We start from the raw sequence: 51,394 nt of genomic DNA, 5'->3' as shown, positions 1-51,394 counted from the left end.
CTACGTCAGCCCCTAAATTTAATGTTGATAAAGCGGGTGCTGTACTCAACAATGGATTGCAAACCAGCCAAATCCAGCTTGCTGGTGAAGTCACCAAAAACCCTAATCTACGCACAAAAGCGGCTACGATCATTTTAAATGAAGTGGTAAGCCGTAATCCATCACATCTTGCCGGTAAACAAGAGATTGCAGGTCAAGCTGCTGATTATGTATTAGCTAATCCAAATGGAATCAGTGTTGATGGTGCTGGCTTTATTAATACGCCAAGAGCCTCTTTAGTAGTAGGGAAAGCAACTGTTGAAAGTGGTAAGTTAGCAGGTTATCAAGTCGATGGTGAGAACAGCTTAACAACAAAAGGAAGCATATCAGGAACGTCAAATGTGGATCTTATTGCACCAAAAGTAAATATTGCCGGTAAGATTCAATCAAATAACGGAAACGTCAATATTGTTCAGGGGCGTAATAAAATTGAACGTGCAGATGACGGTCAATTAACGATTAACGTATTACCACAACAAGAAAAAGTATTAGATGGTAAAGTCGCTGGCAGTATTCAGGCTGGACGAATCCGTATTCACTCAACAGATGAACGAGCCAATTTATCAATTACTGGCAGTAATTTAGAAGCTAAAGAAGTTGTCGTCACCGCTGGGAATGCAAAATTAAATGGTACTGTTACAAAAACAAATCTGGGTACATTTAAAGAAATTAAAGAACCGGACAAATTCGTAGGTAGCCGTACATCAAATAAAAATACTGAGCACTTTACAAAAACTACGGTAAAAGCTGATTCTGTCATTGTAGTGGCCTCTAATCATTTAGATATTTCTGGTGCTGATATTCAGTCAAAAGATGCAGTATTAGTGGGCGGAAAAACACATTTAGGTGCACAAAAAACCAAAAAAAATGAACTTATTGGCGATAGCCGTACTAGAAAACATGAAAAAATTAGAGAAACCTCATGGAGCGAAACAGAAACTACGCATAGTACATCCATTAAAGCGGATAGTCTTAAACTTGTTGCATTAGATGGTCAGCTAACAGGAGATGCAACGCAAATTGATGCAGTAAATGTAGCATTGCATGGGGAAAAAGGAGTTGTATTTAGAGGCGTAAAAGAACTAAATCACTATGATGACTCTGTTCAATTTAAAAATCTTTCACCAAAAAATAAAACAGGAAGTAGCCGTCAATCTGCCAATGCCCAAAAATATGCTCCAAGTAAAATGAATGTAAAAGGTGATTTGATTGTATCAAGTGCTTCAGATATTCAATTTGCAGGAACTATTGGGCAAATTGATGGTGATTTCGTGCTCGCAAATGCTGGAAAACTTCAATTTAATTCAGAAGAAGTAGTAAATGATCATAACGTTGATGATAAAGAGAAATATTGGGGCGGATTCGCAGGCTCAAAAACACTAGCTTCAACTAGAAATGATAGAGAACAACATGGTGCAGATTTTACTGTTAAAGGCGCAATCCTTTTAGACTCGAAAAAAGGGGTGAATATTTCTGGAAGCCGAATAATTTCTGGCAAAGATGCTCTGGTGAAAGCAAATGACGGAAACCTCGTTTTAGATGCAGTATCAAATGTAAGTAGCTATGAAGAAAAAGGACGTAAAGGCACAATTTTTGATATTACCAAAGAGCGTACTAAAGGTTATAAATTGGTCTATACCAGAAAAGGTGCTGAGTTGGGATCTCAATCAAATTTACAGTTAGTTACCGATAAAAATGTCAATATTGTTGGTAGCCGTGTGCAAGCGGGTGGGGCTCTTGATATTATTGCAGGCGGGAAAATTAATATCCTAGGTAGTCAGGATTACCTCACGCAAAGCTACACGCAATCTGGTATTGGTTTTACCACGAAAGTGGAGAAGCCAACACTATTCATTGATAAAGAAGGGCTAGCAAAATCATCAATTGATCTGTTAGCCGATGTGATTGCAGGTAAAGTAAAACGTAATGAACAGGCGAACAATTTGGCTGATAATGTCAAAGATAATTTGAAATTTAAAGGCGAAGCCAGTGCAACATTTGGTTTTTATAAACACTCTAAATTGAAAGAAGAGCATACCTATAATCCATCGGAAGTCAGTGGGGCTAGTGCAAATTTAACGGCTAATAGCGTCAATGTGACAGGAAGTAAGGTTGTGGCAACTAAAGGCGATCTGAATATTAGCGCTAACAATGTGAATACCAAAGCACACCATGATTTCTCTCATACTTCTAAAGTTAATACAGATTTCGGTATTACAAATACAGTAACGGTCACAGAGAGTAGCATAACCAACAAAATATCCTTAGGTCTTCAACATACAGATAAAGACAAAACCACCACTACCGCTAAAGGAAGCCAACTTTCTGCAGCAGGTGATCTCAATATCAATGCAAATCAACATATTGGGCATAAGGGATCTCAGCTCACTGCAGGTGCAAACATTTCCGAAAATGCGAAGAGCGTTTCTCATATTCCAGAATATAATACAGAAAATGATAAACAGAAGAACTTTGATTTGGGCTTAACCTTAACCACCTCAGTGGATAAAAATAAAACCGTTAATGGTAGCCTTGTACTCGGCATTTCTGGCGGTAAAGAGAGTAATTCTGCAAGTAATGCACAAAGTACAACGCTCACAGCAGGTAAAGACATCAATGTCAATACGACTCGTCTGATGGATGTTGGCACACAATATCAAGCCGGGGGAGACGTTAATCTTGATTCACAAGCCCACAACATTCTATCGGCACACAATACTAAACAGAATGAGAGATTAACCGCAGGCTTAACGATTGGCGTGAGTGCAACAACTAAAGATTTTGCGACCGCTAATGTAGCTGTGAATGCGGGTATTCATTTCCAAAAAGATCAAAGTAATTCTACAACAGCCCATAAAGCGAATGTACTGGGCAATAATGTGAATATTACAACTGGTACATTGAACAGCCAAGCGGATATTGCAGCAAATAATAATGTCAATATCAATGCGGATAAAGTAAACTTTACCCAATCACAAAATACCAGTTCGCACAAAGGTGGTGGTTTTACCCTAAATGTTGGAGTGGGGTCAATTGTGATTCCGGCAGTGAGTGCAGCTGTCCCATCTGTTGATGTAAATTTTACGGCAAATGGACATAAAGGAAACCGTACTGATGCTGTTTTACATAATGTACAAGGCGGTAATAATGTAGATATTCACGGTAAAGATGGGGTAAACTTACAAGGTACAAACGTAAATGCAGGTAACAACGTCTCTATCACAGGTGATACGGTTAATATTCAACCGGGTAAAAGCCAAGTCCAAGATCTAAATGTTTCTGTAGGTGGTGGAGTAAGTGTCGGTGCAAATACCTCAAGTCTTGGCATTAATGGTCATGTGAATGTTCAATATGAAAATAGTACAACTCATCAAGGCGTATCCATTAATGGTCAGAACATCAATATTCAAGGACAAAATGGCGTTAATTTAACAGGCATATCGTCAAATAGTACTAACCTTAACTTAGATGGTGGTAAAGGAGACGTAAACTTAAATGCGGCCGTTAGTAACGTCAATAAAACGGGCGTTGATGTCGGATTATCATTAAATGGTGGTCTTAGCGACAACAAATGGACACCATCCAATGGTTCTGGCAAATTAAATGTTGATGTTGTACGCAATGCAACTCACGCAACGACCGATTTAAATGCACAAAATGCAACTATTTCAGGTCATAATGCACACTTTAATGGTAGTAGCGTTAATGCACCAAATGTAACCAATAACCTGACAGGCAGTGTTACAAGTAACTCTGTTACGGATAAAGTGAGCGAAACCAGTGTACACCTTTCTGCAAATGGAAGTGGCAAATTTACCCCATATCCAGCAGATAAATGGGCAGAAAATGTTAGAAAAGATTGGGATAATGGAACGATTGCAGGCGTGAAAGCTGATGTTAATGTGAAGGTTGATTCGACTAAAACTGAAAATGTAAAACATGGCGGTATTAATCCACCGAAACCGCAAATTGTTAAAAACCAAGTCGTTAAAACGAATATTAATTTAACTACCGATCAAAAAACACGTGTTTTAGAACTGGTGAAACAACGCAGACGTAGATAAATCATTTACTAAGCTTAATAATTTGCCGAAACTATTGTTAATAATTTGGAATACAATGTGTTTCGGCAAATTTTTTTAATATAAAGCAAGCGATAACCTCTAAGTAACAATAAGGCTATGGCTTTTTGTCTATGCCGGCTAGCACAAATTAAGGTGGACGTTTAGCTATCTTAAAACCCGTAATATTCAACGTATAAAATTAAGAAAGAGAATATCCCAATTGCGAATATTTTCGTACATCATTTCTATACAAAATGTGAGTTTTAGTTACTCTTGAGGGGAAGTTCAAGAAAGATCGACAATAATCAGTCAATTTTGATGGGAGAAATCCCGCCTTTAAGGCGGGAAGTCATATTAATAATGAATCTGACGTTTCATTGCTTCTGCAACTAATTCAGCTTCGGGACCTAAAATCACTTGTAACCCATCATTGCCTATTTTGATTGTCCCTTTTGAACCGAGGGATTTAAGCTGTGCTTCATTGATGTTGTTGTGATCAACCAAGGTTAATCGTAATCGAGTGATACAGGCATCAATATGCTTGAAGTTTGCTTTTCCCCCCAAGGCATCAATAAATTTGATTGCGGTTTCTTCGCGAGAGGTAGTTTCGACCACCGTGCTGTCTTCGTGCGTTTCTTCTTGTTCTTCACGCCCAAGGGTTTTTAGGTTGAATACCTTGATTGCGGCACGGAATATCACATAGTAAATAGCAAAGAAAACTACGCCTTGTACAATGAGCATATACCAATTCACTGCAAGTGGATTACGAGAAGAAAGCACCATATCCACTAATCCGGCACTGAAACCAAAGCCTGCAATCCAGTGCATACTTGCTGCAATAAATACGGAAAGACCGGTTAAAAGTGCGTGAATGACATAAAGAATTGGGGCGACGAACATAAATGAAAATTCAAGTGGCTCGGTAATCCCGGTGAAGAAAGAAGCAAAGGCGGCAGCCAGCATAATTGAAGCCACTTTCGTTTTTTGGCTTGGTTTGGCACTGTGGTAAATGGCCAAGGCTGCACCCGGTAGACCGAACATCATCACCGGGAAGAAGCCTGCTTGATACATACCCGTTACCCCGACCGTAGCCGTACCTTCAGCAAGAGATTTTGCGCCGCCAAGGAAATTTGGAATATCGTTAATGCCCGCGACATCAAACCAGAAAACGGAATTTAAGGCATGGTGTAAGCCCACTGAAATGAGCAAGCGGTTAAAGAAACCGTAAATACCCGCACCAATTGCCCCTAAATCTTTGATTGATTCACCGAATGCAACGAGCCCGTTAAAAATAGGCGGCCAAACATAGAGAAGCAGGAAAGAAAGGGCAATCATCACGAACGCCACCACAATCGGGACAAGGCGTTTTCCGCTAAAGAACGACAGGGCTTTCGGTAATTCCACCTGATAGAAACGATTATAAAGTTCAGCAGAAATGACACCAATTAAGATCCCAATAAATTGGTTGTTTATTTTACCGAAAGCGGCAGGGACTTGGCTTGGGTCAATATGCTGTAATTGTGCGACACCGCCCGGTGAAAGCAAGGTTGTTACTACATAAAACCCCACCAAGCCGGAAAGGGCGGCGGAACCGTGTTTGTCTTTGGATAAACCAAAAGCGACCCCCACGGCAAACAATAAGCCCATATTATCAATAATGGCTGCTCCTGATTTGATTAATAATGCAGCCAATTGACTGTTTGCCCCCCAACCGTCAGGGTCTATCCAATAACCGATCCCCATTAATAGTGCGGCGGCAGGCAAGGCGGCAACAGGAACCATCAATGCCTGTCCGATTTTTTGTGCATAGCTAAGAATACTCATAAATACTCCTTAGATTTTTTATTCACCGCTTGTAAGGATACTGTTCACAAGCGGTCGTTTATCTTTATTCGTGGTTATTCCACGGTTAATTTTTTACCGTCATAGCTTAACGTTTTCACCGAGGTTAAGGCTTTTCCACCGTCGGTTTCACCACCAATTAACAGCACTTTATTATCATAAGAAACGGATAATCCATAGCCGATATTCATTGGTAGCTCGCCAATAATACGCCATTTTCCATTATTGAAGGTATAAATTTCCTTATGCCATGCTTTGTTTAACCCTTTGTGAGCGTGCAACATACCTGATTTAAATTGTTTTACAGAGCCCGGGAAGTTTGCCCCACCGGTAACTAAATAATACCCATGGCTATAACCTGCCATTGCACCGGCTAAACCATCTTGGCTTTGACCTTCAGGGGCGGGCAAATCCGGTAGATTTTTCCATTGTACGCCTTGATTGGTGAATTGACCTTGGTGGGTTTCTGCGGTGCGAAGGCCGGGTTTAATTTCGCCATTGACGACCATTAACGCATTGCCTTGAATGGTCAATGCCGCACCGGCACGACCGGAAAATGGCAGGCGACCTTCATTACGCCATTGATTGGTTGAAGGCTCATAGCTTAATAATTCCGTGGTAAAGAAATAATCTTCCGGGCGTTGGTTGAAATAGGTGGCGGTGATGGCTTCTTTTTTCATTTTATCTTCACCGGCAGCCACCATATCTTGGAAGAAACCGTTGAAGAGAGCAAGATTGGAGCCACCGACAATGTAAACCTTATCGCCATATGATGCACCGGATGAGCCCACTAAACCTCGTGGTGAGCGGGTTGGCAATTTTGTCCAAGTATTGTCCGTTGGATTATATTGGTAGGCATCATTCACCAATTGAAGCTCACCTTTTTCATTTTTTTGCAAGCCGCCAAAAACATAAAGTTTTCCCGCTACTGCGGCTGCAACGGGCTGATTGCGCTCTCCTCCCGGGAAGGCGGCAATTTCTTGCCATTGTGCAGCAGGATCTTTTAGGTTAAGGGAATAGAATTTATCGCCACCGGAACCTAATCCCACATAAACGGTATCACCGATTAACGCACCGGCTCCGCTTTTAATGCCCACAGGCAGATCCGGATAAGCCTGAGCGTTTGCAGAAAAAGTGAGGGCGGCAAAAAGTGCTGTGCATAATGCTGTTTTTGTTCGTTTCATCATAAACCTCATTTTGGTTAATGTTAGGGGGGCTATTCATAAAACAGCATTGAATAGCGTGTGATTTCAAGTGCGGTCAAAAATGAGAGTATTTTTAACCGCACTTTGGATTATCTCTCCTTTACGGAATCAACAGATTTGGTATAAAGGTAATAATTTGTGGGAACACCGTAATTAAAACCAACATCGCAAAGATAGGGACTAAGAACGGTAATACCCCTTTGGTGACGGTAGATACCGACATATTGCCGACACGGGCGACCACAAAGAGCGCCATGCCCATTGGTGGCGTTAAAATACCGATCATCATATTTAACGTGGTCATCACCCCAAAGAATACAAGGTCGATATTAAATTGCATTGCAATGGGGATAAGCATTGGCAGTACTAAGAATTGCAATGCTAAAGCATCAATAAACATCCCCAAGAAGAGCAACAAGGCATTAATCATCACTAAGACCATTAACGGCGAATCCGCCACGGCAACAAATACATCGGCAATACGCATTGCCACTTGTTCACGGGCGATCATATCGCCGAAGAAAGTCACCGTCATAATCATTAATGCCACCACACCGGTAATTGCCATGGCTTCAACACAGCTGTTGAAAAGCATTTTTAGGGTGAGCTCTTTGTAAACAAATTTTCCTATGATTACAGAATAGGTTGCAGCGACCACCGCAGATTCTGTTGGGCTAAATAGCCCGGAGAAGATCCCACCAATAATTAATAATGGCGTTAAAATTGCCCAAAATGCGCTTTTAAATGCGGTGCAAAGCTGTTCTCTAGAGGCTTTTGGTGTGCTTGGATAACCCCGTTTTTTAGAGACATAATAATTCATCGCCATTAAAGCAATAGTGATCAATACACCCGGCACGAAACCGGCAATAAAGAGTTTGGCGATGGATTCGTTGGCAATCACACCATAAATGATCATCGCAATGCTTGGTGGCACTAAAGGACCGATAATACAAGAGGCAGCGGTGATCCCTCCGCAAATGTCATCATCATAGCCGGCATCACGCATGGCTTTAATTTCAAGTTGACCTAAACCGCCCGCATCGGCAAGGGCAGAGCCTGACATACCGGAGAACAATAAACTTGCGCCAATATTCACATGACCCATTCCGCCGGTATAGTGCCCCAGCAAGGCTTTGGCAAAGTTAAAGATCCGTTCTGTGATTCCCCCTGTATTCATCAATATACCGGTGAGAATATAAAATGGCACGGCAAGTAATGGGAAACTATTTAGGCTATATACCAATTTATCTGAGGCTGCATTAACAACATTCCAGCGGGTCATCGTGAAATAGAGGAGGGTTGCAATGAACAGTGACCAACCCACAGGCACCCCTAAGAACATAATGACAAGCCACACAAGCAAGGCGACATAGACGGCACTTGAGCCTAATTTCACATAGTTGGTAAAACGTAGCACTTTAAACCAGTCGGGAGCGAGGAATAAAATCGCCAGTAAAATGACCGCACTTATGATGAAAAATGTGGCAGGTAAATAGCTTTTCCCTTCTTTAAAATTATGTGCTTGGGCTTGGAAAAAACGCACCATCATCAACACGGCGATGATAGGCAATGACGCAAAAATCCATTTTTCAGAAATGCCACCCAGAGCATCAATAGGGAAGGAAGCACTCATAAAATTCCGAATACCAAAGTGAATAAAAAAGAAAATACCGATAAAAATAATGAGTTGAACAAAGGTATTGGCAATTTTTTTGATTCGCTCGGGCATCAAATTCGTTAAGAAATCAATATAGACGTGTTCTTGTTTTCTGATTGCCACACTAATTCCGAGCATCCCAACATAAACAAAAAGGAGTTTTGCAAGTTCTTCACTCCAGATGAGTGGGGATTGAAAAACTTGTCGGGAAAGAATTTGGGCGATAAGAATACAAAAGATGACGAGAAATAAAACGCCACCAATCCATTCTTCAAGTTTGTTAGCAATTTTCATACTTCACTCCATGAAAGAAGACCAAAGGAAGCAAGATGAGATGAAGTGCGTCAAATCGTTGACGCACTTGGTATGATTATTTATTGATAGCTTCAATTTCTTTTAATGCCGCTTCCCCTTTGCTACCGGTTTGTTTTACAAACTCAGCGTAAAAGGGTTTCATTGCCTCTTTAAATGGGGTGAGATCCGGATGAGTGACGGTGACGCCTTGTTTCTCAAAGAACGTCACGAGATCTTTTTCACCCTCAACAAATAATTTCGTGTGGTATTTTGCCGCATTATCTGCTGCCTCTTTCACTACTTTTTGCAGATCTTCCGGTAAATCTTGGTAGGTTTCATTACTCACCAAATAAAGTTGATCGTTCAAAATATGATTGGTCATAGCTAAGAATTTCTGCACTTCATAGAACTTTTGCGCTTGCACAGTGGCTAATGGATTTTCTTGCCCATCCACAGAATTGGTTTGAAGGGCAAGATAGACTTCCGAAAAGGCCATTGGCGTTGGGGACGCACCAACATATTTAGCGTATGCCAAATTAGTGGCAGCGTTAGGTACGCGAAGTTTAAGCCCTTTCATATCCGCAATGCTATTAATGGCACGGTTTGAAGTGGTTTGACGTGTACCGTTATAGGCTTGCGATAATAATGTCACGCCTAATTCTTTGTTCATTTTTTGAATGAGATCTTGCCCAAATTGAGTGTTATACAGGGCTTTTTGTGCCACCTCGTAATTAGAAATGACATAAGGGAGGGCAAATACTGCTGCTTCAGGATAGAACAATTGGAAACGGGCAGATTCTGCAAAAGTAAAATCAAGGGCTCCGTCTTTCAATTGTTTTAACATTGCACGGTCATCACCCAACTGTGAACTTGGGTAAAGCGACACTTCAATTTTACCACCGGATTTTTCTTTCACCTCCTTGGCGAACATTTCTGCGGCTTTATATTCATTTGATGATGTGCCGGCATTCATACCAAATTTTAAATCATAATCTGCAGCAAAAACGGTGGAAGACAGACCAAAAGTCACAGCAGTGGCAAGAAAGAGTTTGGTTAATTTCATAATGTTGCTCCTGTTGAAAACTATCGGGGTGATAGTGTTGTGATGAGAAGAGATTTGGTAAAACGGTATCCAAAGTATTTTTCGCCTTCCATTCTAAGAGTAAAAAATATTTTTTTGAATAGATTATGGAGTTTTATTTCAAATTTGAGACATTGATCACATTTGAGAAAAAATACTTCAAAAATGAATTTAAAATGAAATATTGTTTCTATATAATGCTTACCAATGATAAAAAAAGTGAGACTTTAGCGATTTCGACTAAAGTCATTCACTCGAATAAAAACGAGGAGTCTCTATATGTCTAGACTGGCAAAAGAACAGATTTTCCAACAGCTTCAAAAGGGGTTAATTGCCTCTTGTCAACCCGTTGATGAGGGACCGATGGATAAGCCTGAAATTGTGGCAGCCATGGCGCAAGCCTCTGTGATTGGTGGAGCGGCAGGGATTCGTATTGAAGGGGTGGAAAATTTAAAAGCCACTCGAGCGGTCGTCAGAGTGCCGATTATTGGCATTGTAAAACGTGATTTACCGGATAGCCCCATTCGCATCACCCCTTTCTTGCAAGATATTGAAGACTTGGCGAGCGTGGGAGCGGATATTATCGCCGTGGATGGCACCCATCGCCCTCGCCCGGTTGATTTAGAAAGTGCGGTCAAAAAAATTCATGAATTAGGTTGTCTTGCTATGGCAGACTGTGCCAATTTGGAAGAAGGGCTACATTGTCAAAAACTCGGCTTTGATATTATCGGTAGCACAATGTCCGGTTATACCGGAGGAGAAGTGCCAAAAGAACCGGATTATCAATTGGTGAGGGATTTAAAAGCAGCAGGCTGTCGGGTGATGGCAGAGGGGCGTTACAATACGCCGGAGTTGGCGAAAACGGCGATAGAAATCGGTGCGGATTTTGTCACTGTGGGATCCGCCCTGACCCGCCTTGAACATATTGTCGGTTGGTTTGCCGATGCGGTGAAGTTCGCCAAATAAAATGGCATTTCCCGCAAAAGAGGGGAAATCTTATCCCATATAAAGGAGGGATGATGCATTGTTTAGCTTTAGATATTGGTGGAACGAAAATCGCTGCCGCCATTGTTGCGAATGGGGAAATTCATCAACGCCAACAAATTGCCACGCCACAGGAGAATGCGGCGCAGGCGTTGCAACAAGCCATTGCGCAATTATTGGCGGAGTATCAAAATCAGTTTGACTATGTTGCTGTAGCATCCACCGGCATAATAAATCAGGGAATTTTGACCGCACTTAATCCTAAAAACTTGGGCGGACTTGCCGAGTTTCCATTAAAAGCAAGTATTGCCCGCCATACTTCCAAACCTGTTGGTTTATTAAATGATGTGCAGGCGGCGGCTTATGCAGAATATCAATTGCAAGATCGTAGTCAATTAGCCAATTTTGCCTTTATTACGGTGTCAACTGGGGTTGGCGGTGGGTTGATTGTCAATCGTCAATTACTCACAGAACCCAACGGCATTTCAGGGCATATCGGTCATACCTTATCCGATCCGAATGGTCCGTTGTGCGGTTGTGGGCGGCGTGGTTGTGTGGAGGCAATTGCCGCAGGTCGAGCCATTGAAGCGGTGGCATCGACTTGGAGCGATCCTTGTTCTCCGAAAGAAGTGTTTGAACGTTTTAGAAAAAATGATGAAAAAGCAACCGCACTTGTCGCAAATTCTGCGCGGGCTATTGCGAATTTGGTGGCGGATTTAAAAATAGCCATGGATATGCAAAAAATTGTGATAGGCGGAAGTGTTGGTTTAGCAGAAGGCTATCTACCTTTGGTGCAACGGTTTCTTGAGGAAATGCCACCTATTTATCGTTGCGAAATTGAAAGCGCCCGATTGGGACAAGATGCCGGTTTAGTGGGGGCTGCCCATTGGGTTAAGGATACATTACTTCGTCAGTCTCAAAAGGCTGGTCAGGGAGCCTGTTATGCCTAAAAGTGGAAATATTTTAAATACCATCAGCTCGCTTTATCAAAGCCTAACGAAAACAGAGAAAAAAATTGCCGACAGAATTTTAATGTCACCGGATTTGGTGGTGCAGTGTCCACTTTCGGAAATTGCCGACCATTTAGAGGTGGGGGAAGCCACCTTTGTCCGTTTTTGTCGTTCTATTGGATTTAAAGGCTTTAGTGATTTTAAATTAGAACTCTCTATTGAACTCGCCACCAAGGACAATGGCGATAATCCTTTATTGGAAACGGATATTGAGCATACAGACAGTTCGTTACATATTGCTCAAAAATTACAAAGTGCGATTTCCAATGTCGTGAATGAAACCATTAATTTGCTGGATTTTAAACAATTGGAAAATGCGGTTTCCGCTATCCGTCAGGCAAATCGTATTTTCTTATTTGGCGTGGGATCATCAGGGATCACGGCAGAAGAAGCAAAAAATAAATTGATGCGTATCGGTTTTCAAGTGGATGCCACAGGTAACAATCATTTTATGTATATGCAAGCGGCATTATTAACATCAAAAGATGTGGCGATTGGGATTAGTCATTCCGGTTATTCGCAAGAAACTGCTCATGCCTTAAATATTGCGAAAAAAAATGGGGCAACTACCGTGGCGATCACCCATAGTTTACGTTCACCCATTACCGATTCAGCGGATTTTGTTTTGGTAAACGGGAATAAGCAGGGCAAATTACAGGGAGATTCCATCGGGACCAAAATTGCCCAGCTTTTTGTCTTGGATTTAATTTATGCCTTGCTGGTGCAATCAGAGCAGGAACGAGCGGTGGAAACCAAGCAGAAAACCCTCAATGTGATTCTCGAACAACGTATAAAATAGGAGAAAATTATGCGTGATTTAAAAGGTATTTTTAGTGCGTTATTAGTGTCATTTAACGAAGACGGATCCATTAATGAGAAAGGATTACGTCAGATCATTCGTTATAATATCGACAAAATGAAAGTGGATGGTTTATATGTAGGCGGCTCTACCGGTGAAAACTTTATGCTTTCTACGGCAGAGAAAAAAGAAATTTTCCGCATTGCAAAAGATGAAGTGAAAGATCAAGTGGCATTGATTGCACAAGTGGGCAGTGTGAATTTACAAGAAGCTGTTGAATTAGGTCAATATGCCACCGAATTAGGTTATGACTGTTTGTCTGCCGTCACCCCGTTCTACTATAAATTCAGTTTTCCTGAGATCAAACATTATTACGACACCATTATTGAGAAAACCGGTAATAATATGATCGTCTATTCCATTCCATTTTTAACCGGGGTGAATATGGGGATTGAACAATTCGGTGAACTTTATAAAAACCCGAAAGTGCTGGGCGTGAAATTTACCGCAGGAGATTTTTATCTCTTAGAACGTTTGAAAAAGGCTTATCCAAATCACCTTATTTGGGCGGGGTTTGATGAAATGATGTTGCCGGCTGCAGCTTTAGGTGTTGATGGCGCAATTGGTTCGACATTTAATGTCAACGGTGTGCGTGCCCGTCAAATCTTTGAATTAACCCAAGCTGGTAAACTGCAAGATGCCCTTGCGATTCAACATATCACCAATGATTTGATTGAAGGCATTTTGGCTAACGGTTTATATTTAACCATTAAAGAATTGCTTAAATTGGAGGGCGTGGAGGCAGGCTATTGTCGTGAACCAATGACGGCAAAAGCAACGCCGGAACAACTTGCCAAAGCAAAAGAATTAAAGCAGAAATATTTATAAAAAATTGACCGCACTTAGTACAATCATTCTGTCGGAATTCATTTTCTCTAAGGTCGTGTAATGTGCTAAGTGCGGTCAAACGATAAGGAATTTATTATGCGTCTTATCCCTTTACAAACAAACGAACAAGTCAGCCGTTGGGCGGCCCGTCATATTGTTGATCGGATTAACCATTTTCAACCCTCAGCAGAACGCCCTTTTGTGCTAGGGCTACCCACCGGCAGTACGCCGTTAAAAACCTATCAAGAATTAATTCGACTTTATCAAGCAGGTGAAGTAAGTTTTAAATATGTCGTCACCTTTAACATGGACGAATATGTGGGTTTACCACAAGCTCACCCTGAAAGCTATCACAGCTTTATGCATAAAAACTTCTTTAATCACATTGATATTCAACCGCAAAATATTCATATTTTGAACGGTAATACAGACGATCACGATGAAGAATGTCGCCGTTATGAGGAAAAAATTAAATCTTACGGAAAAATCAATTTATTTATGGGCGGTGTGGGAAATGACGGGCATATCGCCTTTAATGAGCCGGCATCATCATTAAACTCCCGTACACGCATTAAAACCCTAACGCAAGATACGCTAATTGCCAATTCCCGTTTCTTTGATAATGATGTCAATCAAGTGCCGAAATATGTCTTAACCATTGGGGTAGGCACTTTATTGGATGCAGAAGAAGTGATGATTTTGGCGACCGGACACCAAAAAGCGCTTGCTGTGCAAGCTGCCGTGGAAGGGGCCGTAAACCATATGTGGACCGTCAGTGCATTGCAGCTACACCGCCACTTTATTTTGGTATGCGATGAAGCCGCACAGCAAGAATTAAAAGTGAAAACCGTAAAATATTTTAATGAATTGGAACAACGCGCTATTCATAGTGTGTTATCGTAGTTCACCATACCGCACGAAAGTGCGGTTGTTTTTTTGATGATTTTAGGAAGACAAAATGAAATATGCATTAGTGAATTCGGTGATTTACACCAAATACGAAGTATTACACAATTTTGCGGTGGTGATTAACGGGGAACTTATCGAAGCCGTTATACCGCAAAATGAACTTGAGGCAGGCATTAAAACTATTGATTTACAGGGCAATAATTTAACCGCCGGTTTTATTGATCTTCAACTCAATGGTTGTGGCGGTGTGATGTTTAACGATCAAACAACGGTGGAAACCTTAGAGATTATGCAAGCTACCAATTTAAAATCCGGCTGTACCAGTTTCCTCCCCACTTTTATTACCGCCCCGGACGAAGGCATTAAAAGAGCGGTAAACACCATGCGTGAATATTTAACCCGGCATAAAAACCAAGCACTCGGGTTACACATTGAAGGGCCTTATATTAGTGTGGAAAAAAAAGGGGTACATCGCCCAGAATATATTCGTGAAATTTCAACAGAAATGAAAGATTTCTTATGTGAAAATGGCGATGTGGTTACCAAAATCACCCTCGCCGCAGAGAACCCGACTTCACAATATATTCCTGATTTTGTCAAAAGCGGTATTATTGTTTCCATTGGCCATTCCAATGCCGATTATGAAACTGCAAAGGCGGCATTTCGTAAAGGGGCAACTTTTGCCACCCATCTGCATAATGCCATGTCGCCTATCAGCTCGGGCAGAGCGATGGGCGTGGTGGGGGCGGTGTTAGATTCCGATATTTACACCGGCATTATTATCGATGGTGTGCATGTGGACTATGGCAATGTCCGACTTGATAAAAAAATCAAAGGTGACAAATTATGTATCGTTACCGATTCCATTGCCGCAGCAGGGGCTGGGCCTGAGTTAAAAAGTTTTACCTTTGAAGGCAAAACCATTTATGTGAGAGAAGGGCGTTGTTATGATGCCAACGGCACCATTGCAGGTGCTTCAATTACTATGATGGAATCCATCAAAAATGCGGTGGAATATGTAGAAATTCCCCTTGCTGAAGCCATTCGTATGAGCAATCTTTACCCGGCACGCGCTATCGGCGTAGATGATCGTTTGGGCTCGGTAGAAAAAGGCAAAGTTGCCAATCTTGCTGTGTTTACAGCAAATTATGAAGTGCTCGGCACAGTGGTAAATGGGGAATGGCAAGCCCATTTATTATCATAGAAAATCAATTTTATAAAAATCAGCAAAATCCATATCGTAAAAAAGGTATGGATTTCTTATTTAAAATCGACCGCACTTTCGTGGTAAACTAGCAGCTAATTTTCCCTCATAAAGGCATTTTCGTGAAAACTACCCGCTCCGTTTCGTTACGCATTGCGAAATATCTTTTTCTGATTATTGTTGTTGCCGGCGTAATCAGTGCTTTGAGCTTGGCAATTATCACGAGCAATAAATCCGATGCAGAGGCCATTAACGTTTCCGGCTCTTTGCGGATGCAAAGTTATCGTTTGCTCTATTTAATGGAAAAGCAACCGGATATTGTGGAAAAAAATCTGAGTTTTTATGAAAAAAGTCTCCATACCCCAAGTTTAGTGGAAATTCAACATCAGCTTTTTACACCGGATGTGGTGAAGCAATCTTATCAAACGATTCTTAAACGTTGGGCGGAAATGGAAACTTTTGCCCGCCAAAATAATATTCGACAATATAGCCAAAACCTGACGGATTATGTGAGTGAAGTGGATTATTTTGTATTTGAATTGCAACGTTTTAGCGAGCAAAAGTGGTTTTTTGCCTTATCCGTATTGTGTTTTTCTATGTTGCTAATTGTGGGAATGGTATCTTATGTGATTTGGTTTACCCGACGTGAAGTGGTGAAACCGTTAAAATTGCTCACTCATGCCAGTATGCAAGTGCAAATGCGGCAATTTAACCACATTCCATTAGATACGGAAAACGATAATGAATTGGGGACGTTAGCACGTGTGTTCACACAGATGTCGGCAGAGCTGGGTAAACTTTACTCTCGTCTTGAAGAGGCTGTGAATGAACAAACCCAAAAGTTGCGTCAAACCAATCACTCTTTAACCACACTTTATCAAAGTTCTCAATTACTTACGGTAAATGCGATTAATGAAACGATTCTCAGCCAATTGCTGAACCGTATTCGTATGAGTGAACATTTACGCTATATTGAATTGGAAGTGTCAGGCGCAGAACATTGGAATATCCGGTTTGGTGAAAAACAGGCAGATCAGAGTTTACAAGTCGAAGAATTAAAGATCGAAAATGAAACCCTAGGGGAACTTTTATGGCAAGCCGGCTTGCCTTGTCCTGATCCTCGAATGATGCAAAATCTTGCCCAAATGTTAGCACGTGCCCTCTTCTTCCATAAGAACCAAAGGCAACAAGAACACCTTTTGCTAATGGAAGAGCGGTCAATTATTGCACGGGAATTGCATGATTCTTTAGCCCAAGTCTTATCGTTTTTGCAAATCCAACTTACCTTGCTGAAACATAATTTGAAGAAAGAAGATGAATCAGCGAAACAAAAAAGCCTTGCCATTATTACGGATTTTGAACAGGCACTTTCAAGTGGTTATGCCCAGTTACGTGAATTATTGGCAACCTTCCGATTAACGGTACAAGAGGCGAATTTACAACTGGCATTAGAGCAAGTGATTGATTCCTTACGTTCGCAAACGACGATGAAAATGGTCGTTAATAGTCGATTACCTTCGCAAAGTTTAAACCCACAACAACTGGTTCACGTATTACAAATTGTAAGAGAAGCCGCATTGAATGCGATTAAACATTCAAAAGGGCAACTGATTGAAATTAACGCATATACAAATGCGGAAGGGGAATATGAAATACTGATTCAAGACGATGGCATCGGTATTCCAAGTTTAGATGAACCCGCAGGGCATTACGGTTTAAATATTATGGTGGAACGCAGCCGTCAACTGAATGCGGAATTAACCATTCATCGTCGTCAACAGGGCGGTACTCAGGTGAAAATTACGCTGCCACAAACATTATTTTAAGGAAAAACTATGCAAAGTTTACAGCCTTTCCATACCTTTCATATTTCGGTTCAGGCACATCAAATTATTGAAGCAAAAGACATCGGGCAGCTAAAAGAAACCTGGGCTGAGGCGAAGGCACAACATCTGCCGGTGCTTTTTCTCGGACAAGGCAGCAATATGCTGTTTTTAGAGGATTTTAACGGTGTTGTCATCATTAACCGTTTGCTTGGCATTACCCATAAACAGGATGAGCATTTTCACTATCTGCATATTAACGCCGGAGAAAATTGGAATCAATTGGTGGAATGGACTCTTGAACAAGGGATTGATGGCTTAGAAAATCTTGCCCTCATTCCGGGTTGTGCCGGTTCTGCCCCTATTCAAAATATCGGGGCTTATGGGGTGGAATTTAAAGATTTCTGTCATTATGTGGATGTATTGGATTTAAACAGTGATAAATCATTTCGTTTAAGTGTGGACGATTGTGACTTTGGTTATCGTGAGAGTGTGTTTAAACATCGTTATCAAACCGGTTATGTCATCACGGCGGTAGGATTAAAACTCGCCAAAAATTGGCAGCCCGTGTTGAAGTATGGTTCCCTTGTTAATTTTGATCCGCAAACCGTCACGGCAAAACAAATTTTTGATGAAGTTTGTCGGATTCGTCAAAGTAAGCTGCCAAACCCGAGTGAATTTGGTAATGCGGGGAGTTTTTTCAAAAACCCTGTTGTGAGCGCAGAACAGTTTGCTGACATTCAAAAACTCAGCGAAAATATACCGCACTTTCCACAAAACAACGGTTCGGTGAAATTAGCAGCCGGTTGGTTAATCGATCAATGCCATCTCAAAGGTTTCCAAATCGGTGGGGCTGCGGTTCACGAAAAGCAAGCGTTAGTTTTGATCAATAAAGAAAATGCAACGGGGCAAGATGTCGTGAAATTGGCGCATTATATACGGAAAAGCGTTGCGGAAAAATTCGGTGTACTTTTGCAGCCTGAAGTGCGATTTATCGGTGTGAATGGCGAGGTGGACAGTGAAAAGGCAATTGCTTAACCTTCGCTTAATTTAAAGAATATAAAATAAAAATTTCCTATCATTTTAGTCATAACATTGATAAAAGAGGGAAAAATCTTAGAACAAAAGGAAAATAAAATGGCTTTTAAAGAAATTTTAGATGAACTTCCAACCATTGATCATCTATCGGGATTAAATGTGAAACAGGGAGATGAGATTATTCATCACATTCCTGCCATACCGGGTAAACTCGGTTCATTACGCCTTTATCATGCCCTTGCCGAAAAATTTAATGGAAAATTAGACCGCACTTCCGCACAACAGGGGATTGAATGGTTCGCTGAATATGTCGAAGATGCTAAAAAACATCCGGGAAAGCATCCGAATATTGATTTGCTTTTCAATGTCGTTGAGAAAGAGCTGGTATTGCATCTTGAATTATTAAAAAATCAACAAGAAAATTGAACTTTTAATTGGTAAAACCTGTCTTATAGTATAAATCAGTTCAATAAAACCTTTTATTGTGCTATAACTAAACGCATTATTTGGCTGATGCCAATTAGAAAAAGAAGGGAAAAGATGGATAAAGAAACACAAATGATGTTGGTTCCTCAAGGTAGTATTGAAGGCTATATTCGCGCAGCAAATGAGTATCCAATGTTGACTGCCGAGGAAGAGAAAGAATTAGCAGAACGTTTGTATTATAACGGTGATATTGAAGCTGCGAAAAAACTAGTATTGTCCCATCTTCGTTTTGTCATTCACGTGGCTCGGGGGTATTCCGGTTATGGTCTGCCTCAGGCGGATTTGATCCAAGAGGGCAATATCGGCTTAATGAAAGCGGTCAAACGTTTTAACCCGGAAATAGGCGTACGCTTAGTTTCATTTGCCGTGCACTGGATTAAAGCGGAAATTCACGAATATGTCTTGCGAAACTGGCGTATCGTGAAAGTTGCCACCACCAAAGCACAACGTAAATTATTCTTTAATTTACGCAAAACAAAACAACGCTTAGGTTGGTTCAACGAAAAAGAAGTGGATATGGTGGCTAATGAGCTGGGTGTATCAAAAGAAGATGTGATCGAAATGGAATCACGCATGACCGGTGCGGATGTGGGCTTTGATTTACCGACAGATGATAGTGAGGCGGAAACCTATTCACCATCGCTCTACTTGGAAGATAAAAGTTCTAATTTTGCCGCAGAACTTGAAAATGAAAATTTTGAAAACCAAGCTGTAGAGCAATTAAGTGTTGCTTTAAAAAATCTTGATGCCCGTAGCCAAGATATCATTAAAACCCGCTGGTTGGATGATGAGAAAGCAACGTTACATGACTTGGCGGCAAAATATAATGTTTCTGCAGAGCGTATCCGGCAACTGGAAGCTAACGCATTGAAAAAATTGAAAAGTGCGGTCAATTTCTAGGAAATTTTCGGTATTATGTGGCGCTTGCACAAAAATTTAAGCGATTAAAAACCTTAAAATCCCCATTGAAATTTTACAATGGGGATTTTTTATTATGAAATCATCAAAGTCGAAAAGAATTTTGAGGCTAACTCATTACATATCGTTAGATAGGTCTTTGAAGGTTTTATTTCAATCATACTATTCTTTTTATTTCTAATGCGAATACCTTAGATCAAACAATACCAAGACATATCATTAAATTGTTTTATTTTTATATGATTTCCTTTTATGATAAATGCCCAAAGAAAAGGTCTCTACTATGAAAAAAACACGTGTTATCCCTCATCCGAACTGGGCTGCAACCTCCTTGTGGTCGATAAACTTCACGACGTTATCCGTTTTAATTTTATCGTTGGCGATTTTAGGCATAGGCGATGGTTTAATTGTGCTTTCAGGGTTAGGTTCGACACCTTGGACGGTGCTTTCTCAAGGGGTGGCGTTACAAACCGAAATCAGCATTGGTTGGTCTTCATTTTTTATTAGCTGCATTGTGATGTTTGCGTGGTGGCCGTTAAAGCTCCGTTTTGGCTTAGGCACAATTTTAAATATTATTGTGATCGCCTTCTTTCTAGGGCTTACCACAAAAATTTTGCCGCAACCGACCGCACTTTCGGGGCGAATCGCCTTGGGTATTGTTGGGATCTTGTTATATGGATTAGGCACGGCGTTTTACCTCACCTGCCATTTGGGTGCCGGACCGAGGGATGGCTTAATGGTGGGATTATGCCAACGTTTTCACCTCAATGTGGGCATTGTTCGCACCACCCTTGAAGTATCCGTTTGCCTACTGGGCTTTATCCTCGGCGGCACAGTAGGCATTGGTACATTGATCTTTGCCAGCGGAATCGGTTGGCTCGTACAAGGCTACCTTCGTTTAATTTCCCGTTTGCCACATTCGCTGAATGAAAGGAATAATCTCAGTGAGCGCCTGAGGGATTGAAATCAAGCCTAAATTCATTTGGCTTTCCTTGCCCTTTGGCGGACAAAATGCGATGTGTTTATCCGCCTCATTAATCGGTTTCCAACGAATCGGTAAAGCGGAACGACGGCTTGGATAGAACCCCACCGTTGGGATATTCAATGCCCCACTTAAATGCAATGGTCCTGTGGAACCAGCAATAAAGAGATTTGCACAGGCTAAGGAATGGGCAAAATCAACCAGCCCCCGATTTTTATCGTAAATCACAAGACGTGAATCCCCCACTAATTGCGCCAACTCATGGGCTTTCTCGCTTTCTCCGGGACCGGCAGTGAGCACAATTTGGCAATCAAACTCTGCAAGCAACCCTTGAATTAATTGTGCATATTGTGTCAGTGAAAGATTGGTTGCCGAACCGCCTGAACCGCTATGCACAAAAATCCATTTCTTATTCGCAGAAAGCCCCAAGGTTTCTTGTAAAAAAATACGCTGATTTTCAACCGCACTTTTATCCAACACAAGATAAGGCGGTTTGGGCTCAACAATCGGCATACTGTATTGGGTTAAAAATGCCCGAACCAAATCCTGATTGTATTCCGCCTCCGATTTTTCCGAACGGGAACGGCGTTGAGTCAAGCGATGGTTATAAAGAAATTGAATGAGCTTTGTCGCCGGTGCGAGGCGATATTTAATACCACTTTTCCACGCCAATTTTGCATTGTGTATATCGGAAACAAAGCTCATCATTCCATCAAAACGCTTAGCTTTAATTTCCTTAACCAAACGTTTAAAATCTGCCTTATCGTCCTTTTGGCTATCAATGATAACTTCATCCAAATAGGGGCAAATTTCTGCAAGTGGTGCAGTATAGCGGGGCACCAGTGCGGTTAATTTTAATGCCGGATTTGACGCTTTTAACATCGCAAAAGCCGGCCATGCTTGCATAAAATCCCCAAGTTTATCGTTACGGATAAGCAATATGTTTTTCATCATTGCACCTCATTGTGTGTTTTCTCTGCTTGTTTTAACAGGGCATAAAACACCACCGTTAAGAAAAGATAGAAAATATTTCCGGAATTGTGGGTGAAGAAACCTTGGCTTAAACAATAGATCATAATGGAAAGAATATGCACGGTTCCTAAGGTCGCCACTAATTTAACCACTGAAACAGGGCTGTTCAAACGGCGTTTAAATTGATATAACGGCACCAGTAAAATGCCTAACAAGGCAATCAAGCCCATCACGCCCCGTTTTGATAGATCATCAAGGTATTGGTTATGAGCATGGGTAAATTGCCCGATATTCCCTGCCACCGTTTTGGTTTCCACATCTTGCTTACGCTTTTCTGTCGCGCCCTGCTCGCCCCAGCCCAAAATCGGTTTTTCCTTTATCATTAATGCGGCACTTTTCCACATTTCAAAACGCAGCCCAAGGGAGGTATTCGCGTTATTTTTTTCATATCTGGCAATATCATGCTGAATTAAAGAAAGGCGTTCCATCACTCGGCTATTGGGCATTTGGCTTATCCCAACCAGAGCAAGCGTAAATAGGCTGATAACACCAAAGAAGAATTTTTTTGAGAGCGAATGGCGATAAATCCATAACATCACCACAAGCATAATCGGCAAGGCAACCCATCCCCCACGAGCGGTGGAAAGAATACTTCCCACGATGCCAAAGAAAGAAGCAAAAATGCAAAGTGCGGTCATTTTTTTCTGTGATTTTTGCCAGTAATAAAGCCCAACTGCCATACTAAATAAGCCAAATGACATGGCAATATCGCCCCCTTGGATATGCATAGTTCTAGGGGTATATGCCATAGGGCTATGTAAAATAAATTTATCATAAAGCGCAACAATCCCCGCAATGACTGAACCCAGCGGGATAGCATAAATCAATGCACAGTACTTTAACGGCATTTTTAATAAAAAAATTAAGGCAGGAATTAATAAAATCGCACGGCTTGGATTATCTAACACGCGTCCTTTTTCGTCATTGACAAGAAAAGAAAGCACAAAAACAGAAAAATAAAAAATATAACTATAAATCAGCCATTTATCTTCTTTTGATAAATTCCATTGGCATTTTTTAATGAGACAATAAATACTATAACCCAGCCCTAACAACATCAAAAAAATCGGCGCAAAATTGTGTCCACCTTTAAACGCCAACACGGATAAAAAGAAAAGGCTAATACTAAAATTCGCCAAAAAAGGGAGAAGATTCTGTTTTGAAATTTGCATAAGTTATCACTCAACTATAAAAAAACCGCACTAAAAAGTGCGGTTGTATTCTATGCTATTTTTGTGGATTATAAAACATCAACACAGTTTAGGTCTTCGAAAGATTGCTCTAAGCGTTTAGACATAGATTCTTCCATTTTGCGTAACCAAACACGTGGGTCATAGTATTTTTTGTTTGGCACATCCGGACCTTCAGGATTACCTAATTGACCTTGTAAATAGGCTTCATTTGCTTTGTAGAAGTTTAGAATACCCTCCCACGCAGCCCATTGTGTATCGGTGTCAATGTTCATTTTGATTGCACCGTAGCCGATTGCTTCACGGATTTCTTCACGAGAAGAACCGGAACCGCCATGGAATACAAAGTTGATTGGTTTAGCCGGAAGATTACGCTCTTTTGCCACGAACTCTTGTGATGCACCTAAGATAGACGGTTTTAATTTCACATTACCCGGTTTATACACACCATGCACATTACCGAATGCCGCTGCAACGGTGAAGTTCGGGCTAACCGGATTTAATTGGTCATAAACGTATAACACGTCTTCAGGTTGGGTATAGAGTTTAGATTCTTCTACATCTGAATTATCTACACCGTCTTCTTCACCACCGGTGATACCAATTTCGATTTCAAGGGTCATCCCCATTTTATCCATACGGGCAAGGTATTCGCGGCAAATCGCCATATTTTCTTCCATTGGCTCTTCAGATAAATCGATCATATGAGAAGAGAATAATGGACGACCGGTTTCAGCAAAGTGTTTTTCACCCGCTTCTAATAAACCATCAATCCATGGAAGTAATTTTTTCGCTGCGTGGTCGGTGTGAAGGATAACCGGCACACCATATTCTTTTGCAAGAGTATGAACCTGCTTCGCCCCAGCAATCGCACCTAACACATCAGCACGAGCGCCTGATGCAGGTTTGATGCCTTTCCCTGCATAGAAAGAGGCACCACCGTTAGAAAATTGAACAATAACCGGCGCTTTGACACGTGCAGCAGTTTCTAACACCGCATTCACTGAATCAGAACCTACACAGTTTACCGCCGGAATAGCAAAATTATGTTCTTTTGCATAAGCGAATACTTTTTGTACATCTTCACCAGTTAATACACCCGGTTTTACAATATCTAATAAACCCATCTTGTTGTTTCCTTCATTTAAATGTTGAGAACTTTTACTGGGTGCGTGGATCATTGCCCACACACCATCGTCATATTTGGTTAATTAACCGTTCGCACGTTTTTCAAGAATTTCTACCGCCGGTAATACCTTACCTTCGACAAATTCTAAGAATGCACCACCACCGGTTGAAATATAAGAGATTTTATCCGCAATACCGAATAAATCGATCGCTGCTAGGGTATCACCACCACCAGCAATGGAAAACGCATCACTGTTTGCAATGGCATGAGAAATTACTTCTGTTCCTTTGCGGAAGTTAGGGAATTCAAACACCCCTACTGGGCCGTTCCATAACACAGTTTTTGCATTTTTGATGATTTCAGCCAATTGTGCCGCAGATTTATCACCAATATCAAAAATGGATTCATCGTCTTTCACTTCCGTCACTGCTTTTTCTGTTGCCGGTGCAGTTTCAGAAAATTCTGTGCCCACACGCACATCAACCGGCACTGGGATATCCGTACTTGCCGCTAATTCTTTAGCAACAGGGATCAAATCTTCTTCATACAAAGATTTACCCACGTTATGACCTGCCGCCGCAATGAAGGTATTGGCGATACCGCCACCCACAATAATTTGGTCAGCGATTTTTGAAAGGGAATTTAACACTTCTAATTTTGTGGAAACTTTAGAACCGCCCACAATCGCCACCATCGGACGAGCCGGTTCTTTTAACGCTTTGCCTAACGCATCTAATTCAGCCGCAAGTAATGGGCCTGCACAAGCAACCGGCGCAAATTCAGCCACACCGTAAGTTGAAGCCTGAGCACGGTGTGCCGTACCGAAGGCATCCATCACAAACACATCACAAAGTGCGGCATATTTTTTCCCTAATTCAGGATCGTTTTTCTTTTCACCTTTGTTCACACGCACATTTTCCAGCACCACAATTTCGCCTTCTTTTACCTCTACACCATCAAGGTAATCACGAACTAAGCGCACAGGCACATCAAGGTGTTCATTCAAATAATCAACAACCGGTTGTAAAGAATCTTCAGGTTTAAATTCACCCTCAGTTGGACGACCTAAGTGAGAGGTCACCATCACTTTCGCCCCTTTTTCAAGAGCTAATTTCAAAGTAGGGATGGTGGCACGAATACGAGCATCGGAAGTTACTTTGCCGTCTTTTACCGGTACATTAAGATCCGCACGGATAAACACACGTTTGCCCGCTAAATCTAAGTCGGTCATTTTGATTACTGACATAATCTATCCTCTTTGTTGGTTAAAGTTAAAATTGAAACCCGCACATTATACCGAGTTATCGTTAGGTTGTAACGATTTAGATCAAAGAAATCCCAATTACTTCGGGCAATCGATCACCCGCCATTGTTTATCATAACAAACAAATAATTCATCCCGGCTTGCCCCAAGATAGACATTTTTTAATTGAGGATTATGTTGTTTCATCCAACGGAATAATTCACGGCGATCCAATTTTTCCTTTGGTAATTGCAAAGCACTAAACAATGCCAAGGTTTTGGCGAAATATTGCTCGGCAGAAGAAAATGCACAGCTCCCGTGTTTTTCCCATTCCCCTTGTAAGAGTTTCGCCCCAGGCGATAGGGTTAAGTAAGGTTCAATCACCGATTGAGGTAATGCAGGTAAATCCCCTTGGCAAAAACGAGGGTGTTCTGCCACAGAACGGGCATTGGCATTTTGTGGCCATAAACCATGCACCACCCAGCCAAAAGTGCGGTTATTTTCACATTGGTATTGGGCTGAGGAAGGCAATTGATTACCGTATTTTTCACGTTGAGAAGCACAAAATCCCGGTGACCAGGAAAGCGCTAACATATAATAATCCACCGGTGCATTGGCATTTTGCCCGATAGGATCATCACGCATCACCACATCATAATCGGCAAAAACTTCCGTATTTTTGACCGCACTTTTATGCACTTGAGTGCGACTTTGTGCTGAGCTGTTAGAGGAGGAAGATGTTTTTTTTCCTTCAGTGAAATATTGCCAGAGACCGATAAGCGCAAGAACAATAATGGAAAGTGTAGAAATCGTTTTTTTCATAACTGTGTTTTTTTCATAACCGTGTTTTTTGTCAATTTTGTGTTTGTCGGCTATAATCCGCCAACTTCGATTTAAGATATTGGAAAGATTCTTATGGCATTACTCATCACTCAAAAATGCACGAATTGCGATATGTGCTTACCGGAATGTCCCAACGAGGCGATTTCGGTCGGTGATGAAATTTATGTCATCGATCCTACATTGTGTACCGAATGTGTCGGTCATTATGACACACCAACCTGCCAAAAGGTTTGCCCAATTACAAATTGTATTAAACCCGATCCCTCTCATCAAGAAACGGAAGAACAGCTTTGGGAACGCTTTGTGATGATTCACCATGCGGACAAACTTGAAGGCTAAATGGGGTTTACTCAATGAACAAAACCAAGCTCATTAAAATCATCGTGATTTTGATTTATCTGTTTAGTCCTATCGATATTCTACCGGAAGCTGTACTCGGCCCAATGGGGCTCGTTGATGATGCCGCAGCCATATGGCTATTAATCAAAATTTTACTTTCTAAATAAAAAGTGCGGTTGATTTTCACTGAGAATATCAACCGCACTTTACATCATTACGCCGTTTTCATTTGAAAAATCACCAACTCCGCCTGACAACAAAAAGCAAATTTTGCATTTAATAAATAGCCGTCATCCGTTTTGCTGATTTCCGACTGAATTTCGCAAGGCTCACTTTCCACCTCACGGGCTTTTTGGGTGAAGAAGTCCAGTGCGGTTTTCGCCTGTTCTTCGGTGTCATAAATGTAATTGATTTCTTGCGTGCAATCCCGATTATCAAATAAGGATTTCATATCAAAAGTATTACAACCCACACATTCAATGGGTTTTTCTGTTTGAATTGCCATAATTCACTCCCTCTTTAATTGCTATCGTGGATTAAAACAGACAGCTTGCCGCCGAGCGTACAAAGACCATCGCAAAGCAAGCTAACTCTGTATCATTGAAGGTTTCATTCACTATTTTGCTGCCACAAAGCCCACGGCTTCGTACACTTTTGCCAGCGTTTCTTGTGCCTTTTCCCGTGCTTTTGCTGCCCCTTGACGAAGCACCTCATCAAGCAAGGCTTCATTGTTACGGTATTCATGGAAACGGGCTTGTAAACCGGCAAGCAAATTTGATACCTCATCGGCGACGGCTGTTTTTAAATGACCGTACATTTTCCCTTCAAATTCCTGCTCTAATTCTGCAATGGATTTATCCGTAACCGCTGAAAGAATATCCAATAAATTTGATACTCCCGCTTTATTTTTCACATCATAACGAACCACAGGCGGTTCATCGGAATCCGTCACCGCACGTTTAATTTTTTTCGCCACGGATTTCGGGTCTTCTAACAAGGTCACCACATTATTGCGGTTATCATCAGATTTTGACATTTTCTTTTCCGGGTCCTGCAACGACATAATTCGTGCGCCTGCTTTACCAATAAAAATCTCAGGAATGGTGAAAATATCACCATAAAGGGCGTTAAAACGGTTGGCAATATCACGGGTAATTTCCAAATGTTGTTTTTGATCATCACCTACCGGTACGCTTTTGGCTTGATAAAGCAAAATATCCGCCGCCATCAATACCGGATAATCAAACAGGCCTACATTAATATTTTCCGCATAGCGTGCTGATTTATCTTTAAATTGTGTCATACGGCTCATTTCACCAAAATAAGTATAACAATTTAGCACCCAGCTTAATTGAGTATGTTCCGGCACGTGTGATTGCACAAAAATCGTCGCTTTATTAGGGTCTATGCCGCAGGCTAAATATAACGCCACTACATCAAGGGTAGCTTTCCGAAGGGCTACCGGGTCTTGACGGACGGTGATTGCATGTAAATCGACCACACAGAAAATACACTCATAATCCTCTTGCATTTTTACCCAATTACGCAACGCCCCTAAATAATTGCCAATAGTCAGCTCACCGGAGGGTTGCACACCGCTAAATACGATTGGTTTTGTCATAACTTATCCTTTTCATTTTGCAAACAAATTGGCGGTATCATATCAAAAGATATAGGCTTTTTTAATGAGAGAGTTCAAAACAGACGGTAAAAATGCTATATTGCGCGCAATTTCAGCCTGTTTATCACGTCTATTACGTTTCTTTTATGAAAAATTATCATGATATTGTGTTGGCATTCGCCAGCGTATTTCAATCTGCCGCATTGATCAACCAACTGGCAATGAAAGGTGAAATTGAAAATCAAGATGCCTTTCAAACAACCATTCGCTCTCTTTTGCAAACCCAACCGGAAAATTTACTTGATGTTTTTGGCGGGCAAACTTTTCATTTAAAACTAGGTTTAGAAACCCTTATCAAACAATTCTCTACACTTGATGATCGCAATATCGTCAATTGCTGGAGTGGGCTGTTGTATTTGGAAAAACGGCTAAGCAAAGATTTTGAAAGCAAATCGCAACTTGCGCAACGTATTCAACGTTTGCCGGAACAACTTGCCTACCATGGGTTACTTAGCGAGAGAATGTTGTCTATTATGGCAGGCATTTACGTTGATCTTATCAGCCCCTTAGGGAAAAAAATTCACGTTATCGGGGAAGCCAATTATTTACAACAGCCGTTTATTCAAGATAAAGTTCGAGCCTGTTTGCTTGCGGGTATTCGTGCCGCAATATTATGGCGACAAATGGGGGGAAATAAATGGCAGCTTTTATTCTCCCGAGGAAAAATCATCAATACGGCACAAGAAATTTATTCAACTATTCGTTTTTAATTATCAATACCTTTAATACACCGGAGTATTTTATGCAACTTTCCGCACTGACTGCGATTTCCCCGATTGATGGGCGTTACCAAGACAAAGCGACCGCACTTCGCGATATTTTTAGTGAATTCGGTTTACTCAAATTCCGTGTGACCGTTGAGGTTCGCTGGTTACAAAAATTAGCGGCAACTGCCGAAATCCCCGAGGTTCCCCATTTATCCGAAGAAGCAAACGATTACCTTGATAAAATCGTCAGCGAATTCAGCCTAAAAGATGCTGAGCGTATCAAAGAAATCGAGCGAACCACCAATCACGATGTAAAAGCCGTGGAATATTTCTTAAAAGAAAAAAGCGAAGCTTTGCCGGAATTGGCAAAAGTCTCCGAATTTATCCATTTTGCCTGTACTTCCGAAGACATCAATAACCTTTCCCACGCTTTGATGTTGAAAACCGCGCGTGATACGGTGATTTTACCGGAATGGCAAAAACTCATTGACGAAATCACCCGCCTTGCAAACGAATACAAAACCATCCCATTGCTTTCACGTACGCACGGTCAGCCGGCTTCTCCTACAACTATCGGCAAAGAAATGGCAAATGTGGTTTATCGTTTACGCCGTCAATTTAAACAACTGCAACAAAATGAAATTCTAGGTAAAATCAATGGTGCCGTGGGAAACTACAACGCCCACCTTTCTGCTTATCCAAATCTTGATTGGCACAAATTCAGCGAGGAATTTGTCACCTCATTAGGTTTAAATTGGAATCCTTACACCACGCAAATCGAACCGCATGATTATATTGCGGAATATTTTGATGCTATCGTGCGTTTTAACACCATTATCATTGATTTCGACCGTGATCTTTGGGGCTATATTGCGTTAAATCATTTCAAACAACGCACCATTGCCGGCGAAATCGGTTCTTCAACTATGCCACATAAAGTGAACCCGATTGACTTCGAAAATTCGGAAGGCAATCTTGGGCTTGCTAATGCAGTGATGAGCCATTTAGGACAAAAACTGCCAATTTCCCGTTGGCAACGGGATTTAACGGATTCTACTGTGCTGCGTAACCTTGGTGTGGGCGTGGGCTATTGCTTAATCGCTTATGCAGCGACCCGTAAAGGCATTAGTAAACTAGAAGTGAACGAACAGCATTTGCGTGATGAACTCAATCAAAACTGGGAAGTGCTTGCCGAGCCGATTCAAACCGTTATGCGCCGTTATGGCATTGAAAAACCTTATGAAAAACTGAAAGAATTAACGCGAGGTAAACGTGTGGATGAACACGCAATGCGTGAGTTTGTGGAAAAACTTGAGATCCCGGCAGAAGAAAAAGCCCGTTTACAACAACTCAGCCCTGCTACTTACATTGGTGCGGCGGTTGAACTGGTGGAAAAACTCTAATTTGCGTAAGAAAGAGCGGTTGAAATTTAGTGAAAATTTTGACCGCACTTCCACTTTTCCACTCACTCAAAAATTAGACAAAGATCAAAGCAAGTGCATTTTTTGCAAGACAAAAAAGCAAAATAGCTTTATCATAGCGCGCGATTTAGGTTCGCCTAATACACATTTTTATTAACTTAAAGAGGAAAACAAAAATGGCAAAAATCGTTAAAGTGATTGGTCGTGAAATCATCGACTCACGCGGTAACCCGACTGTAGAAGCAGAAGTTCATTTGGAAGGCGGTTTCGTTGGTCTTGCAGCGGCTCCATCAGGTGCTTCAACCGGTTCTCGTGAAGCATTAGAATTACGCGATGGCGACAAATCACGTTTCCTAGGTAAAGGTGTATTAAAAGCAGTTGCAGCAGTAAATGGTCCTATTGCAGATGTATTAGTGGGTAAAGATGCCTTAAACCAAGCTGAGATCGACAAAGTTATGATCGACTTAGACGGTACGGAAAACAAATCTAATTTCGGCGCAAACGCAATCTTAGCGGTGTCTTTAGCAAATGCTAAAGCTGCGGCAGCATCTAAAGGTTTACCACTTTACGCTTACATTGCCGAACTTAACGGTACACCGGGCGTTTATTCTATGCCGTTACCTATGATGAACATCATCAATGGTGGTGAACACGCTGACAACAACGTTGACATTCAAGAATTTATGATTCAACCGGTTGGTGCGAAAACATTACGTGAAGCGCTTCGCATTGGTGCAGAAGTGTTCCATAACCTTGCGAAAGTATTAAAAGCAAAAGGTATGAGCACTGCTGTGGGGGACGAGGGTGGTTTTGCACCAAATCTTGCTTCTAACGCTGATGCCTTAGCTTGTATCAAAGAAGCGGTAGAAAAAGCCGGTTATGTATTAGGTAAAGATGTCACATTGGCAATGGACTGTGCCTCTTCCGAGTTCTACAACAAAGAAACCGGCAAATATGAAATGAAAGGCGAAGGTCGTTCATTCACCTCTGAAGAGTTCACTCACTACCTTGAAGAACTTTGCAAACAATATCCAATCGTTTCTATTGAAGATGGTCAAGATGAATCTGACTGGAACGGTTTTGCATACCAAACTAAAGTATTAGGCGACAAAGTTCAATTAGTGGGCGATGATTTATTCGTAACCAATACCAAAATCTTAAAAGAAGGTATCGAAAAAGGCATCGCAAACTCAATCTTAATCAAATTCAACCAAATCGGTTCTTTAACCGAAACCTTAGCCGCAATCAAAATGGCGAAAGATGCGGGCTATACAGCGGTGATTTCTCACCGTTCTGGTGAAACCGAAGATGCGACTATCGCAGATTTAGCGGTGGGTACGGCAGCAGGTCAAATCAAAACCGGTTCTATGAGCCGTTCTGATCGTATTGCAAAATACAACCAATTAATCCGTATCGAAGAAGCCTTAGAGCGTGCAGGCACGCCGGCTGCATTCCCGGGTTTAAAAGCCGTTAAAGGTCAAGCCTAATCTTTGGCTGATTCAAACTAAAATCGCACCGCACTTTTACAAAAAAGTGCGGTGTTTTTCTATCGGATTTTTAAGGAAAGAAAATGCTCCACCTCACTCTTGAAGATGAACTCTTTCTCGGTCAGCCAAAACAGGTTGGCACGCATTCTACGGTCTATGATTACCTTGCGGTGATGTTTGAAGATGATGGTGAAACCGGCTATTTTTACGCACTGGATATGCGTCAAAACGGTCAGCCGATTGTGGATGTGTTGCACGTTTATAATGTGGATTCCACCTCAAATCATCACGAAGCCCGTAAATTGGAGATTTGTTGGGACGAAAGCGGCTATCTCGCCTTGCTTTTAATTAATGGTTATCCGCACGCCGTATTTGATTTTGCCCGCTTAGTCGGTTATAACAGCAACAAATATCCACAAGCGGATTTAATGAGTATGTGGACAAGGGAAGAACTCACCAATGACAAAGCCGAGCAATGGCTTGGCGTGAAAACCATCAAATAAATGAAATTTTATCGCAATCTCTCTCCGTTCAAAGTAATCAGTTTTGATTTGGATGACACCCTTTATGACAACTGCGAGGTGATTCGCACTGCGGTTTCACGCTTTGTGCAATTCACCCAAGAGCTTACCCGATGTCCAACCTTTGAAACAGAGTGGCTGGTTTGGAAAGAACGTGTTGCACAAGAAAACCCGTTATTAAGCGAAGATGTGACGGAGTGGCGAAAAGAGGCATTACGTCAATTTTTAGCAGCACAGGGAAAAAGTGCGGTTGAAATTGACCGCACTTTATCCCTTGCGATAAATGAATTTTTGCATTGGCGTCATCAAATTGAGCTTCCGCCAAATACGCCACAGGTTTTAAATGCCTTAAGAACTAACTATAAACTTGCGGCTATCACCAATGGCAATGTGGATCCTTGGCGTATCGGATTATCACAATTTGATCTGATTTTACGTGGTGGTGAACATGGCAGAGCAAAACCTCATGAAGATCTGTTCCACAAAACTGCAAGTTATTTCAATGTTTCGCCACAAGAAATTTTACATGTGGGCGATAATTTAACCACGGATGTTCAGGGAGCAATCCAAGCCGGTTGCCAAGCGGTGTGGATTAATTTATCCGATAAATCTCTTATTGATTTCCCACAAGCAACCCTGTTACCCACCTTAGAAATTAATCATTTAACTGAACTTTTACTATTATGAAAAAGAAAAATCAAATTTTCGTTACCCTTTCCATTGTCGCCTTACTTGGCGGTTGCTCGGAAGAGCAGGTACAGCGCGATGTGTATCATTCCCTTGATGACTGTCTTGCCGATTGGAAAAGAATTGAGTTATGCGAAGCGGATAAAAACGCAGAAAATACGCAAGCTACCCCCGCTAATGTGAATCAACAAGCTCAAACACGAAATAACAATTCCCTTTCGGGGTTAGGTTTACGCAATAACAGTGAAAATACCAATACCAATACCAATACCAATACCAATACTAATACTAATACTAATACTGCCAATGATGAATGGCAAAATGGTAACCAAAATAATTTGACAGCCGAATCCAATAACATAAACGGTGAAACCACTGCTAATGCGGAAAGTAGCGATCCATCTTTAGGCTCAGCCATTGCTGGTGGAGTAATGGGCTATATGGCTGCCCGTGCGATTAGTAGTTTCTTAGGGCCGAGCTATCATCCGAGTAATCGTGCGGTATCTACACCGAGCGGACAGGTTATCCAACCTCAAACCAATCGTTCTGTAGGCAAACCGATGTTGGTAAAAGGCAATGCGGGAAGTATGAACAGCAAACCGGTTTCACGAGGCGGTTTTAGTAGCCCAAGCAATTCAAACCGTAGTAGCGGAGGTTAAAATGAAACGCGTAACCGGCTTTCCAACCCGTCCGGATATGGTGCAACAACTGTTGGATGTTGGGTTTGATTATTATAATTTGCCTTCCGGTGACGGTTCCCATTATTGGTCGGATAATGTGGCTTATGAATTTACCTTGGCTGAAATTGATCGAATCGAAGATACCACGAATGAATTGCACGCAATGTGTTTAGATTTTGTCTCCGATGAAATCAAACAAGGCGATTACGCTCACTATCGTTTTACTGATTTGCAAAAACAATTAATAGAAGACGCTTGGCGCAAGCAAGCCCCTTATTTATACGGACGTTTTGATTTTGGCTATGATAGTGAAAATTTAAAAATGTTTGAATACAATGCCGATACGCCAACCTCTTTGCTTGAGGCTGCCGTTGTGCAATGGCAATGGTTAGAACAAATAGAGGGGCTTCTACATCGTGATCAATTTAACTGGATTCACGAAGAATTGCTTAAACATTTCACTTTTCTTAAACAACAAAGCGGAAAAAACGATTTCTATTTCAGTGCCATGCAGGAAGCCGGGCGGGAAGATTGGGGCAATTTAGATTATCTTGCGGATGTTGCCTACAATGCTGGATGGAATATTCATCAACTTGCCGTGGAAGACATTGGTTATAACAGGGAGAGTAAAAAGTTTGTCGATTTAAACGATACGCCCATTGAGCTGCTTTTCAAACTTTATCCCTTGGAATGGTTAAGCAGTGCGGAATTTGCCCAATATATCCCCAATGCAAACACACACTTTATTGAACCGGCTTGGAAAATGTTATTAAGCAATAAAGTATTACTCGCAAAATTATGGCAACGTTATCCGAATCATCCGAATTTACTGCCGGCTTATTTCAATAAATTTGATATTTCCGACAGAAAAGCTATTTGGGTGAAAAAGCCGTTGCTCGGTCGGGAAGGGGCGAATATTTTTTATTATGAAAAAAACAACGGCGTAGAATTTGCCGCCAAAGGGAGTGAACATTCCGCTTTCTACGATACTTCGGGCTATATTTACCAACAAAAATTTGAACTGCCAAATTTTGATGGAATGTATCCGGTGATTGGCTCTTGGGTGATTGGCGATGTGGCTTGTGGTATGGGGTTACGTGAAGACTTTACTGCTGTGACCGGGAACGACAGCCATTTTGTTCCTCATTATTTTGTACCATAAGAAAAATGGCATATAAAAGTGCGGTTAAAAAACGAGATATTTTTCCGAAATTACTTAGTAGTTACACAAATTTAATTTTAGGTTTATCTATAGGGACATACGCAGTATGCCCCTACATTTTTTCCTTTTGTACATTTGCTACATAATATCGAAAAACAGCGTTATTTTTCACCGCACTTAAAGACTAGATTCGTTCTTCGATAATCCCACCGCCTAAGCATATTTCATCCAGATAAAATACGGCAGATTGTCCGGGAGTAACGGCCGCCTGAGGCTCATCAAAAACAACACTGATCGTATCATGATCAATAGGCTCGATCACACAAGGAATATCCGTTTGACGATAGCGGGTTTTCACCGTGCAACGTAGGGGTTTATCCATTGGCTGGCGATCAACCCAATGAAGTTGTTTGGCGATTAACCCTTTGGAAAATAAACGTGGATGGGTATGGCCTTGCGCCACAATAAGTTCATTTTTTTCCACATCCTTATCCACCACATACCAAGCCTCATCACCGGCATTTTTCAAGCCGCCAATGCCTAAACCTTTACGTTGACCCAAGGTGTGGTACATTAATCCCTCATGGCGACCAATCACCTCACCTTCCACAGTACGAATATCTCCCGGTTGTGCCGGTAAATAACGGGCTAAGAAATCTTTGAATTTACGCTCACCAATAAAACAGATGCCCGTTGAATCTTTCTTCTTCGCCGTAATTAAGCCAAGATCTTCAGCAATGGCACGCACTATCGGTTTTTCAATTTCGCCCACCGGGAAAAGGCTTTGCCCCACTTGTTGATGACTTAAGGTGTATAAAAAATAACTTTGATCTTTATTGGTATCTAAGCCTCGCAATAGCCGTGTATTTTCATCATCGCCGGCACGGCGCACATAATGCCCTGTGGCGATATAATTAGCGCCGAGATCTTCTGCCGCATACTCTAAAAAAGCTTTAAATTTAATTTCTTTATTACACAAAATATCAGGGTTTGGCGTTCGACCCGCTTTGTATTCTGTTAAAAAATGCTCAAAGACATTATCCCAATACTCAGCAGCAAAATTAATTTTATGCAGTTTAATGCCGAGCTTATCACACACGGCTTGAGCATCAGCAAGATCAGCCGCCGCCGTGCAATAATCCGTATCGTCATCCTCTTCCCAGTTTTTCATAAACAAGCCTTCCACTTGGTAGCCTTGTTGCTGAAGAATAAAGGCAGAAACAGAAGAATCCACCCCACCGGACATTCCACAAATCACTTTTTTCTTACTATTTTCGGCAAGTTGTTCTGATATAAGTTGAGGGAAATATTGATTATAAGTTTTTGAAATTAACATAAATTCTCCCGTAACTTCGGTCAAGGCGAAGCACATTGGTTGTTATCTAAAGTTTTGAATAAGCGAGGTATCATCTTTTAGAATATAAAAGATTTGATCATTAAAAAATATTGCGTAAAACGTTTTGCCCGATTTATCGCTCACCTCTTGGAAAACTTCACAAGGTACATCTGTTGCTTTTAGAAGAAAAGGCGTTTCACTATTTAAATTCTCAGCATTAGGTTGAGTTAGGACGGATTTATTATAAAGCCATGTATCTTTTGTGATTCGTACTTCTTTAATTGGGAAAGTATTTTTAATCTCTCCAAAGGGGATACCCTGTTCCAGTTCTAATGGTTTTTTATCGCTCAAAGCAGTTAAATCCTGTTCGGCAATATGTAAGCTTCTTAAACCATAACCTATCTCTGTTGTAAATAGCATAGGTTTGGTATTGAGCCAAGTCCCTTTTTTGACCACGATCACCGTTTTTTTGAAATCCGGTGCATCATAATATAGATTAATTTCCTTATTAACTTTTGCCGGATAATGACCGGCAAAGGCGAAAGAGGAAAGTATCAGTAAAAATAACAAATGGAAACATTTTGATAATCTCATCATATTATTTCACCTCATAAAATTGATTGTTATCAGTTTTATTGGCGAATTTTTGTTCATATTCCACTTTGGCTTGCTCGTCACCTGCGTCCAATTTCGATTGAAGAGTGTCGCAAGGTTTATCACAATCACAGGCTTTGGCGATCCCCAAAGTGGACAAGCCGCCACAGCTGCCTTTTAGGCTCTGTTTTTTGATAATAAAACCAATCGACATCAGTAAAATAATCGCCACAAAGGCGATGAGAGTAAAAAATAAGGTTTGCATGATTATTCCTTTGTTTCCATCAATTTTTTAAATGCCGATGACATTTTTGTTTCAAACCCTTTTTCGGTTTTGATGATTAAGTAAACCGCAAGATCATTTTTTTCCGCTACCTCAAGGGCTTTATCTTCCCCAAGCACAAACAACCCGGTGGATAAACCGTCTGCTGTCATGGTTGTTGGGGCAAATACCGTGATAGAGGCAAGATGATGTTGAATAGGGTAACCGGTTTTCGGATCGATTTCGTGGGCAAAACGTTTGCCGTTTTCTTCAAAATAAATGCGGTAATCGCCGGAGGTCGCCATAGCCATATTATTTAAACCAATCACATTGTCGACCGCTCTTTCCCCCGTCATATTAGGCTTTTCAATGGCGATTTGCCAAGGTTTTCCTTCTGCATTTTTGCCTTTGGCACGAATTTCCCCGCCAATTTCCACCATATAATTTTGTACATTGATCTGTTCCAATTTCTCTGTAACTTGATCCACCCCAAAGCCTTTCGCAATGGAAGAAAGATCAACATAAACTTGTGGAATAGCCTTACTTAAGGTTGGGGTTTGACCGCTCATATCAAGGGTAATTTTATCAATTCCCACCCAAGCTTGACGCTCTGCCAGTTGTTCCGGTGTCGGTTGGCGTTCCGGGCGTTTCTCCGGACCAAATCCCCATAAATTCACAACCGGTCCAACAGTCACATCAAGCGCCCCTTCAGTGATTTGATGGATCCGAATGGCTTCCGCTAGCACTTTGGCAAAATCTGTGGAAATGTCGATAGGTGTGTTCACCTGGGTATTTTGGTTAAATCGGCTTAGTTCCGAATCCTGGATATAGGTGGACATTTTGGCATTGACGTCTTTCAAAATATGCTCAATCTGCTCGTGAGCTTTTTGTGAATTTTCACTTACCGTACCCTCATCAATATATTTGACATGATAGGTTGTGCCCATTGTTTTACCGCTTAGCGTGATCACTTCCGCTTCTTTCTTACAGCCTACCAATGAACAAGCAAAAGCAGCGACAAGCAACCCGCTCAATATTTTCTTCATTTATCTTTCCTAATGTGATGAATTATAGGCAAACTGACTTTTCAATCAGCTTGCCTGTAATTGGAATAACAATAAGGGCGTATGCAATACGCCCTCAAAAATGCGTTAAATATTGACCGCACTTCATCATAAAGTGCGGTCAATTTTCATGGTGTTTTGATTAACCACCGAAGTCATCTAATAAGATATTTTCGTCTTCAACGCCTAAGTCTTTCAACATTTTGATAACCGCAGCATTCATGACCGGTGGTCCACACATATAGTATTCACAATCTTCTGGCGCTTCATGATTTTTCAGATAGTTTTCATAAAGCACATTGTGAATAAAGCCGGTGTAACCGTCCCAATTATCTTCCGGTAATGGATCGGAAAGCGCCACATGCCATTGGAAGTTTGGATTTTCCGCCTGAAGTGTATCAAAATCTTCCACATAGAACATTTCACGCTTAGAACGTGCACCATACCAGAATGAAATTTTACGCTTAGAATGTAAACGTTTTAACTGGTCGAAAATGTGGGAACGCATTGGTGCCATTCCTGCACCACCACCGATGAAGACCATTTCCGCATCAGTCTCTTTGGCAAAGAATTCACCAAATGGTCCGGAAATTGTTACTTTATCCCCTTCTTTTAATGACCAAATGTAAGACGACATTTGACCCGGAGGGGCATCCGGTTGACGTGGCGGAGGCGTTGCAATACGCACATTAAGCATAATAATGCCTTTTTCTTCCGGATAAGACGCCATAGAATAAGCACGAATGATATGTTCATCCACTTTAGAAACATAACGCCATAAATCGTATTTATCCCAGTCCTCGTGATATTCTTCAGGAATATCGAAGTCTTTGTAATAAACCGTATGCGGCTCTGCCTCAATTTGGATATAGCCCCCGGCACGGAATGGCACTTCTTCCCCTTCAGGAATCGCCAATTTAAGCTCTTTGATGAAAGTCGCTTTGTTATCATTAGAAATAACAGTACATTCCCATTTTTTCACACCAAAGATTTCTTCCGGAAGTTCAACTTCCATATTGCCTTTTACATTCACTTGGCAAGCTAAACGGTAACCTTCTTTGGCTTCACGCTTGTTGATGTGGGAAAGTTCGGTAGGGAGGATCTCACCACCACCGCTTTTTACTTTCACAATACATTGACCACAAGAGCCACCGCCACCACAAGCTGAGGAAACGAAAATGCCTTTACTGGCTAGTGCGCCTAATAATTTTCCACCGGCAGGTAAGGTGATCGCTTTTTCAGGATCATCATTAATACCGATGGTAATATCCCCAGAATCCACCAGTTTTGACTTCGCAAATAAGATGATTGCCACTAAGACCAATACTATAATGGTAAATGCAGCAATACCGAGTGCAAGAATTACTGAACCACTCATTGATTACACTCCTTATAATTGAATACCGGAGAAGGACATAAAGCCCAACGCCATCAAACCAACGGTGATGAAAGTAATGCCTAAGCCTTTCAAGCCCCCCGGAATATCCGCATATTTCATTTTTTCCGTTAAACCGGCTAAGGCAACGATGGCAAGCATCCAACCTAAACCGGAACCGAAACCATATACGATAGACTCCGGGAAATTGTAATCACGTTGAACCATAAAGGATACCCCACCAAAAATCGCACAGTTTACCGCGATAAGTGGTAAGAAAATCCCCAATGCGTTGTAAAGAGAAGGCATAAACTTATCCAATACCATCTCAAGGATTTGTACTAAACCTGCAATCACCCCGATAAAGGTGATGAAGTTTAAAAATGATAAATCTACCCCTTCAATTAATAACGCATTTTCTTTTAATACGTTTGCATAAATTAATTGGTTTACCGGTACTGCAATACCCAATACAAAGGTAACCGCAATCCCTAAACCGAAAGCGGTAGAAACCTTTTTTGATACCGCCAAAAATGTACACATACCTAAGAAAAAGGAAAGTGCCATGTTTTCAATGAAGACGGCCTTCACAAATAGGCTAATATAATGTTCCATTGATTATTTCTCCTGTTGCTCTGGTTTCCAAGTTCTTAATCCCCAGATAACAAATCCGATGATAAAGAATGCACTTGGTGCAAGTAGGAATAAACCGTTTGCTTGGTACCAGCCACCATTTTGAATCGTTTCAAAAATCGTGATGCCAAATAATTTACCTGAACCAATAAGTTCACGGAAGAAAGCCACAATGATTAACATGGCACCATAACCTAAGCCGTTACCGATACCATCTACAAAGCTTTCAAGCGGTGGTGATTTCATCGCGAAAGCCTCTGCACGCCCCATGACGATACAGTTTGTAATAATGAGGCCGACAAATACGGAAAGCTGCTTAGACAAACCATAAGCATAAGCTTTTAATACTTGGTCAACCACAATAACCAATGAAGCAATAATCGCAAGTTGTACAATAATGCGGATACTGTTTGGGATATAGTTTCGGATTAAAGAAACAAAGAGGTTTGATAACCCGGTTACTAAGGTTACCGCAATTGCCATTACAAAGGCGGTTTCTAATTTTGTTGTTACCGCTAATGCCGAACAGATCCCAAGAATTTGCAATGCAATTGGGTTGTTTTTAGCAATAGGAGCTAATAACAGATCTTTTAAATTTGTTTTTCCAGACATTAGTTCGCTCCTGCTTGAAGTTTTTCAAGATATTTACTAAAGCCATTTTCGCTGAACCAGTAATCAAAAGTACCTTGAACACCGTTAGCGGTTAAGGTTGCACCGGATAAACCGTCAATACTGTGATCATCTTTTGGTGCTTGACCTTTCACAATATGGATAGCCGGTTGATGCTGTTCATTGAACAGTTTCTTCCCTTTAAATAAACCCGCCCAGTTTGGATTTTCAATTTCACCACCTAATCCCGGTGTTTCACCGTGTTGGTAGTAAGTAATACCGTTAATTGTATTACCATCCGGTTGGACAGAGACTAATCCATACATCACAGACCATAATCCGGTCCCGTAAATCGGTAAAATGACTTGCTGGGTTTGACCTTGTTCATCTTTAACAAGATAAACTTCAGCGGTTTTCCCACGCGTACGAATTCGGGCTTTATCTTGCTCGGCAGGAATTGCCTGTTGAGAAGCATCAGCTTGTGGAACATAATCCCCGGTTGCCAAATCAACAAAACGTGATTCGATAAATTTTGCATAGGTTTCTTTTACATTGGTTTTCTCTTGTAAAAGTCCTGCCACATTGAGGATATTTTTTTGTTTATCGAGTAATTTTTGCTCTTCTTGTGCAGGTTTTAACATCACTGCGGAACCAGCAACAATAATGGAACAAACTAAACTCAGTAGCAATACAACAAGAATCGTACCGCCTACACTGTCTTTATTAAACTTAGCCATTTGTTCTTGCTCTCCGACGTTTGATATTTGCTTGAACAACGATGTAGTCAAAAATTGGTGCAAATAAGTTTGCAAAGAGAATTGCTAACATCATTCCTTCCGGATAAGCCGGGTTGACCGTACGAATCAATACTGCCATCACCCCAATCAATGCACCATACCACCATTTACCGGTATTGGTGAATGAGGCTGAAACCGGATCTGTTGCCATAAACACCATACCCAGTGCAAAGCCACCTAAAACCAAATGCCAATGCCAAGGCATTGAGAACATATGATTGGTTTCAGAACCGATTAAGTTAAATAACGTTGAGGTTGCGATCATACCAATCATAACCCCTGCGATAATACGCCATGAAGCAATACGGGTGAAAACGATAATCGCCCCACCGATTAAAATGGCTAAGGTTGAAACCTCGCCCATAGACCCCGGAATATTACCAATAAAGGCATCCATCCAAGAGATAGGTTGACCGGTTACCGTATGTTGCAATGCACCTTGACCGGCTTGTGACCATTGTGAAAGTGCGGTCGCACCAGAGAAGCCGTCTGCCGCAGTCCATACCGTATCACCTGAAATTTGTGCAGGATAAGCAAAGAATAAGAAAGCACGACCTGCCAATGCCGGGTTCATAAAGTTACGCCCAACGCCACCGAAGATCTCTTTTGCCACCACGATACCGAAACTGATACCTAATGCGGCCTGCCATAAAGGTAAGGTTGGTGGAACAATTAAGGCAAAAAGGATGGTAGAAACAAACATCCCTTCATTGACTTCATGACCACGAACCACAGAGAACAATAATTCCCAAATGGTACAAACAGTGAAGACCACTAAGTAAATCGGTAGGAAGAAAATTGCCCCTAACGCCATTTTGCTTCCCCACCCTGCATTTAAGGTTAAATCTAACCCTAAACCATTGGCGAGGGCATAATGCCAATCCGTTGCAATTAATTGCTCTAAATTACCTAATTGATTTAATGCAGGGATTGCTTGGTTACCCACATTGTACATACCATAAAAAATCGCAGGAAACAGTGCGAGGAACACGGTGATCATCATACGTTTTGAGTCTAACGCATCACGAACATGCGTGTTTTTATGCGTTACCGTACCCGGGGTATAAAGCAAGGTATAAATCGATTCAAAGATCGGATAAAGCTTGCTGTATTTACCCCCTGGTAAAAACGCGGGTTCCATTTTTTCTAAAAGATTTTTTAAACCCATTTCTAACCTTCCTTCTCAATCTTTTCCAAAGCCTGACGTAAGATTGAGCCATATTCATATTTGCCCGGGCAAACAAATGAACAAAGCGCTAAATCTTCTTCATCCAACTCTAAACAACCCAATGCTTGAGCACCGTCTGTATCACCGGCGATCAAATCACGCAACAATAAAGTCGGTAAAATATCTAACGGCATGACACGCTCATAGTTGCCGATTGGCACCATGGCACGCTCACCACCATTTTCTGCAGTGGTAAAGTTGAAGAGTTTTTTACCAAAATGGCCTAATACGGTACGGGTAATGGAATATTTATTCGGCTGCGGTGTAATCCAACCAAAGAATTCCTTATTATTCCCTTCTGCAAGCACAGAAACTTGTAGGGCATAACGACCTAGATAGTCATGCACGCCTTTTGCCGTGTTACCGCAAAGTACAGAACCGGAAATGACACGATTTTCACCCGCATTAAGCTCATTTTCAGTTAATTGAGAAAGGTTTGCGCCAATTAACGTACGAATTAAACGAGGCTCTTTGACTTGTGGACCGGCAAGAGAAATCACACGATCAACGTAAAGCTCACCGGTGGTAAATAATTTACCAATAGCAATCACATCTTGATAATTGAGATGCCATACAGCTTTATGTACACCAACAGGATCGATAAAGTGAATATGTGTTCCCACTAAACCAGCCGGATGAACGCCACCAAAATCATGAACCTGAAGATTTGATAACTCTACGGTTGGGATACTCGCCTCACCTGCTTTACACAGATGTAATGGCTTGCTTGGAAATAAACGGCTTAATACGGTTAAACCATTAATGAAATCTTGCCCATAATCTTTTAACACGATTTCGGGATTAGCCGCCAATGGATTAGTATCCATCGCATTGACAAAAATAGAGGAAGGTTCACTTTCAATGACCGGAATTTTGCTAAATGGACGTGTGCGAAATGCCGTCCAAAGACCGGATTCCACCAAGTTTTGTTTCACTTGTTCGGAAGAAAGTGTATTGAGTTCATCTGCATTGTATTTCGTAAAAGTGACCTGTTCATCTCCTTTTACATCAATGACCACAGATTGTAATACACGTTTTTCGCCACGATTAATCGCAGTGATAGTACCACTTGCTGGGGCTGTAAAAACCACGCCAGGATTTTTCTTGTCTTCAAAAAGCACTTGACCTTTCTTAACAACATCACCTTCGCGTACCTTCATGGAAGGACGCATCCCCACATACTCCTCACCAAGAATCGCAACTTGATTCACAACATTGCCGTTGTGGATTACTTGTGCCGGTTTTCCTGCAATAGGAAGATCCAAGCCTTTCTTAATTGTAATCATACTGTTTGCACTACTTTTCAAGGTTAAAAATACGATTGCAAATAAGCAGACCTAAATGCAATCTCGTGTTTGAGCGTGACAGAAAATGCTAAAAAATCAAAGCATTCGTAACTGGCACATAATTTAAAAAACTCAAATCTGTTTAATTTTTAGGCAGACAAAAAATCACTACTCTGCCCAAAGTTGCAAATATAAAATTTAAACGCCCCATTCTAGCGAAAATCCGCTTTTCATTCCACCTTAAGGCGTATTTTTTGTGAAAATTTTGTGAACTTTTTTAAATATACACATAAATGGTTACGCCATAATATATTTAAAGGATAAACTTATAGTCCGACACCACTACAATTCGGTGAAGACGGGAATACTTCGCCACGAGCCATCCATTCCTCTTTTGTGTAAAGATGTAGCGCCAAGGCGTGAATCCCATTTTTTAGATCATCAGCAAATAATTGATAGACCGTTTGATGACGTTGTACTCTGGACATCCCCTCAAAGATGTCACTCACAATGACAAATTTGAAATGTGAATCTGCCCCTCTCCCTGAGCTATGTAGATGACTTTCATTTTCTACCGCCACAAAGTGCGGTCGAAATTCCGTGTGAATTTTTGCTAACAAAGCCTGTTGTTTTGACATCTTCAATCTCCAATAAATTTTGTAGAAACGCTATACATCCGCAATTAAGTCTGTAAGAATAGCACAGTTCAATTCAATCCATTGAGGAAATTATGAAACTGACAAACAAAATCAAAACATTATCCGCTGTGAGCGTTGCCGTAGTGACCCTTTTCCTTGCCGGCTGCCAAGCCCAATCGAATACCCTCACCTTTACCCCACCAGCCCCAACCGCTTCGTTGAATGTTAATCAATCTGCGGTGGTGTACGTCACAACAAAAGATGCACGTCCACAACAAGATGTGGCAAGTTATACAAAAAACGGTGAGTTAATCAAACTCAATGCCTCGCCTAGTGTCACGCAACTATTTCAACAGGTAATGCAACAAAATTTAGTGAGCAAAGGGTTTCGCATCGGTCAATCAAACAATGCTAACGCCGGTGTTACCGTTGAAGTTAAAGCGTTCTTCACCAACGTTGAGCAAGGCAACTTCCGTTACAACCTCAGTACGAAAATTCAAGTGATGGTGTATGTGCAAGGCGCAAGCGGAAGCTATAACAAAGCCTTCAATGCCACACGTTCTCAATCCGGTGCCTTTAATGCCGACAATGATGAAATCCAAAAAGTGCTGGGCGAAACCTTCAAAGATATTGTTAATAATATTTATCAAGATCAAGAAGTTGCCTCTGCTATCAATCAATATACCCGCTAATAGAATTTGGGGCATTACGCCCCATTTATTTTCCATAAAAACTTGACGAACTCCCCTTTCAAGCGTAACATTCGCCCGATTTTTTAACGAGAAGGACACACACTTTGGACAGTCATAGTCGATACCGAATATCGCTTTAGTCTCCCGCCTTATGCCAATGGCTATCGGCGAGAGTTCGTCGGTAGGTTTACCATTTTCGGCATCTTTAAACCAAACGAAATACCGCAATTTTTAACCGCACTTTATTCGTTTGACATTCTTATATGTTCACGGTTAGCTGTTCATAATCCCAAAAGGAGTATGAAATGATCAACGCTTTTGCTATCAATGATTCCCGCTTAGTTCGCATTGATGAAGATCAAGCCAATCTGAGTAATGCCATTTGGCTTGATTTACTTGAACCCACAAGCGAAGAACGTGAAATGCTGCAAGAAAGCTTAGAACAGAGCCTTGCCTCTTTCCTAGAATTGGAAAATATCGAAGCATCTGCACGTTTTTTTGAAGACGAGGACGGCTTACACCTTCACTCATTCTTTTATTGTGAAGATGAAAACGACTATGCGGATTTAGCCAGTGTGGCATTTACCATTCGTGACGGACGCTTGTTCACCTTACGGGATCGTGAACTCCCTGCATTTCGCTTATACCGTATGCGTTCCCGTAGCCAGCGTTTATTAGAAGCGAATTCTTATGAAGTGTTATTAGATCTTTTCGAAACCAAAATCGAGCAGTTGGCCGATGTGATTGAAAATGTTTATGCAGATTTAGAGGCCTTAAGCCGTGTCATTTTAAACGGAAAACAAGATGAAGCCTTTGATGAAGCGCTAAACACCCTCACCGAACAAGAAGATACCAGTTCGAAAGTCCGTTTGTGTTTGATGGATACCCAGCGAGCCCTTGGTTTTCTTGTGCGCAAAACCCGTTTACCGGCAAACCAGCTGGAACAGGCGCGTGAAATCTTGCGAGATATTGAATCCTTACAACCTCATAACGAGTCCTTATTCCAAAAGGTTAATTTCCTCATGCAAGCGGCAATGGGTTACATCAATATCGAGCAGAATAAAATCATGAAATTTTTCTCCGTGGTATCCGTGATGTTCCTTCCTGCCACACTGGTTGCCTCCACTTATGGAATGAACTTTGAATTTATGCCGGAGTTGCATTTTAAATACGGTTACCCAATGGCTATCGGTTTAATGATTGCCGCCGCCCTCACCCCTTACATTTATTTTAGACGAAAAGGATGGCTATAATGGAATTATCCCAAACCGCATTATTTGTCGGTTCGATTATCAATTTTTATGCGCTTGTATTGGTTTTACGCGCTTGGTTACAGTTCGCTCGGGTCGATTATTACAACCCGCTTTCACAATTTGCCGTGAAAGCAACAGAGCCGATACTGAAACCTCTGAGAAAATTTGCCCCGGTTATCAAAAATGTTGATACCTCAGCACTTTTTGTCATTTTTCTGCTTGGGGCATTAAAATCCGTGCTTTATTTTGGTTTAGCCATTGATGTCATGCTTATTTTAGGTGTGTTAAGTATTCTTAAAGCAATCGGTGTCGCCATTTTCTATGTACTCTTTATTAGTGCCATATCCAGTTGGTTTCACCAAGGGCATAATCCTATTTTCTATGCCTTTTATCAGCTTACCGCTCCACTGCTCCAACCCATAAGAAAAATTCTTCCTACACTGGGTGTGATTGATTTTTCACCGATGGTTGTGGTGTTTATCTTACTTTTTATCAATAATTTACTGACTGATCTGCTGCAAGGGCTTTGGGTCATTGCCGGATAAAATGCCAACAAAAAACGGTAGAAATCATTTCTACCGTTTTTTGTATGACAATTTGATTAGCTAATCGTCGTTCCTTCTTCAGTGCCCAACACCACATTGCGTAATGCACCGGGTTTTACCATATTAAACACCCGAATCGGCATACCGTGATCCCGTGCCAGCGTAAATGCCGCCAAATCCATCACTTGTAATTCTTTATCGATCACTTCTGCGTAGCTAAGATTTTGATATAACTTCGCTTGCGGGTTTTTCGCCGGATCGCAATCATATACCCCATCGACTTTCGTTGCCTTCAAAACCACATCCGCCTCAATTTCAATGCCTCGTAAACAAGCCGCTGAATCCGTTGTAAAAAACGGGCTACCTGTACCGGCAGAGAAAATCACCACACGTTTTTCACGCAACATTTTGATCGCCTCAGACCAATTGTAGGTATCACAAATCCCGTTTAATTGGAAAGCGGACATCAATTTTGCATTCACATCCGCACGATGTAACGCATCACGCATGGCTAAGCCATTCATCACGGTGGCAAGCATTCCCATATGATCGCCCACCACACGGTTCATCCCGGCTTTCGCCAGTTTTGCACCACGAAATAGGTTGCCCCCGCCAAGCACCACACCAACTTCTACGCCCATTTCCACTAATTCTTTGATCTCTAATGCCATACGATCAAGAATCGAGGGATCAATACCAAATCCTTCATCCCCCTGTAATGCTTCACCGCTTAACTTCAATAAAATACGTTTATAAATTGGTTGGCTCATTGTCTTTTCCTTTTTGGCTTAAAAAATTGGCTTATTTTATAGAATAACGAAACAAGAGTGAAGAAGTTAAAGATGGAAATTCTGATTGAAAAATGGATAATAAGCGACATTTCGTTTTGAGCAGAAAACTATGACAATACCAAAAACATACCGCATTTTAACCGCACTTTTTGTCTTTGCTTGCGCCAATCTCGCAGGCTATTTTATGTTGATCGGTTCAGGTTTGTTCCCAAAACCCGGCATGGCACTTATCTTGCTCACCGGGGCGATAATTTTGCTATTAAGCAGTAGCAAAAAGGCATTTTATTTTATTCTATTACCGCTCGCTTTCGCCCATGCTATTTACACCCCAACAGGGCTTAATTTTGGCGCACCGAGTTATCAATATATCGCCTCTGTTTTCTCTACGGATCTATTAGAAACCAAAGAATTTTTATTACAAATTCCGTTCAGTAGTTATGTGATCACCTTTTTAATCCCGATTTTATTGCTTGTGCAATATAAAAGTGCGGTCAAATTCGGGGTTAAGTATTATCGAAACAAAGCCTTTATCACGCTGAGTGCTTTGCTCTTTGCCTACCACCTCCCCATTGCCGAACCAATGAAAGAAACCGTCAGTTCGACCGTCAAAATCTATGATGAAATGAACAAATTAAAACAAATGGCGCAATCGGATAACTGGGGAAAATCCACATTAGAAAATTCCCGTTACGATGATTATGTCATCATCCTTGGTGAAAGCGCACGCAAAGATTATCACCATGCCTACGGCTACCCTGTTCACAATACGCCTTTTATGTCAAATGCCAAAGGCACGCTCATTGATGGTTTTCGTTCTGCCGGCACCAATACGGTAGCCTCTTTACGTTTAATGCTCACCTTGCCAAATAAAGAAAAATGGGAGCCCAATTACGCATTAAGTTTAGTGGATTTGGTGAAATCCGCCGGCATTAAAACCTATTGGTTATCAAATCAAGGGTTATTAGGGGAATTCGATACGCCGGTATCCTCGCTTGCCTCAAAATCCGATGAAACCCTTTTCCTCAAAAAGGGGGGCAGCTTCAACTCCACCAACTACAGTGATTTTGATTTATTACCCCAATTATCCCAAGTGTTAGCCTCGCCAATTCAGGGAAAACGTTTCATTGTGTTGCATATTTACGGTGCTCACCCGCTCGCCTGTGATCGGGTGGAAGATTACCCGAAAATTTTTAAAGAGGAAGACATTGATCCTCGCTATGCCTACTTAAACTGCTATATTTCTTCCATAAAAAAAACCGATGATTTGCTAAAACAGATTTATGAGCAACTTCAAGAAAACGAGCAAAAAACTCACCGCACTTTTTCTATGATCTATTTTTCAGATCACGGCTTATGCCACCAACAAGATGAAAAACACCAAGTGTTATTTAATCAAAACTGTTTTAGCCAAGCACACCACGATGTGCCTCTTTTTAAAATTTCCTCTGATGATACTGAACGCAAAGAATACAAGGTGTTTAAATCCGGATTGAATTTTTTAGAAGGCATTGCAAATTGGATAGGAATTCAAAACCCACAACTGCAAAAAGAAAATTTATTTTCCAATGAGGCTGATCAAGAAGATTTTGGCCTACAAAAACGCATTAACGAAAAATATCGTAAAGAAAGGGATCCGGCTATCGATATTCGCCCTAAACCTGAATGATCCGACAATCTAAGCGAAGCCTTTCAACATTCCTTGCAAAAAACATAAAAAATCCCTTTAATGCCACGGCATTAAAGGGAATAGAAGAGAGAGAAAAATTATAATTTCGCAGCGAGCATCGCCTCTAATTTTTCTTGGTCGATAGCGAACTTGCGAATGCCCTCAGCCAATTTTTCAACTGCCATGGCATCGCTATTATGCTGCCAATAGAATTCAGCTTCAGTCAGTGGTTGTGGTTTGGCTTTCACTTCCCCTTTATATTCCAATTTACGCACAAGTGCCGTTGAATTTTCTTGTAATTCTTTAAGAAGCGGTGGTGCAATGGTTAAGCGGTCGCAACCGGCTAACTCGGTAATTTCGCCTACATTACGGAAACTCGCCCCCATAACTACGGTATTGTAACCGTATGTTTTGTAGTAATTGTAAATTTTGGTCACAGAAATCACACCCGGATCTTCAGCCGGAGCATAGTCTTTTTTGTCACTGTTGGCTTTATACCAGTCTAAGATACGACCGACAAATGGCGAAATTAAATAAACGCCAGCTTCGGCACAAGCACGGGCCTGAGCTTCGGAAAATAACAGGGTGAGGTTACAGTTAATGCCTTCTTTTTCAAGAATTTCTGCGGCACGAATTCCTTGCCATGTTGAAGCGATTTTAATCAAAATACGATCATTTGAGATACCCGCTGCGTTATAAAGTGCAATCAGCTTACGGGCTTTTTCAACGGTAGCTTGGGTGTTGTAAGAAAGACGGGCATCGACTTCTGTTGAAATGCGTCCCGGCACGATTTTTAAAATTTCTAAACCGATGTTAACGGCTAATTTATCTTCCGCATCAATCAATTGGTGTGCTTTATCACTGCTTTGTGCTTTGGCATAGCTGACGGCTTCATCAATGAGTGGCGCATATTGTGGCAATGCCGAAGCACTTAAAATTAAAGAAGGGTTGGTTGTCGCATCTTGTGGTTGATATTTTTTGATGGCTTCAATATCGCCGGTATCTGCGACTACAACGGTCATTTTTTTCAATATTTCTAACTGTGACATAATTTCTCCTTTTCACTTATTAGTCTGTTGTACACTCAGTATTCAGTATTTAGATTTAATTACAAAATCTCTTTCGCTGTTGCCACCACGTTACCCACGGTGAAACCGAACAATTTGAATAATTGATCGGCAGGCGCTGACTCACCGAAAGAATTCATACCGACAATACGACCGCCAAAGCCCACATATTTATACCAGAAATCAGAAATGCCCGCTTCAATCGCCACACGT

At 41.3% G+C, this 51,394-nt stretch carries 50 protein-coding genes; 25 read left to right on the top strand and 25 right to left on the bottom strand.

Annotated features, from left to right (window positions below):
- Positions 1-4,103: two-partner secretion domain-containing protein (locus tag BKK52_RS04045; protein WP_077478000.1), on the top strand; the 4,103-nt coding region annotated here is incomplete at its 5' end.
- A gap of 354 nt (positions 4,104-4,457) precedes the next feature.
- Here BKK52_RS04045 and nagE read toward each other — a convergent pair.
- From nagE to BKK52_RS04025, 4 genes are all read right to left on the bottom strand, one after another.
- A complete protein-coding gene (gene nagE, locus BKK52_RS04040) occupies positions 4,458-5,927 on the bottom strand; it encodes an N-acetylglucosamine-specific PTS transporter subunit IIBC (RefSeq protein WP_077477999.1) in 1,470 nt (489 codons plus the stop codon).
- Positions 5,928-6,001: 74 nt separating this feature from the next.
- Positions 6,002-7,129 (bottom strand): N-acetylneuraminate epimerase, encoded by a 1,128-nt coding sequence (locus BKK52_RS04035; RefSeq protein ID WP_077473941.1) that lies wholly within the window; start codon positions 7,127-7,129, stop codon positions 6,002-6,004.
- A 121-nt stretch (positions 7,130-7,250) separates the two neighbouring features.
- Positions 7,251-9,101, bottom strand: coding sequence for a TRAP transporter large permease subunit (locus BKK52_RS04030; RefSeq protein WP_077477997.1), 1,851 nt, complete (start codon positions 9,099-9,101; stop codon positions 7,251-7,253).
- A 76-nt stretch (positions 9,102-9,177) separates the two neighbouring features.
- On the bottom strand, positions 9,178-10,167 hold the full coding sequence (locus BKK52_RS04025) for a sialic acid TRAP transporter substrate-binding protein SiaP (RefSeq protein ID WP_122983430.1): 990 nt from the start codon (positions 10,165-10,167) through the stop codon (positions 9,178-9,180).
- A 294-nt stretch (positions 10,168-10,461) separates the two neighbouring features.
- Between BKK52_RS04025 and BKK52_RS04015 the strand changes: the two genes are divergently transcribed.
- From BKK52_RS04015 to yczE, 11 genes are all read left to right on the top strand, one after another.
- Positions 10,462-11,148 (top strand): N-acetylmannosamine-6-phosphate 2-epimerase, encoded by a 687-nt coding sequence (locus BKK52_RS04015; protein WP_077477994.1) that lies wholly within the window; start codon positions 10,462-10,464, stop codon positions 11,146-11,148.
- 53 nt (positions 11,149-11,201) lie between these two features.
- A complete protein-coding gene (locus BKK52_RS04010) occupies positions 11,202-12,116 on the top strand; it encodes an N-acetylmannosamine kinase (protein WP_077477992.1) in 915 nt (304 codons plus the stop codon).
- Positions 12,109-12,975, top strand: a complete 867-nt coding sequence (locus BKK52_RS04005) for a MurR/RpiR family transcriptional regulator (protein WP_077416043.1) — start codon at positions 12,109-12,111, stop codon at positions 12,973-12,975. Before BKK52_RS04010 ends, BKK52_RS04005 begins: the two co-directional genes overlap by 8 nt.
- 9 nt (positions 12,976-12,984) lie before the next feature.
- On the top strand, positions 12,985-13,863 hold the full coding sequence (gene nanA, locus BKK52_RS04000; protein ID WP_077426863.1) for an N-acetylneuraminate lyase: 879 nt from the start codon (positions 12,985-12,987) through the stop codon (positions 13,861-13,863).
- 96 nt (positions 13,864-13,959) lie between these two features.
- Positions 13,960-14,766, top strand: coding sequence for a glucosamine-6-phosphate deaminase (gene nagB, locus BKK52_RS03995; RefSeq protein ID WP_077477990.1), 807 nt, complete (start codon positions 13,960-13,962; stop codon positions 14,764-14,766).
- Positions 14,767-14,821: 55 nt separating this feature from the next.
- The gene (gene nagA, locus BKK52_RS03990) at positions 14,822-15,976 is read left to right on the top strand and encodes an N-acetylglucosamine-6-phosphate deacetylase (RefSeq protein WP_077473936.1); all 1,155 of its coding nucleotides are present in this window, start codon (positions 14,822-14,824) and stop codon (positions 15,974-15,976) included.
- A 122-nt stretch (positions 15,977-16,098) separates the two neighbouring features.
- Positions 16,099-17,802 carry a nitrate/nitrite two-component system sensor histidine kinase NarQ gene (gene narQ, locus BKK52_RS03985; RefSeq protein WP_077421166.1) on the top strand — a complete coding sequence of 568 codons (1,704 nt, stop codon included), beginning with the start codon at positions 16,099-16,101 and terminating at the stop codon, positions 17,800-17,802.
- Between the two features lie 9 nt (positions 17,803-17,811).
- Positions 17,812-18,837, top strand: a complete 1,026-nt coding sequence (murB, locus tag BKK52_RS03980; RefSeq protein ID WP_077421167.1) for a UDP-N-acetylmuramate dehydrogenase — start codon at positions 17,812-17,814, stop codon at positions 18,835-18,837.
- A gap of 99 nt (positions 18,838-18,936) precedes the next feature.
- A complete protein-coding gene (locus BKK52_RS03975; RefSeq protein ID WP_077421168.1) occupies positions 18,937-19,263 on the top strand; it encodes a DUF2322 family protein in 327 nt (108 codons plus the stop codon).
- Between the two features lie 114 nt (positions 19,264-19,377).
- Complete coding sequence (gene rpoH / locus BKK52_RS03970) at positions 19,378-20,223, top strand: RNA polymerase sigma factor RpoH (protein WP_077421169.1); 846 nt, start codon at positions 19,378-19,380, stop codon at positions 20,221-20,223.
- Positions 20,224-20,524: 301 nt separating this feature from the next.
- Entirely contained in the window at positions 20,525-21,205 is a 681-nt protein-coding gene (gene yczE, locus BKK52_RS03965; protein ID WP_077477989.1) for a membrane protein YczE, read from the top strand.
- Here the strand turns inward: yczE and BKK52_RS03960 are convergent.
- The 5 genes from BKK52_RS03960 to BKK52_RS03940 form a co-directional block, all read right to left on the bottom strand.
- The gene (locus tag BKK52_RS03960) at positions 21,140-22,174 is read right to left on the bottom strand and encodes a glycosyltransferase family 9 protein (protein WP_077477987.1); all 1,035 of its coding nucleotides are present in this window, start codon (positions 22,172-22,174) and stop codon (positions 21,140-21,142) included. The genes yczE and BKK52_RS03960 overlap by 66 nt on opposite strands.
- Complete coding sequence (locus BKK52_RS03955) at positions 22,174-23,427, bottom strand: O-antigen ligase family protein (protein ID WP_077477985.1); 1,254 nt, start codon at positions 23,425-23,427, stop codon at positions 22,174-22,176. Before BKK52_RS03955 ends, BKK52_RS03960 begins: the two co-directional genes overlap by 1 nt.
- Positions 23,428-23,495: 68 nt before the next feature.
- Complete coding sequence (fbaA, locus tag BKK52_RS03950; protein ID WP_077477983.1) at positions 23,496-24,572, bottom strand: class II fructose-bisphosphate aldolase; 1,077 nt, start codon at positions 24,570-24,572, stop codon at positions 23,496-23,498.
- Between the two features lie 84 nt (positions 24,573-24,656).
- Positions 24,657-25,820: a phosphoglycerate kinase gene (gene pgk / locus BKK52_RS03945; RefSeq protein ID WP_077477981.1), complete on the bottom strand. Its 1,164-nt coding sequence runs from the start codon at positions 25,818-25,820 to the stop codon at positions 24,657-24,659.
- Between the two features lie 96 nt (positions 25,821-25,916).
- Positions 25,917-26,639: a ribonuclease T2 family protein gene (locus BKK52_RS03940; RefSeq protein ID WP_077477980.1), complete on the bottom strand. Its 723-nt coding sequence runs from the start codon at positions 26,637-26,639 to the stop codon at positions 25,917-25,919.
- Positions 26,640-26,732: 93 nt separating this feature from the next.
- On the opposite strand from BKK52_RS03940, the gene BKK52_RS03935 reads away from it, so the two are divergent.
- Both BKK52_RS03935 and BKK52_RS03930 read left to right on the top strand, forming a co-directional pair.
- Positions 26,733-26,999, top strand: a complete 267-nt coding sequence (locus BKK52_RS03935; protein WP_077421176.1) for a YfhL family 4Fe-4S dicluster ferredoxin — start codon at positions 26,733-26,735, stop codon at positions 26,997-26,999.
- A gap of 14 nt (positions 27,000-27,013) precedes the next feature.
- On the top strand, positions 27,014-27,166 hold the full coding sequence (locus BKK52_RS03930) for a DUF1232 domain-containing protein (RefSeq protein WP_077421177.1): 153 nt from the start codon (positions 27,014-27,016) through the stop codon (positions 27,164-27,166).
- A 47-nt stretch (positions 27,167-27,213) separates the two neighbouring features.
- On the opposite strand, the gene BKK52_RS03925 is transcribed toward BKK52_RS03930, so the two are convergent.
- Complete coding sequence (locus BKK52_RS03925) at positions 27,214-27,504, bottom strand: YfcZ/YiiS family protein (protein WP_077421178.1); 291 nt, start codon at positions 27,502-27,504, stop codon at positions 27,214-27,216.
- Between the two features lie 111 nt (positions 27,505-27,615).
- Positions 27,616-28,620 (bottom strand): tryptophan--tRNA ligase, encoded by a 1,005-nt coding sequence (gene trpS / locus BKK52_RS03920; RefSeq protein ID WP_077473931.1) that lies wholly within the window; start codon positions 28,618-28,620, stop codon positions 27,616-27,618.
- Between the two features lie 146 nt (positions 28,621-28,766).
- On the opposite strand from trpS, the gene hflD reads away from it, so the two are divergent.
- The 7 genes from hflD to BKK52_RS03885 all read left to right on the top strand — a co-directional run bounded on the left by hflD (position 28,767) and on the right by BKK52_RS03885 (position 35,345).
- On the top strand, positions 28,767-29,390 hold the full coding sequence (hflD, locus tag BKK52_RS03915) for a high frequency lysogenization protein HflD (protein WP_077473930.1): 624 nt from the start codon (positions 28,767-28,769) through the stop codon (positions 29,388-29,390).
- Positions 29,391-29,422: 32 nt separating this feature from the next.
- Entirely contained in the window at positions 29,423-30,790 is a 1,368-nt protein-coding gene (purB, locus tag BKK52_RS03910) for an adenylosuccinate lyase (protein ID WP_077473929.1), read from the top strand.
- 194 nt (positions 30,791-30,984) lie between these two features.
- A complete protein-coding gene (gene eno / locus BKK52_RS03905; protein ID WP_077473928.1) occupies positions 30,985-32,295 on the top strand; it encodes a phosphopyruvate hydratase in 1,311 nt (436 codons plus the stop codon).
- An 83-nt stretch (positions 32,296-32,378) separates the two neighbouring features.
- Positions 32,379-32,798 (top strand): DUF2251 domain-containing protein, encoded by a 420-nt coding sequence (locus BKK52_RS03900; RefSeq protein WP_077473927.1) that lies wholly within the window; start codon positions 32,379-32,381, stop codon positions 32,796-32,798.
- On the top strand, positions 32,799-33,503 hold the full coding sequence (locus BKK52_RS03895) for an HAD-IA family hydrolase (RefSeq protein WP_077473926.1): 705 nt from the start codon (positions 32,799-32,801) through the stop codon (positions 33,501-33,503).
- Positions 33,500-34,162 (top strand): hypothetical protein, encoded by a 663-nt coding sequence (locus BKK52_RS03890; RefSeq protein WP_077477978.1) that lies wholly within the window; start codon positions 33,500-33,502, stop codon positions 34,160-34,162. The genes BKK52_RS03895 and BKK52_RS03890 overlap by 4 nt, the downstream gene beginning before the upstream one ends.
- A 1-nt stretch (position 34,163) precedes the next feature.
- Positions 34,164-35,345, top strand: a complete 1,182-nt coding sequence (locus BKK52_RS03885) for a glutathionylspermidine synthase family protein (RefSeq protein WP_077477976.1) — start codon at positions 34,164-34,166, stop codon at positions 35,343-35,345.
- 184 nt (positions 35,346-35,529) lie between these two features.
- Here BKK52_RS03885 and mnmA read toward each other — a convergent pair whose 3' ends face one another.
- From mnmA to BKK52_RS03830, 11 genes are all read right to left on the bottom strand, one after another.
- Positions 35,530-36,681: a tRNA 2-thiouridine(34) synthase MnmA gene (mnmA, locus tag BKK52_RS03880; protein ID WP_077477974.1), complete on the bottom strand. Its 1,152-nt coding sequence runs from the start codon at positions 36,679-36,681 to the stop codon at positions 35,530-35,532.
- A 42-nt stretch (positions 36,682-36,723) separates the two neighbouring features.
- Positions 36,724-37,278 carry a hypothetical protein gene (locus tag BKK52_RS03875; protein ID WP_077421188.1) on the bottom strand — a complete coding sequence of 185 codons (555 nt, stop codon included), beginning with the start codon at positions 37,276-37,278 and terminating at the stop codon, positions 36,724-36,726.
- A 1-nt stretch (position 37,279) separates the two neighbouring features.
- Positions 37,280-37,540 (bottom strand): (Na+)-NQR maturation NqrM, encoded by a 261-nt coding sequence (gene nqrM, locus BKK52_RS03870; protein WP_077421189.1) that lies wholly within the window; start codon positions 37,538-37,540, stop codon positions 37,280-37,282.
- 2 nt (positions 37,541-37,542) lie between these two features.
- Complete coding sequence (locus BKK52_RS03865; protein WP_077421190.1) at positions 37,543-38,583, bottom strand: FAD:protein FMN transferase; 1,041 nt, start codon at positions 38,581-38,583, stop codon at positions 37,543-37,545.
- A 160-nt stretch (positions 38,584-38,743) separates the two neighbouring features.
- Positions 38,744-39,979: an NADH:ubiquinone reductase (Na(+)-transporting) subunit F gene (gene nqrF, locus BKK52_RS03860; RefSeq protein WP_077477973.1), complete on the bottom strand. Its 1,236-nt coding sequence runs from the start codon at positions 39,977-39,979 to the stop codon at positions 38,744-38,746.
- 12 nt (positions 39,980-39,991) lie between these two features.
- Complete coding sequence (gene nqrE, locus BKK52_RS03855) at positions 39,992-40,591, bottom strand: NADH:ubiquinone reductase (Na(+)-transporting) subunit E (RefSeq protein WP_077477971.1); 600 nt, start codon at positions 40,589-40,591, stop codon at positions 39,992-39,994.
- 3 nt (positions 40,592-40,594) lie between these two features.
- Complete coding sequence (locus BKK52_RS03850) at positions 40,595-41,221, bottom strand: NADH:ubiquinone reductase (Na(+)-transporting) subunit D (protein WP_077477969.1); 627 nt, start codon at positions 41,219-41,221, stop codon at positions 40,595-40,597.
- A complete protein-coding gene (locus BKK52_RS03845) occupies positions 41,221-41,955 on the bottom strand; it encodes a Na(+)-translocating NADH-quinone reductase subunit C (RefSeq protein WP_077477967.1) in 735 nt (244 codons plus the stop codon). The genes BKK52_RS03850 and BKK52_RS03845 overlap by 1 nt, the downstream gene beginning before the upstream one ends.
- Entirely contained in the window at positions 41,948-43,183 is a 1,236-nt protein-coding gene (locus BKK52_RS03840) for an NADH:ubiquinone reductase (Na(+)-transporting) subunit B (protein WP_077477965.1), read from the bottom strand. Before BKK52_RS03840 ends, BKK52_RS03845 begins: the two co-directional genes overlap by 8 nt.
- 2 nt (positions 43,184-43,185) lie before the next feature.
- Positions 43,186-44,529, bottom strand: a complete 1,344-nt coding sequence (locus BKK52_RS03835) for a Na(+)-translocating NADH-quinone reductase subunit A (RefSeq protein ID WP_077477963.1) — start codon at positions 44,527-44,529, stop codon at positions 43,186-43,188.
- Positions 44,530-44,855: 326 nt separating this feature from the next.
- A complete protein-coding gene (locus BKK52_RS03830) occupies positions 44,856-45,167 on the bottom strand; it encodes a BolA family protein (RefSeq protein WP_077417244.1) in 312 nt (103 codons plus the stop codon).
- A 92-nt stretch (positions 45,168-45,259) separates the two neighbouring features.
- Here BKK52_RS03830 and BKK52_RS03825 point away from each other — a divergent pair, with 92 nt between their 5' ends.
- The 3 genes from BKK52_RS03825 to BKK52_RS03815 all read left to right on the top strand — a co-directional run bounded on the left by BKK52_RS03825 (position 45,260) and on the right by BKK52_RS03815 (position 47,657).
- On the top strand, positions 45,260-45,859 hold the full coding sequence (locus BKK52_RS03825; RefSeq protein WP_077477961.1) for a YajG family lipoprotein: 600 nt from the start codon (positions 45,260-45,262) through the stop codon (positions 45,857-45,859).
- A 305-nt stretch (positions 45,860-46,164) separates the two neighbouring features.
- A complete protein-coding gene (corA, locus tag BKK52_RS03820) occupies positions 46,165-47,112 on the top strand; it encodes a magnesium/cobalt transporter CorA (RefSeq protein ID WP_077417240.1) in 948 nt (315 codons plus the stop codon).
- Complete coding sequence (locus BKK52_RS03815; RefSeq protein ID WP_077421198.1) at positions 47,112-47,657, top strand: YggT family protein; 546 nt, start codon at positions 47,112-47,114, stop codon at positions 47,655-47,657. Before corA ends, BKK52_RS03815 begins: the two co-directional genes overlap by 1 nt.
- Before the next feature lie 56 nt (positions 47,658-47,713).
- Here BKK52_RS03815 and pyrH read toward each other — a convergent pair whose 3' ends face one another.
- A complete protein-coding gene (gene pyrH / locus BKK52_RS03810) occupies positions 47,714-48,427 on the bottom strand; it encodes a UMP kinase (RefSeq protein WP_077417715.1) in 714 nt (237 codons plus the stop codon).
- A gap of 130 nt (positions 48,428-48,557) precedes the next feature.
- On the opposite strand from pyrH, the gene BKK52_RS03805 reads away from it, so the two are divergent.
- Positions 48,558-50,114, top strand: coding sequence for a phosphoethanolamine transferase (locus tag BKK52_RS03805; protein WP_077421199.1), 1,557 nt, complete (start codon positions 48,558-48,560; stop codon positions 50,112-50,114).
- A gap of 98 nt (positions 50,115-50,212) precedes the next feature.
- Here the strand turns inward: BKK52_RS03805 and tal are convergent, their stop codons facing one another.
- Entirely contained in the window at positions 50,213-51,163 is a 951-nt protein-coding gene (tal, locus tag BKK52_RS03800; RefSeq protein ID WP_370597054.1) for a transaldolase, read from the bottom strand.
- 59 nt (positions 51,164-51,222) lie between these two features.
- Positions 51,223-51,394 (bottom strand): transketolase-like TK C-terminal-containing protein (locus tag BKK52_RS14205; protein WP_167367920.1); only part of this gene is annotated, 172 nt, incomplete at its 5' end.

The sequence above is a fragment of the Rodentibacter trehalosifermentans genome (genome assembly GCF_002000545.1).
GTDB classification, from domain to species: Bacteria; Pseudomonadota; Gammaproteobacteria; order Enterobacterales; family Pasteurellaceae; genus Rodentibacter; species Rodentibacter trehalosifermentans.
Note: the sequence above shows the minus strand (reverse complement) of the source record. Positions and strands in the feature narration are given on the sequence as shown.

Coding starts and splice junctions, on each gene's coding strand:
- nagE (WP_077477999.1), bottom strand. CDS start 5,927: ATGAGTATTCTTAGCTATGCACAAAAAATCGGACAGGCATTGATGGTT.
- BKK52_RS04035 (WP_077473941.1), bottom strand. CDS start 7,129: ATGAAACGAACAAAAACAGCATTATGCACAGCACTTTTTGCCGCCCTC.
- BKK52_RS04030 (WP_077477997.1), bottom strand. CDS start 9,101: ATGAAAATTGCTAACAAACTTGAAGAATGGATTGGTGGCGTTTTATTT.
- BKK52_RS04015 (WP_077477994.1), top strand. CDS start 10,462: ATGTCTAGACTGGCAAAAGAACAGATTTTCCAACAGCTTCAAAAGGGG.
- BKK52_RS04010 (WP_077477992.1), top strand. CDS start 11,202: ATGCATTGTTTAGCTTTAGATATTGGTGGAACGAAAATCGCTGCCGCC.
- BKK52_RS04005 (WP_077416043.1), top strand. CDS start 12,109: ATGCCTAAAAGTGGAAATATTTTAAATACCATCAGCTCGCTTTATCAA.
- nanA (WP_077426863.1), top strand. CDS start 12,985: ATGCGTGATTTAAAAGGTATTTTTAGTGCGTTATTAGTGTCATTTAAC.
- nagB (WP_077477990.1), top strand. CDS start 13,960: ATGCGTCTTATCCCTTTACAAACAAACGAACAAGTCAGCCGTTGGGCG.
- nagA (WP_077473936.1), top strand. CDS start 14,822: ATGAAATATGCATTAGTGAATTCGGTGATTTACACCAAATACGAAGTA.
- murB (WP_077421167.1), top strand. CDS start 17,812: ATGCAAAGTTTACAGCCTTTCCATACCTTTCATATTTCGGTTCAGGCA.
- BKK52_RS03975 (WP_077421168.1), top strand. CDS start 18,937: ATGGCTTTTAAAGAAATTTTAGATGAACTTCCAACCATTGATCATCTA.
- rpoH (WP_077421169.1), top strand. CDS start 19,378: ATGGATAAAGAAACACAAATGATGTTGGTTCCTCAAGGTAGTATTGAA.
- yczE (WP_077477989.1), top strand. CDS start 20,525: ATGAAAAAAACACGTGTTATCCCTCATCCGAACTGGGCTGCAACCTCC.
- BKK52_RS03960 (WP_077477987.1), bottom strand. CDS start 22,174: ATGAAAAACATATTGCTTATCCGTAACGATAAACTTGGGGATTTTATG.
- BKK52_RS03955 (WP_077477985.1), bottom strand. CDS start 23,427: ATGCAAATTTCAAAACAGAATCTTCTCCCTTTTTTGGCGAATTTTAGT.
- fbaA (WP_077477983.1), bottom strand. CDS start 24,572: ATGGGTTTATTAGATATTGTAAAACCGGGTGTATTAACTGGTGAAGAT.
- pgk (WP_077477981.1), bottom strand. CDS start 25,820: ATGTCAGTAATCAAAATGACCGACTTAGATTTAGCGGGCAAACGTGTG.
- BKK52_RS03940 (WP_077477980.1), bottom strand. CDS start 26,639: ATGAAAAAAACGATTTCTACACTTTCCATTATTGTTCTTGCGCTTATC.
- BKK52_RS03935 (WP_077421176.1), top strand. CDS start 26,733: ATGGCATTACTCATCACTCAAAAATGCACGAATTGCGATATGTGCTTA.
- BKK52_RS03930 (WP_077421177.1), top strand. CDS start 27,014: ATGAACAAAACCAAGCTCATTAAAATCATCGTGATTTTGATTTATCTG.
- BKK52_RS03925 (WP_077421178.1), bottom strand. CDS start 27,504: ATGGCAATTCAAACAGAAAAACCCATTGAATGTGTGGGTTGTAATACT.
- trpS (WP_077473931.1), bottom strand. CDS start 28,620: ATGACAAAACCAATCGTATTTAGCGGTGTGCAACCCTCCGGTGAGCTG.
- hflD (WP_077473930.1), top strand. CDS start 28,767: ATGAAAAATTATCATGATATTGTGTTGGCATTCGCCAGCGTATTTCAA.
- purB (WP_077473929.1), top strand. CDS start 29,423: ATGCAACTTTCCGCACTGACTGCGATTTCCCCGATTGATGGGCGTTAC.
- eno (WP_077473928.1), top strand. CDS start 30,985: ATGGCAAAAATCGTTAAAGTGATTGGTCGTGAAATCATCGACTCACGC.
- BKK52_RS03900 (WP_077473927.1), top strand. CDS start 32,379: ATGCTCCACCTCACTCTTGAAGATGAACTCTTTCTCGGTCAGCCAAAA.
- BKK52_RS03895 (WP_077473926.1), top strand. CDS start 32,799: ATGAAATTTTATCGCAATCTCTCTCCGTTCAAAGTAATCAGTTTTGAT.
- BKK52_RS03890 (WP_077477978.1), top strand. CDS start 33,500: ATGAAAAAGAAAAATCAAATTTTCGTTACCCTTTCCATTGTCGCCTTA.
- BKK52_RS03885 (WP_077477976.1), top strand. CDS start 34,164: ATGAAACGCGTAACCGGCTTTCCAACCCGTCCGGATATGGTGCAACAA.
- mnmA (WP_077477974.1), bottom strand. CDS start 36,681: ATGTTAATTTCAAAAACTTATAATCAATATTTCCCTCAACTTATATCA.
- BKK52_RS03875 (WP_077421188.1), bottom strand. CDS start 37,278: ATGATGAGATTATCAAAATGTTTCCATTTGTTATTTTTACTGATACTT.
- nqrM (WP_077421189.1), bottom strand. CDS start 37,540: ATGCAAACCTTATTTTTTACTCTCATCGCCTTTGTGGCGATTATTTTA.
- BKK52_RS03865 (WP_077421190.1), bottom strand. CDS start 38,583: ATGAAGAAAATATTGAGCGGGTTGCTTGTCGCTGCTTTTGCTTGTTCA.
- nqrF (WP_077477973.1), bottom strand. CDS start 39,979: ATGAGTGGTTCAGTAATTCTTGCACTCGGTATTGCTGCATTTACCATT.
- nqrE (WP_077477971.1), bottom strand. CDS start 40,591: ATGGAACATTATATTAGCCTATTTGTGAAGGCCGTCTTCATTGAAAAC.
- BKK52_RS03850 (WP_077477969.1), bottom strand. CDS start 41,221: ATGTCTGGAAAAACAAATTTAAAAGATCTGTTATTAGCTCCTATTGCT.
- BKK52_RS03845 (WP_077477967.1), bottom strand. CDS start 41,955: ATGGCTAAGTTTAATAAAGACAGTGTAGGCGGTACGATTCTTGTTGTA.
- BKK52_RS03840 (WP_077477965.1), bottom strand. CDS start 43,183: ATGGGTTTAAAAAATCTTTTAGAAAAAATGGAACCCGCGTTTTTACCA.
- BKK52_RS03835 (WP_077477963.1), bottom strand. CDS start 44,529: ATGATTACAATTAAGAAAGGCTTGGATCTTCCTATTGCAGGAAAACCG.
- BKK52_RS03830 (WP_077417244.1), bottom strand. CDS start 45,167: ATGTCAAAACAACAGGCTTTGTTAGCAAAAATTCACACGGAATTTCGA.
- BKK52_RS03825 (WP_077477961.1), top strand. CDS start 45,260: ATGAAACTGACAAACAAAATCAAAACATTATCCGCTGTGAGCGTTGCC.
- corA (WP_077417240.1), top strand. CDS start 46,165: ATGATCAACGCTTTTGCTATCAATGATTCCCGCTTAGTTCGCATTGAT.
- BKK52_RS03815 (WP_077421198.1), top strand. CDS start 47,112: ATGGAATTATCCCAAACCGCATTATTTGTCGGTTCGATTATCAATTTT.
- pyrH (WP_077417715.1), bottom strand. CDS start 48,427: ATGAGCCAACCAATTTATAAACGTATTTTATTGAAGTTAAGCGGTGAA.
- BKK52_RS03805 (WP_077421199.1), top strand. CDS start 48,558: ATGACAATACCAAAAACATACCGCATTTTAACCGCACTTTTTGTCTTT.
- tal (WP_370597054.1), bottom strand. CDS start 51,163: ATGTCACAGTTAGAAATATTGAAAAAAATGACCGTTGTAGTCGCAGAT.